44 protein-coding genes, 2 pseudogenes and 1 riboswitch (1 of these 47 only partly in view) are annotated in these 50,596 nt (G+C 71.6%); of the genes and pseudogenes, 28 read left to right on the top strand and 18 right to left on the bottom strand.

From position 1 onward, the window contains the following. From ACGFIO_RS21540 to ACGFIO_RS21525, 4 genes and pseudogenes are all read left to right on the top strand, one after another. Positions 1-2,398: pseudogene (locus ACGFIO_RS21540) on the top strand (hypothetical protein); the annotation flags it as partial. Positions 2,399-2,412: 14 nt separating this feature from the next. Continuing rightward, positions 2,413-3,282 (top strand): hypothetical protein, encoded by an 870-nt coding sequence (locus tag ACGFIO_RS21535; RefSeq protein ID WP_392828060.1) that lies wholly within the window; start codon positions 2,413-2,415, stop codon positions 3,280-3,282. Positions 3,283-3,492: 210 nt separating this feature from the next. Further along, positions 3,493-3,577: riboswitch (ZMP/ZTP riboswitch) on the top strand. A 12-nt stretch (positions 3,578-3,589) separates the two neighbouring features. Then, positions 3,590-4,453, top strand: coding sequence for a bifunctional 5,10-methylenetetrahydrofolate dehydrogenase/5,10-methenyltetrahydrofolate cyclohydrolase (locus ACGFIO_RS21530; RefSeq protein ID WP_392828059.1), 864 nt, complete (start codon positions 3,590-3,592; stop codon positions 4,451-4,453). Positions 4,454-4,495: 42 nt separating this feature from the next. After that, positions 4,496-4,951 carry an SRPBCC family protein gene (locus tag ACGFIO_RS21525; protein WP_392828058.1) on the top strand — a complete coding sequence of 152 codons (456 nt, stop codon included), beginning with the start codon at positions 4,496-4,498 and terminating at the stop codon, positions 4,949-4,951. Between the two features lie 33 nt (positions 4,952-4,984). Here the strand turns inward: ACGFIO_RS21525 and ACGFIO_RS21520 are convergent, their stop codons facing one another. Both ACGFIO_RS21520 and ACGFIO_RS21515 read right to left on the bottom strand, forming a co-directional pair. Then, positions 4,985-6,055 carry a glycoside hydrolase family 26 protein gene (locus ACGFIO_RS21520; RefSeq protein ID WP_392828057.1) on the bottom strand — a complete coding sequence of 357 codons (1,071 nt, stop codon included), beginning with the start codon at positions 6,053-6,055 and terminating at the stop codon, positions 4,985-4,987. Further along, positions 6,052-6,918, bottom strand: a complete 867-nt coding sequence (locus ACGFIO_RS21515) for a polysaccharide deacetylase family protein (protein ID WP_392828056.1) — start codon at positions 6,916-6,918, stop codon at positions 6,052-6,054. Before ACGFIO_RS21515 ends, ACGFIO_RS21520 begins: the two co-directional genes overlap by 4 nt. Positions 6,919-7,170: 252 nt before the next feature. Between ACGFIO_RS21515 and ACGFIO_RS21510 the strand changes: the two genes are divergently transcribed. The 6 genes from ACGFIO_RS21510 (at position 7,171) to ACGFIO_RS21485 (ending at position 11,708) form a co-directional block, all read left to right on the top strand. After that, on the top strand, positions 7,171-7,422 hold the full coding sequence (locus tag ACGFIO_RS21510; RefSeq protein WP_392828055.1) for a hypothetical protein: 252 nt from the start codon (positions 7,171-7,173) through the stop codon (positions 7,420-7,422). Between the two features lie 65 nt (positions 7,423-7,487). Continuing rightward, positions 7,488-8,138 carry a hypothetical protein gene (locus ACGFIO_RS21505; RefSeq protein WP_392828054.1) on the top strand — a complete coding sequence of 217 codons (651 nt, stop codon included), beginning with the start codon at positions 7,488-7,490 and terminating at the stop codon, positions 8,136-8,138. A gap of 229 nt (positions 8,139-8,367) precedes the next feature. Continuing rightward, entirely contained in the window at positions 8,368-8,868 is a 501-nt protein-coding gene (locus tag ACGFIO_RS21500; RefSeq protein WP_392828053.1) for a pyridoxamine 5'-phosphate oxidase family protein, read from the top strand. Between the two features lie 9 nt (positions 8,869-8,877). After that, positions 8,878-9,525: a nucleoside/nucleotide kinase family protein gene (locus ACGFIO_RS21495; protein WP_392828052.1), complete on the top strand. Its 648-nt coding sequence runs from the start codon at positions 8,878-8,880 to the stop codon at positions 9,523-9,525. A gap of 10 nt (positions 9,526-9,535) precedes the next feature. Beyond that, entirely contained in the window at positions 9,536-10,531 is a 996-nt protein-coding gene (locus ACGFIO_RS21490; RefSeq protein WP_392828051.1) for a hypothetical protein, read from the top strand. Then, positions 10,515-11,708: a metallophosphoesterase gene (locus ACGFIO_RS21485; protein ID WP_392828050.1), complete on the top strand. Its 1,194-nt coding sequence runs from the start codon at positions 10,515-10,517 to the stop codon at positions 11,706-11,708. Before ACGFIO_RS21490 ends, ACGFIO_RS21485 begins: the two co-directional genes overlap by 17 nt. A 131-nt stretch (positions 11,709-11,839) precedes the next feature. Here ACGFIO_RS21485 and ACGFIO_RS21480 read toward each other — a convergent pair whose 3' ends face one another. Then, the gene (locus ACGFIO_RS21480; protein ID WP_392828049.1) at positions 11,840-12,706 is read right to left on the bottom strand and encodes a pirin family protein; all 867 of its coding nucleotides are present in this window, start codon (positions 12,704-12,706) and stop codon (positions 11,840-11,842) included. 88 nt (positions 12,707-12,794) lie between these two features. On the opposite strand from ACGFIO_RS21480, the gene ACGFIO_RS21475 reads away from it, so the two are divergent. Next, complete coding sequence (locus tag ACGFIO_RS21475; protein WP_392828048.1) at positions 12,795-13,115, top strand: winged helix-turn-helix transcriptional regulator; 321 nt, start codon at positions 12,795-12,797, stop codon at positions 13,113-13,115. Between the two features lie 8 nt (positions 13,116-13,123). Here the strand turns inward: ACGFIO_RS21475 and ACGFIO_RS21470 are convergent, their stop codons facing one another. Next, positions 13,124-14,011, bottom strand: a complete 888-nt coding sequence (locus tag ACGFIO_RS21470; RefSeq protein ID WP_392828047.1) for an aminoglycoside phosphotransferase family protein — start codon at positions 14,009-14,011, stop codon at positions 13,124-13,126. A gap of 113 nt (positions 14,012-14,124) precedes the next feature. Here ACGFIO_RS21470 and ACGFIO_RS21465 point away from each other — a divergent pair, with 113 nt between their 5' ends. Then, positions 14,125-17,604 carry an ATP-binding cassette domain-containing protein gene (locus ACGFIO_RS21465; RefSeq protein WP_392828046.1) on the top strand — a complete coding sequence of 1,160 codons (3,480 nt, stop codon included), beginning with the start codon at positions 14,125-14,127 and terminating at the stop codon, positions 17,602-17,604. 21 nt (positions 17,605-17,625) lie between these two features. Further along, positions 17,626-18,369 (top strand): VOC family protein, encoded by a 744-nt coding sequence (locus ACGFIO_RS21460; protein ID WP_392828045.1) that lies wholly within the window; start codon positions 17,626-17,628, stop codon positions 18,367-18,369. 69 nt (positions 18,370-18,438) lie between these two features. Here the strand turns inward: ACGFIO_RS21460 and ACGFIO_RS21455 are convergent, their stop codons facing one another. After that, complete coding sequence (locus ACGFIO_RS21455; protein ID WP_392828044.1) at positions 18,439-19,332, bottom strand: SDR family oxidoreductase; 894 nt, start codon at positions 19,330-19,332, stop codon at positions 18,439-18,441. A gap of 158 nt (positions 19,333-19,490) precedes the next feature. Here ACGFIO_RS21455 and ACGFIO_RS21450 point away from each other — a divergent pair, with 158 nt between their 5' ends. After that, positions 19,491-20,198 carry a TetR family transcriptional regulator gene (locus tag ACGFIO_RS21450; protein ID WP_392828043.1) on the top strand — a complete coding sequence of 236 codons (708 nt, stop codon included), beginning with the start codon at positions 19,491-19,493 and terminating at the stop codon, positions 20,196-20,198. An 891-nt stretch (positions 20,199-21,089) separates the two neighbouring features. After that, positions 21,090-22,517, top strand: a complete 1,428-nt coding sequence (locus ACGFIO_RS21445) for an FAD-dependent oxidoreductase (protein ID WP_392828042.1) — start codon at positions 21,090-21,092, stop codon at positions 22,515-22,517. Here the strand turns inward: ACGFIO_RS21445 and ACGFIO_RS21440 are convergent. The 3 genes from ACGFIO_RS21440 to ACGFIO_RS21430 all read right to left on the bottom strand — a co-directional run bounded on the left by ACGFIO_RS21440 (position 22,492) and on the right by ACGFIO_RS21430 (position 24,873). Then, the gene (locus ACGFIO_RS21440) at positions 22,492-23,322 is read right to left on the bottom strand and encodes a S1C family serine protease (protein WP_392828041.1); all 831 of its coding nucleotides are present in this window, start codon (positions 23,320-23,322) and stop codon (positions 22,492-22,494) included. The two genes, ACGFIO_RS21445 and ACGFIO_RS21440, sit on opposite strands and share 26 nt — an antisense overlap. 80 nt (positions 23,323-23,402) lie before the next feature. After that, entirely contained in the window at positions 23,403-23,693 is a 291-nt protein-coding gene (locus ACGFIO_RS21435) for a hypothetical protein (RefSeq protein ID WP_392828040.1), read from the bottom strand. 211 nt (positions 23,694-23,904) lie between these two features. Next, positions 23,905-24,873 carry an Lrp/AsnC family transcriptional regulator gene (locus ACGFIO_RS21430; RefSeq protein WP_392828039.1) on the bottom strand — a complete coding sequence of 323 codons (969 nt, stop codon included), beginning with the start codon at positions 24,871-24,873 and terminating at the stop codon, positions 23,905-23,907. A 112-nt stretch (positions 24,874-24,985) separates the two neighbouring features. Here ACGFIO_RS21430 and ACGFIO_RS21425 point away from each other — a divergent pair, with 112 nt between their 5' ends. Next, on the top strand, positions 24,986-26,449 hold the full coding sequence (locus ACGFIO_RS21425; RefSeq protein WP_392828038.1) for an FAD-dependent monooxygenase: 1,464 nt from the start codon (positions 24,986-24,988) through the stop codon (positions 26,447-26,449). Positions 26,450-26,636: 187 nt separating this feature from the next. On the opposite strand, the gene ACGFIO_RS21420 is transcribed toward ACGFIO_RS21425, so the two are convergent. Next, on the bottom strand, positions 26,637-26,987 hold the full coding sequence (locus ACGFIO_RS21420; protein ID WP_392828037.1) for a MarR family winged helix-turn-helix transcriptional regulator: 351 nt from the start codon (positions 26,985-26,987) through the stop codon (positions 26,637-26,639). A gap of 267 nt (positions 26,988-27,254) precedes the next feature. Here ACGFIO_RS21420 and ACGFIO_RS21415 point away from each other — a divergent pair, with 267 nt between their 5' ends. Then, positions 27,255-27,917, top strand: a complete 663-nt coding sequence (locus tag ACGFIO_RS21415; RefSeq protein WP_392828036.1) for a DUF3159 domain-containing protein — start codon at positions 27,255-27,257, stop codon at positions 27,915-27,917. 178 nt (positions 27,918-28,095) lie between these two features. Continuing rightward, positions 28,096-28,215: pseudogene (locus ACGFIO_RS21410) on the top strand (peptidoglycan-binding protein); the annotation flags it as partial. A 69-nt stretch (positions 28,216-28,284) separates the two neighbouring features. Here ACGFIO_RS21410 and paaE read toward each other — a convergent pair. From paaE to paaN, 7 genes are read right to left on the bottom strand one after another with little or no spacing between them, the layout of a single operon-like run. After that, positions 28,285-29,343 (bottom strand): 1,2-phenylacetyl-CoA epoxidase subunit PaaE, encoded by a 1,059-nt coding sequence (paaE, locus tag ACGFIO_RS21405; protein ID WP_392828035.1) that lies wholly within the window; start codon positions 29,341-29,343, stop codon positions 28,285-28,287. Position 29,344: 1 nt separating this feature from the next. After that, the gene (gene paaD / locus ACGFIO_RS21400) at positions 29,345-29,839 is read right to left on the bottom strand and encodes a 1,2-phenylacetyl-CoA epoxidase subunit PaaD (RefSeq protein WP_392828034.1); all 495 of its coding nucleotides are present in this window, start codon (positions 29,837-29,839) and stop codon (positions 29,345-29,347) included. Further along, entirely contained in the window at positions 29,836-30,756 is a 921-nt protein-coding gene (gene paaC / locus ACGFIO_RS21395) for a 1,2-phenylacetyl-CoA epoxidase subunit PaaC (protein WP_392828033.1), read from the bottom strand. Before paaC ends, paaD begins: the two co-directional genes overlap by 4 nt. After that, the gene (gene paaB, locus ACGFIO_RS21390) at positions 30,756-31,040 is read right to left on the bottom strand and encodes a 1,2-phenylacetyl-CoA epoxidase subunit PaaB (protein WP_392828032.1); all 285 of its coding nucleotides are present in this window, start codon (positions 31,038-31,040) and stop codon (positions 30,756-30,758) included. The genes paaC and paaB overlap by 1 nt, the downstream gene beginning before the upstream one ends. Further along, entirely contained in the window at positions 31,037-31,945 is a 909-nt protein-coding gene (gene paaA / locus ACGFIO_RS21385) for a 1,2-phenylacetyl-CoA epoxidase subunit PaaA (protein WP_392828031.1), read from the bottom strand. Before paaA ends, paaB begins: the two co-directional genes overlap by 4 nt. Next, on the bottom strand, positions 31,942-33,114 hold the full coding sequence (locus tag ACGFIO_RS21380; protein WP_392828030.1) for a thiolase family protein: 1,173 nt from the start codon (positions 33,112-33,114) through the stop codon (positions 31,942-31,944). The genes paaA and ACGFIO_RS21380 overlap by 4 nt, the downstream gene beginning before the upstream one ends. Further along, the gene (gene paaN / locus ACGFIO_RS21375) at positions 33,107-34,798 is read right to left on the bottom strand and encodes a phenylacetic acid degradation protein PaaN (protein ID WP_392828029.1); all 1,692 of its coding nucleotides are present in this window, start codon (positions 34,796-34,798) and stop codon (positions 33,107-33,109) included. The genes ACGFIO_RS21380 and paaN overlap by 8 nt, the downstream gene beginning before the upstream one ends. Positions 34,799-34,928: 130 nt before the next feature. On the opposite strand from paaN, the gene ACGFIO_RS21370 reads away from it, so the two are divergent. Then, a complete protein-coding gene (locus ACGFIO_RS21370) occupies positions 34,929-35,528 on the top strand; it encodes a TetR/AcrR family transcriptional regulator (protein WP_392828028.1) in 600 nt (199 codons plus the stop codon). A gap of 3 nt (positions 35,529-35,531) precedes the next feature. Then, entirely contained in the window at positions 35,532-36,830 is a 1,299-nt protein-coding gene (gene paaK, locus ACGFIO_RS21365; protein WP_392828027.1) for a phenylacetate--CoA ligase PaaK, read from the top strand. A 61-nt stretch (positions 36,831-36,891) separates the two neighbouring features. On the opposite strand, the gene ACGFIO_RS21360 is transcribed toward paaK, so the two are convergent. After that, on the bottom strand, positions 36,892-37,572 hold the full coding sequence (locus ACGFIO_RS21360) for a SprT-like domain-containing protein (protein ID WP_392828026.1): 681 nt from the start codon (positions 37,570-37,572) through the stop codon (positions 36,892-36,894). Positions 37,573-37,675: 103 nt separating this feature from the next. On the opposite strand from ACGFIO_RS21360, the gene ACGFIO_RS21355 reads away from it, so the two are divergent. The 8 genes from ACGFIO_RS21355 to ACGFIO_RS21320 all read left to right on the top strand — a co-directional run bounded on the left by ACGFIO_RS21355 (position 37,676) and on the right by ACGFIO_RS21320 (position 49,412). Continuing rightward, the gene (locus ACGFIO_RS21355) at positions 37,676-38,215 is read left to right on the top strand and encodes an RNA polymerase sigma factor (RefSeq protein ID WP_392828025.1); all 540 of its coding nucleotides are present in this window, start codon (positions 37,676-37,678) and stop codon (positions 38,213-38,215) included. Between the two features lie 14 nt (positions 38,216-38,229). Beyond that, positions 38,230-39,051, top strand: coding sequence for a zf-HC2 domain-containing protein (locus ACGFIO_RS21350; protein ID WP_392828024.1), 822 nt, complete (start codon positions 38,230-38,232; stop codon positions 39,049-39,051). After that, positions 39,048-39,908 carry an ABC transporter ATP-binding protein gene (locus tag ACGFIO_RS21345; protein WP_392828023.1) on the top strand — a complete coding sequence of 287 codons (861 nt, stop codon included), beginning with the start codon at positions 39,048-39,050 and terminating at the stop codon, positions 39,906-39,908. The genes ACGFIO_RS21350 and ACGFIO_RS21345 overlap by 4 nt, the downstream gene beginning before the upstream one ends. Next, entirely contained in the window at positions 39,905-40,654 is a 750-nt protein-coding gene (locus ACGFIO_RS21340; RefSeq protein WP_392828022.1) for a hypothetical protein, read from the top strand. Before ACGFIO_RS21345 ends, ACGFIO_RS21340 begins: the two co-directional genes overlap by 4 nt. Continuing rightward, positions 40,651-41,316: a hypothetical protein gene (locus ACGFIO_RS21335; RefSeq protein ID WP_392828021.1), complete on the top strand. Its 666-nt coding sequence runs from the start codon at positions 40,651-40,653 to the stop codon at positions 41,314-41,316. Before ACGFIO_RS21340 ends, ACGFIO_RS21335 begins: the two co-directional genes overlap by 4 nt. Before the next feature lie 116 nt (positions 41,317-41,432). Beyond that, positions 41,433-43,103, top strand: a complete 1,671-nt coding sequence (locus tag ACGFIO_RS21330; protein WP_392828020.1) for a multicopper oxidase family protein — start codon at positions 41,433-41,435, stop codon at positions 43,101-43,103. Continuing rightward, positions 43,103-43,864, top strand: a complete 762-nt coding sequence (locus ACGFIO_RS21325) for a hypothetical protein (RefSeq protein WP_392828019.1) — start codon at positions 43,103-43,105, stop codon at positions 43,862-43,864. The genes ACGFIO_RS21330 and ACGFIO_RS21325 overlap by 1 nt, the downstream gene beginning before the upstream one ends. 139 nt (positions 43,865-44,003) lie before the next feature. Beyond that, positions 44,004-49,412: a peroxidase family protein gene (locus ACGFIO_RS21320; protein WP_392828018.1), complete on the top strand. Its 5,409-nt coding sequence runs from the start codon at positions 44,004-44,006 to the stop codon at positions 49,410-49,412. A gap of 315 nt (positions 49,413-49,727) precedes the next feature. On the opposite strand, the gene ACGFIO_RS21315 is transcribed toward ACGFIO_RS21320, so the two are convergent. After that, positions 49,728-50,596, bottom strand: the 3' portion of a protein-coding gene (locus ACGFIO_RS21315) for an NAD(P)H-quinone oxidoreductase (protein ID WP_392828017.1). It continues 112 nt past the right edge of the window; the window shows 869 of its 981 coding nt (coding positions 113-981); the start codon falls outside the window, past its right edge; its stop codon occupies positions 49,728-49,730.

Below are 50,596 nucleotides of genomic sequence, written 5' to 3'. Positions count from 1 at the left end.
GGAGACCGAGGACGACGCCGCGGTCGAGGACGAGCCGGAGACCGAGCCCGAGGCCTCCGTCGAGACCGAGGCGGAGCCGGAAACCGAAGCCGAGACCGACGCCGCGGTCGAGACCGAGGCGGAGACCGAGGACGACGCCGCGGTCGAGGACGAGCCGGAGACCGAGCCCGAGGCCTCCGTCGAGACCGAGGCGGAGCCGGAAACCGAAGCCGAGACTGAAGCCGCGGTCAGGGACGACGAACCGGACGAAACTCATAAGACGCCCGAAACAGCCCCAGAAGAAACGGACGAAGCGGTCGACTCTCAACCTCAAGATGAGGCTGAGGTTGAGGGTCAAGTAGAGGTTGAGCATCCAACCGAGGTCATCCCGGCGATCGACGAGACGGTCCGGATCATCCCCGGCGAGGAAACCGTCAAGATCATCCCGGGTGAGGACACCAGGCGGATCATCCCCGGGGCGGAGGAGACGCGCCGCATCACCGTGATCCCGGGGCGCTCACCGCGTACCCAGAAGATCCCGGTGGCCGCCCCCGTCGCGCAACCAGCGGTCGACCGCCGCAAGGCGCCCCGCGGCGGCCCCTACGACCTGGGCCGCGCGCCCTGGGTCCTGCTCCTGTCCAGCCTCGGCGTCCTGCTCGTGGCCCTGTCCTACACCGGCGGCCGGTCCGGCGCCGAGAGCGCGCCGATCGCCTACTGGATCGGCCAGGTGGTCGTCTTCACGCCGGTGGTGTTGCGCCTGCTCAGCCGACGGATGGCCGGGGTCGCCGAGTCGTTCCTGCTGGTCATGGGCCTGGCCATCAACCAGTACCTGCTCAAGTGGATGTACAGCCCGGACCAGTTCCGCTTCCCCGACGAGCTGCAGCACTGGCTGGCGACCACGACGATCATGGAGACCGGGAAGCTGTTCCAGCCCAACCCGGCCCTGCCCCCGGCGGTGCACTTCCCGGGCCTGGCCGAGATGGGCGCCGCGATGTCGTCGATGACCGGACTGCCGGTCAGCGCGGCCGGCATCATCGTCGCCGGCGTGGCCCACCTGGTCTTCGTCGGCGTGCTGTTCGTCTGCGTGCTGCGGGCCAGCAACTCCCCCGCCGTCGCCGGAGTGGCCTGCGCGACGTACGCCACCGCCCTGCACTATCTGTTCTTCAGCTCGATGTTCCTCTACCAGACGGCCGCCCTGCCGTTCTTCATGCTGGCGATCTGGGCGACCCGGCGGTGGCGGGCCGAGGGTGGCAAACCGTTCCAGGTGGTCGCGATCGGGTCGATGGTGATGACCGCGGTCAGCCACCATGTGACCGCGTTCGCCCTGGTCGCCACGCTCACCCTGCTCGGGGTCACGGAACTGTTCACCGAGCGGCCGCGGCGCTGGTCGGCGCTGGCCATGCCGGCGATCGCGCTAGCCGTGGTGACGGCCTGGATCCTGCTGGTGGCCCGCGACGTCATCTCGTACCTGGAGGAGCCGGTCCAGCAGGTGGCGACCACGGTCGACACCCTGCTCGGGGGTAGCAGCGGCGCCTCCGCGGCCGCGCCGTCGGCCCCGCTCTACCAGCTCATCCTGCAGGGTTCCGGCCTGCTCGGCCTGCTCGTGCTGTTCATCGCGGTCGCCCGGGACATGGTCATCCGGCACGACCGGGACAGCTGGCGCTGGGCGGCGGTGATCGGCGGGCTGGTGTTCTTCGCCGGCAACGGGGTGCGGTTCCTCGGCCAGAACGGTCCGGAGATCGCCGGGCGGCTGTCCACCTTCACGTACATCCCGATCTCCATCATCGCGGCGATCGCGCTGGTCCGGGCGGTGCAGATCCTGCCGTCGCGGGACACCGCCGGGCGCCGGCACTGGGTGGCGCCGGCGCTGGCCACGCCACCGCCGACCGGGCGCAACCTGGTGGTCCGGGTGCTGGCCGGCTCGGCGCTGGTCACGTTGCTGATGATCGGCGCCCGGGCCGGGGGCTGGCCGCCGCTGGGGTCGCTGCTGCCGGGGCCGTACCTGGCCGGAGGGTTCGAGCGCTCGGTCGACGCGTACGGGGTGGACGCCGCGAAGTGGGAGCTCACCGTGCTCGGGCGGGGCAACCGGGTCGGCGGTGACGTGACGTCGGTGTCGCTGGCGTCCACCTACGGCCGGCAGGACCCGGTGCGCGAGGTCGGGCCGCTCTACTACGCCGACGAGTGGGGCCTGAACGAGGACGAGCTGGTCGCCCGGATCCGTGTCAACTACCTGGTGGTGGACCGCCGGTTGAGCACCCAGCTGCCGCAGAGCGAGGCGTACTTCGAGAACGACCCGCGGGCCGGCCGCATCACCGAGCCGCTGACCACCCGCCAGCTGACCAAGTTCGACGCGCTGACCGACGTGGACCGGCTCTACGACAACGGCACGGTGCGCATCTACCGGATGGGGGTCCAGTAGTGAACGGGCTTACCGTGCGTGAACGGGCTCGGCCCGTCCTTCGATCGACAGCGCTCCTGTTCGCGGTGGCCACGATCGCCGCGGCCGCGTCGGTGCTGGCCGGGCCGCGCGCGCTGGCCATTCCCGGCGGGATCGCGCTCGGCTGCCTGCTGCCCGGGCTGGCCCTGAACGCCCTGATCTTCCGTTACCGGGCGCTCAGCGCGGTCGAGCGGACCGTCCTGGTGCCGGGCCTGTCGCTGGCCACCATGATCGTCGCCGGGCTGGTGCTCTACGTGGCCGGCTTCAAGCTCGACCGGGTCTCCTGGTCGCTCGCCACCGCCGGGATCACGCTGGCGATGCTCGCCCTCAGGGCGGTGCCGGAGCGGGTCTGGCAGGGCGAGGAGGAGGACGACGAGGAGGGCCCGAAGACCGAGCTCATTCCCAGGATCACCGATGAGACGGCCACGCCGCTGCCCGGGCCGTTCGCGCCGCGGTCGCCCGAGCAGAGGGTCGAGCGGCGTACGGTCGTCAAGCAGCTCCTGCCGATGCTTCTGGTCCTGGCCGTGGTCGGCGGGGCCGGCTGGCTGTCGTACACCAGCTCGCAGGACAGTTACCGGGTCACCGTCACCACGCTCTACTCCGACCTGCCGGGCCCGGTCGGCAGCGACGGCGGCTGGGACGTCGACATCCGGGCGACCGGGCTGGTCGAGGCCGACGGTCCGTACTCGGTGGTGGTCACCGACCCGACCGGCAACCGGATCATCGAGCGGCGGGTGGCCGGCGGCGACGGCACCTGGGGGGCGACGCTACGGCTCCCGTCGGCCAGCCGGATGACGATCGGGTTGTATCGCGCGGGGGACACCGCCGCGTACCGCACGGTGATCGTCGCGGCCGCTCAGTCCTGACGCCGCCGCCCGGCCGCCGATCGCCGATTCAGTGGTAGCCCTGGGCGGCGTTCCGGTCGCGCATACCGCCCGGGCCTCCCACCGGCCCTTTCCGCGGGAGGCCCGGGCGGATACGCCCAGACTTACCACTGGCGATTCAGTGGTAGGCCTGAGCGGCATTCGGGTCGCGGATACCCCTCAGGGCTACCACTGGTCTGCAGGGTAGGTTGGAGATCCTCACGCGACTGGCGGCACCGAGGATGGCGACCACCATCGGGGAGCGCGGTCGTGGGTGCCGTCCGCCTGGGTGCCCACGCGGGAGAATCGCATGACTGACACAGCAAGGCTGCTGCCCGGCGCGCCGGTCGCCGAGGCGGTCCTGGCCGACGTGGCCCGCCGCGCCGCCGACCTGCGCGCCCGCGGTGTCGAGCCGTCGCTGGCGACGATCCTGGTGGGTGACGACTCGGCCAGCGCCGGCTACATCCGGATCAAGCAGAAACAGGCCGCCGAGCTGGGCTTCGTGTCCCCGCACGAGCACCTGCCGGCCGACGCCACGCAGGACGATCTGCACCGTACGATCGCCCGCTTCAACGACGACCCGGCGGTGCACGGCCTCCTGATCCAATACCCGATCCCCGGTCACCTGGACTACGACGCGGCCCTGATGACCGTCGACCCGGACATGGACGTCGACGGCATGCACCCGCTCAACCTGGGCCGGCTGTCGAGCGGCCGGCCCGGCCCGGTCCCGTGCACGCCGGCCGGCATCGAGGCGCTGCTGGCCCACTACGAGATCCCGGTCGCCGGCCACGAGGTGGTCATCCTCGGCCGTGGCGCCACCATCGGCCGGCCGCTGGCCATGCTGCTGGCCCAGAAGCGCCCGACCGCGAACGCCGCCGTCACCGTGGTGCACACCGGCGTGCCGGACTGGGCCCGCTACACCCGGCGGGCGGACGTCCTGGTCGCGGCGGCCGGCGTGCCCGGCATCGTCCAGCCCGAGCACGTCCGACCGGGCGCGACGGTGATCGGCGCCGGTGTCCGCTACGAGGGCCGCCGGCTGCTGCCCGACGTCGACGAGTCGGTGGCCGAGGTGGCCGGCGCGATCACGCCGAGGGTCGGCGGGGTCGGCCCGACCACTGTGGCCATGCTGTTCCGCAACGCGGTCGCGGCGGCCGAGCGGGCCGCCACCTGACCATCCCGCCCCGGCCGGGCGCCGCGCTGTTATCTTGCCCGCGTGAGTCAGCTGACGCTCGTCCATGAGTTCACTGTCGCGGCGCCGCCCGGTGAGGTCGGTGCGCACCTGTGCGATCCGGAACTCTACGTCGGGCTGAACCCCTATGTGGTCGCGGTGCGGGACATCCGGGAGAGCGACGGGGTCACCGAGTTCACCGCCGTGGAGCGGCTGCGGTTGGCCGGCCCGCTGCGGATGGACAACCCGATCGCGGTCCGGCTCTGGCCGGAGGAGACGGGCGAGGGCGCGCGGGTCGTCTTCGACATCCGCAGCCGGGGCGGCGTCCAGGTGCACATCGTCACCGGTCTGGTCGCCGCCGGGCCCGGTACCGCTGTCACCGATACGTTGACCGTGCGTGTGCCCGCGCTGCTGCGACGCACCGTGCGGACGACGGCGCGGGCCGGGCAGCTGAGCCGGGCGGCCGAACTCGCGAACCGGCTGAGCCGCCCCGCCGCCTGACCCGCGGCTCGGCCGCACGCATGGGGCGCCGGGTCAGGCGCTGAAGTGCGGGTCCTTGGCCATCGCGACGAACGCGGCGAGGGACTCCGGGTCGGTGTCGACGCGCCACTTCTCGTGGTAGTTGTAGTGCGTGTCGGTGTCGAACCAGACCACCGCGCCGACCGCCGGGTGCTGCTCGACCCAGGTGGCCAGGGCCGTCGTCCAGTCGGCCTTGGTGCGGCCGCCACGGTCGACCGAGCCCGTCTCCGTGATCATGATCGGTTTCTTGGCGCCGTACAGGTCGTAGATGCCCTGGAAGAGCTGGCCCGGAAGCTCCCGGTGCAGGTTGTAGCCCGACACACCGACCCAGTCGACCTGGTCGTCGCCGGGGTAGTACTTCGGCTTGGCGTTCCAGGCGGCGTCCGGCTTGTCGTTCCAGTTGGGGCTCCACACCCAGGAGACGTTGTCGGCCTTCTGGTCGGCGAAGATCTTCCGGAGGTGCTTCCAGCTGCGTACGTAATTGGCCGGGTTGTTGCTGTTCTGCGGGCCGCCCCAGCGGTACCAGTCGCCGTTCATCTCCCAGCCCCAGCGCAGCAGCACCGGCCGGCCGAGCCGCTTGAGCTGCTTGGCGTTGCGAGCGATGAGGTCGTCGAACCTACCCGAGAGGATCGAGGCGTGGTCGGTGCCGCGCCAGGAGATCATCGGGTACGAGTCGTCCGGCAGCCACGGCAACGACCGCGGCAGGGTGTCCTGCCAGGCATAGAAGGTGTGCAGGATCCGCGGGTCGCGCCCGGTCTGCCGGCGGCGCAACGCGATCGCCTGGGCCGCCGACATGCCTTCCAGATCCAGGTACGCGCCCAGCATCGTCTTGCCACCGCGGTAGGGCACCGGTCCCCCGCCCTTGCCCACCACCGCGGCACCGGACGGCTTCGACCCCTTACCCGGCCCGGAAGCCGCGGCCGACGGCGCGTGCGACGGTCCGGTGGTCGCCTCGGCCGGCAGCGTCCGGGTGCGCACCTGCCCGGCCACCACCGCGGCGGTCGGCACGACGGCCAGCGCGGCGATCCCGGCGATGGCCTGGCGCCGGCCGAAGCGGCTGGGCGCGCGGTGCGCTCCGCCGCTCACGTGAGCGTCCGTCCACTGCGCAGCGCCACCTTGCGCGCCACCCGCCAGGCCGGCTGGGCCAGGCGCTTCATCTGCGGTACGAGCTGCGACCCGCCCCCGGAGACCAGCGCGACCAGGTCCTCGCCGGTGTGCGCGGGCGTCGGCTGCAGGCGTGGCACCGCGAACCGGTTGTCGCCGGGCCGGTGCAGCCGCCGGCCGACCTCGGTCGCGTGGTCGTACCCGGTTTCCCGGACGACGTCCCGCACCCGCCGCCCGTTGTAGCCGTGGGGGTACGCGAACCCGCGCACCTTCCGCCCCAGCCGTTGCTCGAGTTCCCCGTGGCTGCGGACGATCTCGTTGCGCAGCTGGTCCGGCGGCAGCACGTCGAGCGGGTGGTGGACCAGGCTGTGGTTGCCGATCTCCACGCCGGCGTCGGCCACCTCGGCCAGCTCGTCCCAGGTCAGCAGGCGGCCGAAGTCCGGGGCCCAGCGGCCGAGCCAGCCGGCCCGGTCACCGAGGTGGCCGACCGAGGCGTAGAGGGTGGCGCGGGCGCCGGTCGCGGCCAGGACCGGCAGTCCCGCGGTGAGGAAGTTGCGGTAGCCGTCGTCGAAGGTGACCGCGACCAGCTTGTCGGTGCTGCCGGCGGCCTTACCCGGGCCGGCGGCGTTATCCGCGCCCGTGGCTAGGTCAGCGCCGGCCGCGAGCAGGTCGAGGGCCTCAGCCAGCCCGACCAGGCGGTACCCGGCCGCGGTGAGAGCGGTGAAGTGCTCGGTGAGACGGCTCGGTGGCACGGCGAGATCGCCCAGCGGCCCGCCGATGGCGGACACCGAGTGGTACATCAGCGCCGGCAGGGTCGCCCAGGCCGGCGTGGCCGTGTCGGTCACCGCGTTCCTTCCTCCTTCGCTACCGGACCACTCCCTTATCGGACGGCGGCGATCCGACTTTCGTAGATCACCACGCTAATGCTCAAATCCCAGGTCAACAGGCATCCGGGCCGGTGAGAGGCAAGCACCGCACCAACGGACGATCAAGCTTCGGCCTTTCCGCCGACCGGCCGACTCGGCCGAAAGTCATAGGCGTGGATCGGTCCCCGGGCCGAAGCGGCCGGACCGGCTCGGACGGCAGGGTGACTCACCATGACCGGAAACCGTGCGATCGATCCGTTGCGACTGGCCGAGTCGGCCGTCGAAGCGGCGGTGGTGCTCGGGATCACCGCGCTGCCGGTGGCCTGGCACGCTCTCGACTCCTCACTCACAGCGATCCTGACCGGGATGCTGGCACTCCTGACGTCTAGCGTGTACGCACTACACGCCGTAACCTTCGACTGCTTCCGGATGACGGGTCACCGCAGTAAGCGGAGTTTTTCGCTTACACAAAGTAAGGAATGAACCGCTACCGCCTGCCGCCCGTACCCCGGAGCAGAGACCCGCAGCACTACCCTCGGGAGCGGCCAATGTTCCGGCTCATTCAGCTGAACACCCACCTCGGTGTCCCCCGCATCGGCGTCGACCCGGACGGCTACGCCTCCGAGCGCGCCGCTCTGGCCCGCTATCGGGCGACGCCGGGCAGTTTCTTCGGCGTCGGCCGCTTCGACGAGGAGGGCACGCTCGCCGAGATCATCATGGACACGGTCTGCGGGCCGGTCGGTGACTGCCCCCGCCCCGCCACGGTCGTGCACGCGCGCACCTTCCAGCGCCTGTGTGACACGTGCGGTTTCGGCCTGGAGGTGCTGACCGTGCCCGAGCTGGCGTTACGCATGGGCATCGCGGTCCGCCTGGCCCCGGTGCTGGCCCGTTCCGGCCGGCACGCGGCGGCCGAGTTCGCGTTCACCGCCAGCAACCGCATCGCCCGCGAGTTCGCCACCCGGGTCGAGGATCAGGCCTGGCGCCACGAGCTCTGCGTCGAGCTGGCCCGCAACCCCAGCTCGGTGAACGGTCTCCTGATCGGGGTGGGCGCCCTGAGCCACCGTGACGTGCTCGACCTGTACCCGGCCCTGAAGACGCTGGGCGAACAGATCCCGGCCTGCGTACACGGCGACCTCCTGCGCGCCACGTCGCGCCCCCTCTCCCCCGCCGGCGTAGCCGCCCTCCGCCTAGGCATCTGACCCCAGCGGTAGGCCCCGGGCGACCTCCCGCCCCCGCCTGCCACCCCGAAACCCAGTGGTAGCCCCGGGCGGTATTCCCCGCCCGGAGACCGCCCGGGCCTACCACCCCAGACCCTGTGGTAGGCCCGGGCGGTATTTGTACCCGGAGGTGGCCGGAAGTGGATGGTTGGGGACGCTCGGTGAGGGAAGACGAAGGTGCGGACAACCCACCGAGTCGGAGGAGCACCCCGTGGCCGAGAAGACCGAGCAGGAGAAGCGGGAGACCGTCAAGGAACTGGTCAAGGAGGCCAGGATCTGCATGCTGACCACGATGACCGACCAGGGGCGGCACGTGAGCCGGCCGATGGCGGTACAGGACGTGGAGTTCGACGGCGACCTGTGGTTCTTCGCGTACGGTGACTCCGATCTCGTCGCCCAGATCGGCGTCCACCCGCAGGTGAACGTCGCCTTCAGTGACAGCAAGCACAAGGCCTGGATCTCGATCTCGGGCGAGGCGATGCGCACCGACGCGCCCAAGAAGGCCGAGGAGCTGTGGAGCCCGGCGCTGAAGGCCTGGTTCCCGGACGGCCTCGAGACGCCCGGCCTCACCCTGGTCAAGGTGCACGCCGAGACGGCGGAATACTGGGACGCCGCGCACAGCAGCACCGTGCTCACGCTGATCGGCTACGCCAAGGCCGCCGTCACCGGCCGGCAGCCGGACGCCGGCGAGAACGAGACGGTCCGGCTGTAGGTTCCGTACATGACCTTCGACGACCTCGTCCGGCGCGCGAGGGCGCTGGTCAAGGATGGGCGCCGGGCGATCCTGGGCATCACCGGCGCCCCGGCCGCGGGCAAGACGACGCTGGCCGAGGAACTGGTGAAAGCCATCGATTCGGCGTGGGTGGCCCACGTACCCATGGACGGTTTTCATCTCGCCGACGTCGAACTCGACCGGCTGGGCCGGCGCCACGCCAAGGGCGCACCGGACACCTTCGACGCCCTCGGGTACGCCGCCCTGCTCCAGCGGCTGCACGCCGACGAGGACGACGTGATCTACGCGCCGGGCTTCGAACGGGTCATCGAGCAGCCCATCGCCGGCGCCATCCCGGTCTTCCGCGACGCCCGCCTGATCGTCTCCGAGGGCAATTACCTGCTGGTCGGCGACGGCCCGTGGGCGGGCGTGGCGCCGCTGCTCGACGAGGTCTGGTACGCCGACCTCGACCACGAGGAACGCATCCGCCGCCTGATCGACCGGCACCGACGCTTCGGCAAGGACGAGAACGCCGCGGTCGAGTGGGCCACCGGCACCGACGAGCGCAACGCCCAGGTCATCCTGGCCACCCGGGAGCGGGCTGACCTGGTGATTCCGGCCGAGTTGCTGCACCGGCTGGGTCACCCGCCCGCATAGGCTCACCGGCATGGACCTGCCGGGCGGCGCGAGCGTCACGCCGGCGACCGCGCGCCCGGTGACCGAGGGCTGGTCGAACCGGATCGCGGTGAACCCGCGGCTGCTGCGCTGCACCGCCGACGACGGCCGCACGGTGATCGTGAAGATGCGCCGCGCGCCCGGTGACGTCCGCCGCCGGGACGGCTTCCACCGCGAGCTGACCGCGCTGCTGCTGCTCGACGAGCTGGGCTGTGACGCCGGCCCGCGACTGCTGGCCACCGACGACAGCGCCGGCCTGCTCGTGCTCGAGGACCTGGGCGACGGCCCGGCCCTGGAAGATCTTCTGATGGGTACGGACGCGGCCGCGGCCACTGCCGGTTTCGTGGCCCTGGCCGAGGCGGTCGGCCGGATGCACGTGGCGACGCTGGGCCAGGCCGACGGCCTGCGGGCGTCGTGGATCTTCCTGGACATGCTCGACGCGGCGGAGGTACGCGAGATTCTCTGCTCCGGGCCGATGGCGCTGTCCAACGGCGACCTGGCCCCGCAGAACTGCCGGATCACCGGCGGGCGGGCCCGGCTGCTCGACTTCGAGGACGCCGCCGCGCAGCACCCGATGCTGGACGTGGCCCACTTCCGGCTCCCGTTCTACGGTGGGCCGTGCTGGGCGCGGGTGCCGGCGTTCGTCGGCGGGCGCGTCGAATCGGCGTACCGGAAGATCACCGGGCGGACCACCGACCGTGCGTGGGCCGAGGGACTGGCCGCGGCCGTCGCCGCCTGGACCGTCGTCCGCCTCGCCCGCCTGCCGAAGCTGCTGGCCGCGGACCCGCCCCACCCGATGGGCTTCTCGCGGCGGGGCCAGCTGCTGCACACGCTGCGGGTGGGCGTCGAGGCCACCGACGGAGTGCTGCCCCGGCTGGCCGCGAACTTCGCGGGCACCGAACGCGAACTGCGGGCGCGCTGGCCCGGCCTCGCTGCTTCGCAGGCTGTTTATCCCGCGTACGCTTCGCCTGGTGACCACTCCCGGTGAAACCGTCGAAACGCCGCCCCGCCCCCGGCGCAACGCGTCCCGCGCGGCGGTCTTCGGTCTGATCATCGCCGGGGCGAGCCTGCTGCTGTTCGGCACGTCGTGGTGGACGCTGGTGGCCGCGGGCAACGACTGGCCGACCCCGGTCTTCGTCACGCTGACGGTGCTGTGGGTGCTGTGGATGGTGGGCTTCCCGCTGCTGATGATGCGCGGCCACGGCGGCGCGCATCGCGACGGCGCGGCGGTCGCCGGCGACACCAGCCTGGGCGTGGTCTGGGTGCTGTTCACCTGGTCGGTGCTCAGCCTGTTGCTGCGCGCGGCGCTGGCGGTCGCCGGGGTCGCCGATCCGGTCCGGTCACGTGTCGTCACCGTGGTGGTCGCGCTGATCGCGCTGGTGCTGCTCCTGTGGGGGTACGCCGAAGCCATGCGCGTCTCGCGCGTCCGCCGGGTCGACGTGGTCCTGCCCCGCCTCGGCCCCGGCCTCGACGGGCTGCGCGTGGTGCTGCTGACCGACACCCACTACGGCCCGATCGACCGGGCGCGCTGGTCCCGCGGCGTCATCGACGTGGTCAACACCCTCGACGCGGACGTCCTCGCGCACACCGGCGACATCGCCGACGGTGACGTGTCCCAGCGCCTCGCCCAGGCGGCGCCGCTGGCCGACGCGCGGGCGTCGCTGGCCCGGGTCTACGTGACCGGCAACCACGAATACTTCTCCGGCGCCCTGCCCTGGGTCGAGCACATGGAGTCCCTGGGCTGGGAGACCCTGCACAACCGGCACATCGTGGTCGAGCGGGGCGGCGACCGCCTGGTCGTGGCCGGCGTCGACGACCGCACCGCCGCCGGTTCCGGCCTGCCCGGTCACCAGGCCGACCATGCCGCCGCGCTGGCCGGGGCCGACCCGTCCCTGCCGATCCTGCTCCTGGCCCACCAGCCGCAGATGATCGGCGGCGCGGTTGAGCACGGCGTCGACCTGCAGATCTCCGGCCACACCCACGGCGGCCAGATCTGGCCGTTCCACTACCTGGTCCGCACCGACCAGCCGTCCCTGCAGGGCCTGACCCGCCACGGCGAACGCACCCAGCTCTACACCAGCCGCGGCACCGGCTTCTGGGGCCCGCCCTTCCGAGTCTTCGCCCCCAGCGAGATCACCGTCCTCACCTTGCACACCGCACCCTGACCCACCCACCCGTCCGCTCCTCCTTGTGGTGCTGCCCTGGGCGGTGCCCGGTCGGTCTTTGTGGTGGTAGCCAGGGCGGTGTCCGGCCGGCGAATGCCGCTCGGGCTACCACTGGGCTTGGGGGCCAGCGGTCAACTGGCGGGCAGGCGGGTGTGGCGGGGAATGCTGCCGAAGGCGCCGGAGTGGAAATCGCGGTAGGCCTGCTGGATCTCGGCGACCGTGTTCATCACGAACGGGCCGCTGGACACGACGGCCTCACCGATCGGGCGGCCGGCGAACAGCAGCACCGTCGTCGGGGAGTCGCCGTCGCCTGTGTTCAGGGTCAGCGTGGACGGGACGCTCGGCTGGGCAACCGGGTCGGACCAGCCGATCTGCCCGGTACGCAGAACGCGGCCACCGACCGTCAGCCGGCCGTCGATCGCATAGGCGAACGCACGCTCGTCGCCGGCGAGCAGCTGCCGGTACGTGCTTCCCGGGTCGAGCGTGACCAGCATGCCCAGGATCGGCCAGTGGTTGACCGCGGGTCCCCGTACCGCTGCCGTCTCGCCGGAGATGAGCTGGACCAGAACACCCGGCTCGGTGTGTACGGCGTGCATGCCCGCCCGCAGATCCTGATAGCCGGTGGGCACGAACTTCTTGTCCGCCGGCAGATTGAGCCACAGCTGGATCACCCGGGCGCGCTCCGAGGGGGCCGCGACCTCACGGTGGATGATCCCTCGGCCCGCGGTCATCCACTGCACGTCACCGGGCCCGAGCACGCCCGCGTTGCCCAGGCTGTCGCCGTGCTCCAGCGCTCCCTCCAGGATCAGGGTCACCGTCTCCATCCCCCGGTGCGGATGCCACTCGAATCCCGGCTGATTGACCAGTTCCTCGCCCATCAGCAGGAACGGATCGGTGCGGGCGTCGTCACCCGGCGCGATGATCAGCATGCTGCGATCGGACATCGCGGTCGGACCGAGGTCGATCCGATCGGACACCCGGTCCACTCGTCGTTCCATGACGCTCCCCTTCCATGCCGGACAGGAAAAGCATCCGGCGCGCTGATCCGGGTTGGCAAAGCGCACCTAAGTTGCTTACTTTCGAGAAGTGGACGGGCCGATCGAGGACGAGAACTGCCGCCGCATCCTGCGCGCGATCGAGATCATCGGGGTTCGCTGGATCGGTCCGATCCTGCTCGCCGGTGCTCGTGGCGCCCGCCGTTTCACCGAGTACCGCCGGCTGGTCCCGGGCATCTCGGATCCGCAGCTGACGTTGCGGCTCAAGCAGTTGCAGGCGCACGGCCTGATCGAACGTACGGTCATTCCGAGTACGCCGGTCCAGATCAGGTACGCGCTCACGCCCGGGGCCGAAGAGCTGATCTCCGCGCTGCGGCCGTTGTCGGACTGGAGTGAACACCACGCTCGGTGAAACAGCCGTCAGGCGTGGCGGGACAACTCGTCGGCGGCGCCGAGCATCTGGCCGGCGATCTCCGTCCGGCCGATGCCGGCCAGCACCAGGCCCGTCGACACGCGTTCGACCACGCCCCACTCCCAGATCGCGACCGGGTCGGTGCCGGTGTGCCGGGCCAGCCAGTAGGCCCGTTCCCACGGGTCGCCGGCCATCAGCTCGAGCGGGTCCTCGCGCATCAGGACGCCCAGGTCGTACTCGGGCTCGGCGATCAGGCCGTCCGGGTCGACCAGCTTGAAGCCGGCGGCGGACTCGAGCACGTTCCACTGGTGCACGTCGCCGTGGACCAGGACGGCCCGGTCCGGGTCGTGGGCGCGGATGCGGCGCTCGGCGGCGGCGACGGCGTGGGCGACCGTGCGCGGCTGACACGGGCGGTCCAGCTCGGCCCAGCGGCGCTCGATGAAGTCGATCAGCCACCGGCCCTTCTCGGCCCCGGAGCGCAGGCCGGTGGCCGGTCGCCACACCGTCCGGGCGGCGTCGGCCAGGATCACCAGCCGTTCCTCGAACGGGCGGCCCAGCTCGTACAGTGATCGGCCCAGACGCTCCAGGAGCAACGCGCCGCACCCCTCGTCGGCCTCGAGCAACCTCGCACAGCCCTGGCCCGCGGCCAGCCGCAGCACCGCGATCTCGTCCCGCGCGGCCGTCCCAGGCCCGGGGACGATCAGTTTGAGTACGGCGGGCGTCCCGTCCGCGCGGGTAACCGCCATCACACAGGCCTCGGTGGCGTCGGGGAACACCGGGCCGACGGCCAATTTCCAGCGCTCGGCCAGCGCCGTGACCAGAGCGGGCAGACCGTCGAGCCACGCGTTCGAGGCCGCGAGCCGCGCCTTCGCCACAACCGCCGGGGGAACATCCACGCCCGTGAGGGTGACACGTGTGACAACGGCGGGCGACGTAATTCCGTTGAAGCGCTCACCCGTCCGCCGCAGGATGGAGGCACCGCCCGACCCACTTTCTGCGAGGAGTCCGCATGCGCCTGCTCCGTGACCTCTGGGACACGTCCGCGCTCCGGACCTTCCTGATCGGATTCCTGGTCCTGCTGGGTGCGATCGGCCAGGCGGGCGCGCTGGCGCTGGCCGGCGGCGTCCTCGTCGATCGATCCATGACGATGTTCACGCTGCTCGCGGCCGCGCTCGTGGTGTCCGTGCTGGGCGACGTCGCGGTCGGGCTGATCGCCGCCGGGCTGACCGCCGACTGGGCCGCCCGGGTCCGTCGCGGCCTCAACCGGGTCGCCTTCGGGCAAGATCTGCCGACGCTGGAGAACACCCCGGTCGGCGAGCTGCTCGACCGCATCGACAGCGACGTCTACCAGGTCGGGTCCGAGATGCGCGGCAGCGGCGTACGGATCGTCCAGTCGCTGGCCGTGGCCACGATGTCGATCTTCACCGCGTTCCTCGTGTGGTGGCCCGCCGGCGTCGCCATGGTGCTGGTGTCAGCGCTGCTGGTGGTCACCATGCGCGGGCCCATCGCGCGGATCGGACCGGCCCGGATCGCCGAGGAGGAGGCCTGGTCGGACCTGGCCGCGGTGATGGAGGAGGCGATCCATGGCCAGGACGATGTGCGTACGAGCCTGGCCGCACCGTACGTCCTCAAGCTCTACGCGCTGCGGGCGCGTGAGGTGCTGGTCCGGGGACGCCGGGTGTGGCGTCGGTCGTCGCGCATCACGATGGGGGCCGGCGCCATCACCCGTACCCTCATCGCGGTCCTGGTCGTGGGTGGTGCGATCGCGCTGGTCGCCGGGCTGATCGACGGGGCCCGGCTGACCGCGATCTGGCTGCTGGCGCTGGGCTTCGGCGGCACCCTGGAACACGTCACGCGGATGGTGCCCGAGCTGCAGAACGCGCTCGGTGCCTGGAGCCGGGTGCAGCTGCTGCGGGCGGTGCCGCAGGAGCCCACCGGCGGCGCCGACCCGCGCGACGGCGATCTCCAGGTGCGCGACCTGACGTTCCGGTACGGCGAGGCCGACTCCGGGCGGCCGCCGGCGCTGCGGGACGTCACGCTGACCTTCGAGCGCGGCCGGTCGTACGCGCTCATCGGCCGCACCGGATCGGGCAAGTCGACGCTGGCCAAGATCCTGACCCGGGCCGTCGACGTGCCCCGCGGCACCGTCTTCCTGGCCGGCGCCGACATCAACGACCTCGACATCGAGGGCCTGCGCCGGTTCACCGCGATCGTGCCCCAGCGCACCGACATCCTGGCCGGGACGCTGGCCGAGAACATCGCGCTGTTCGACCGGGAGCTGATCCACCGGGCCGGCGCCGCGCTGGCCGAACTCGGCCTGACCCCGTGGGTGGCGAGCCTGCCCGAGGGCGTCGAGACCAAGCTCGGCGAGGGCGGTTACAAACTGTCGGCCGGCCAGGAACAGCTGGTCGCGTTCGCCCGCATCCTGGTCCGCGACCCCCAGGTGGTGATCCTCGACGAGGCCACCGCCCGGATGGACCCGGTCACCGAGTCGTGGGTGCAGCGCGCCACCGACCGGCTGCTCGAGGGCCGCATCGGCATCATCGTCGCGCATCGGCTCTCCTCCGTGCAGCGCTGCGACGAGGTCGTCGTGCTGGCCGACGGCGAGGTGCTCGAAGCCGGCCCGCTGCGCACCTCGCGCCGCTTCGCCGAACTGCTCGCCACCAGCAACGCCGCCGTGCCCACGGGCGGTCCGACCGGCGGCGTCCTGCTGGCCGAGCACGACTGGGACGCCGCCTTCGAGGCCGAGGTCGGCGCCGACGCGCTGGTCAACAACCTGCCCAAGGCCGACCCGCCGCCGCTGCCCGAGGCTCCCCGGTCACGCACGCTGCGCGAGATCGTCCGGCTGGCCACCAACGACCCGAGGTACGGGCTGGGCGCCGTGGCGTTCTTCGCCGTGCTCGTCATGCTCGGCCTCGACGGCGCGATCCTGCCGCTGCTGTGGGCCAAGGTGGTGGACGGCGTCGGCGACCCGCTCTACCCCGCGATCGGCATCGCGGCCGGCCTGATCGTGGCCATCCCGACGCTTTTCTACACCGGCGCCTGGTTCCCCGAGTGGTGGGTCCGGCAGATGCTGCGGATCAGCCTGCGCCTGGTGCACGGGCAGATCGGCCCGCGCCGGGTCAGCAAGCACACCCCGGCCGAGGTGGTCGCCCAGGGCGGCGACACCGAACGCGTGGTGATGCTGGCCGACAACACGATCGACCTGTCCATGAGCGTGCTGATGATCGTGGCGATGACGCTGACGTCGGGCAGTTTCGTGCCGGCGATGTTCTTCATCGGCACGATGGCCGTCTCCGGCCTGACCGCCACACTCTTCGGTCCCCGGCTCGAGGCGGCTGCGCGGCGCACCGTGGCGGCCCGCGCGGCGTTCGCGACCGCGCTGGTCAGTTCGCTGTCGGCGGCGCGTACGGTCAAACTGGCCGGCGCCACCGAACCGGTGCTCGACCACCTCGCCGACCTGGACGCGCAACGCAGCGTCAAGCAGCGCAAAGAGATCTCCATCCAGGTGTGGGCGCGGTCCACGCCGTCGGTGCTGAGCGGGCTGATGCCGATCGCGGCATGGGCGCTCTACCTGACCGGCGACCTGTCCGCGCCGGCCACCCTGATCGCGGTGGCCACGCTCGGCAGCGCCCGCTGGTTCGCCTGGGTCGCGGCGTCGCTGGTGTCGCATTTCCCGTCGGCCCGGGTCTGGACCAGACGCACGGTGGCCATGTCGGGCGCCTCGCAATACTCCTCGTCGGTGCCCGGCGTGGACATCGCGACGGGTACGGCACCCGCGCCGCCCACCGCCGAGCGGAACCCGCTGCGCGACCTGGCCCTGTCCGGCTTCAGCGCGGTCCACGAGAACGGCACGGTCGGCGTTCAGGATGTCGACCTGACCGTGACCCGGGGCCAGCTGGTGCTGGTCGTCGGCCCGGTCGGCAGCGGCAAGAGCTCACTGCTGCGGGCGCTGGCCGGCATCGTGCACCACACTGGCCGGCTGTCCTGGAACGGGCAGGCGGTCGACCAGCCCGAGATGTTCCTGCGGCCCAACCAGGTCGGGTACGTCGCCCAGCTGCCCCGGGTGCTGTCCGGCACGGTGGCCGACAACATCCAGCTCGGGTACACAGTCGACGCGGCCGACGCGGTCAGCACGGCGCAGCTGTCGCACGACCTGGCCGCGGCCGGTGGCGGTCTGCAGCTGCTGATCGGCCACAAGGGCACCCGGCTCTCCGGCGGGCAGCTGCAACGGCTGGCGCTGGCCCGTGCGCTGGCGCCGCGGACCGAGCTGCTGATCGCCGACGACGTGTCCTCGGCCCTGGACGTCACCACCGAACTCGAGTTGTGGCGGGCCCTCCGCTCGCACGGCGTGACAGTGGTCGGCTCCACCTCCAAGCGCGCTGCCCTGGTCCAGGCCGACCACGTGGTCGTTCTGATCGGCGGGCGGGTCGAGGCCCAGGGCCCGTGGCGCGAGCTGGAGGACCGTTGGGGCCACCTGGCCGGCTGAGAATTCCATAGGATCACCGGCATGGCGCTGTGGGTGGTGCAGGCGAACCTCAAGGCCCGCGACGACGTGGCCCTGGGCCGGTTCTGGGCGGCGGCGCTGGGCTGGGCGGCGTCGTCCGCCCAGACCGGCGCCACCAGCGTCGTGCCGGCCGGCTTCCGGTGGCCCGACCCGAACGCCTTCGGCCTCGACATCATCGCCGTCCCCGACCCGGGCCTGGTCAGATATCGCGCCCATCTCGACCTGGCCACCACCTCCGCGGCCGAGCAGGAGGCGCTGGTCGGTCGCCTCGTGGATCTCGGGGCGACGCCGGCCGACATTGGCCAGGGCGACGTCCCGTGGACGGTCCTGGCCGATCCGGAGGGCAACCTGTTCTGCGTGCTGGAGCCGCGGGACGTCTACCGGGACACCGGGCCGCTGGCCGCGGTGGTCGTCGAGTGCGCCGATCCGCGGGCGATGGCCCGGTTCTGGGGCTCGGCCACCGACTGGTCCGTGCTGTCGGTGACCGACGAGATCGCACAGTTGCGGTCGGCCCAGCGTGTCGGGCCCTATCTGGAGTTCATTCGCCGGCCGGGCGACCCCGGCGCGGGCAAACGCGTGCACCTCGACGTGGCGCCCTATCCCGGCGAGTCGCAGGAGGCGGAGGTGGCCCGGCTGCGCACGCTGGGCGCAACCGACGCCGACGTCGGCCAGGGCCCTGACGTGTCGTGGAAGGTCCTGGCCGACCCCGAGGGCAACGAGTTCTGCGTCCTCGCCGTCAGCTCCTGAAAAGGGCACCGAGTTCTGCGTCCTCGCCGTCAGCTCCCGAGAAGGGCACCGAGTTCTGGGAACTCGCCGTCAGCTTCTGAAATCGGCGGCGTGCTCCTTCGCCCAGAGCTCGAACGGCAGCGGGGGCCGGCCGAGGATTCTTTCGACGGCGTAGGTCGCGGGTGAGTTTCCCGCGGCGGCGTCGTCCACGAAGCGCACCACCGCCGCGGCCTCGGTCGCGGGCATGAACCGTTCGAACCGCGCGATCGCCTCGTCCCTGGTGAGGGTGACGACGTCGATGCTCCGGCCGGCGGCGGCAGCGATCATTGCGATCTGGTCGCGCTGGCTCAACCGGGCCGGACCGGTCAGGAGTGCCGATGCATGATCTTCACCGTTCCTCCTTTCGCCGCCGCCGTCTCTCTCAGGGTGCGGTCTTGTCGAGGCTTCGGCAGAGAGTGCGGCTACGGCGACCGCGGCTATGTCGTGCTCGTGGATCGGTGCGGTCATGGCGTCCGGCCGGTAGACGGCGACCACGCCGGACTCCTTGAGCGAGTAGGCCCAGGCCAGCGCGTTCGTGGCGAGGACGAGCGGACGGATCGGCACCACGGTCAGATCCGGCGCCTCCGCGAAGGCGGACTCGATCGTGCGATGCGACTCGGTGATCGGGTTGCCCTTCGACGTAGGGTGGATGACGCTGCCCGAGGACAGGAGCACGATCCGTCGCAGACCGGCGGCGCGGGCGGCCCGCACCACGTCGTGCACGCCGTCGTGGTGGGCGTACAGGAAGGCCTGCTCGACCCCGTCGAAAGCGGGAGTGAGCGACGCCGGATCGGTCAGATCGGCGGCGTGGACGTCGACGCCCGGCGGGAACTGGCCCGGCTTCGGACGGCGGGCGGACGCGCGGACCGGCACACCGCGAGCGATCAGCTGATCGAGGACCTGCTTGCCGACGCTCCCGCGAGCGCCCATGACGAGGGTGACCATTGTCAGGCTCCAGACACGTAGTGACCACGCGCCACCAACCTGTCCACGACGAGGCGTTCCGACGCCGCACCTCGACGACCCGTACGGTAGCACCCGTCGAAGTTAATTGCGTGCCACGCATCTTTGCGTGACACGCAGTTTTTGGTACGGTGGTCGGCATGGGGTTGCGCGAGGACAAGAAGGAGGCGACCCGGGCCGCGCTGAGCTGGGCCGCCGTCCGCCTGATCGTCCAGCGCGGCTTCGACAACGTCCTGGTGGAAGACATCGCGGCGGCGGCCGGGGTGTCACCACGCACCTTCAACAACTACTTTTCCAGCAAGGGCGAGGCGATCGCGGCCCGGCATCTCGACCGCTACCTCCAGATGGTCGACAACCTGCGCGCCCGACCAGACGGGGAACCCTTCTGGGATTCGATCCGGGCCGCCGTCGTCGGCGTGGTGCAACGGCCACCGAGTTCACCCTTCGACCAGCCCCACGACCCGACCTCCGACGACCGGGAACGCTGGTTCGCCGGCGTCCGCACAATGTCCGAGCACCCGGCCCTCCAGGCCGAATTCCTGCGCGCCGGCGCCCGCGCCCAGGAAGCCCTGACCGGGGTAATCGCCCAACGCACCGGCGCCCAAGACCTCTACCCCCAGGTCGCGGCGGCCGCGATCCTGGCCGCCATCAACGCCGCGATGAACCAGTGGCAGGCCGGCCGCAACCCCGCCGCCCGCGACACCGACGCACCGGCGGTGCTCACGTCCCGAATCATCGAAGCCCTGACCCTACTGTCAGACGGCCTCCCGCCACCCCAGCGCCAAGGCCCCGACCTGCCTCCTCCTCCGCCGAACCCTGACCCCGCCACCCTCGACGCCACACCGTGACCCGACCCTCTCCGCCACTCTGACCCCGCCGCCTCCGCCGCCAAACCGGGACCGGCCTTCGAACGGGCCCCGCCGGAATCGTCCGAGTTCTGATCCACTTTCGAATCGTTCAGTGCTTACCGAATCGCCCCAACCACAAGACCCCGCCGACCGGCCGGCCGCCGCCGAAGTCGTCGCAGTCTCTGACCAGCTACCGACAGCCCGCCGTGGCCGAGATACCTGTCTCGCCCCGGGCTGCCCGCCGTCGCACTCGCTGACGACCAAACGCTCCGCCGCCGGCGGTCCCGCCCTGCCCGCAGCCACACCCGCACTTGCAGCCGCGCCCGCCAAGATCAAGACCAGCCCGCCGCGCCGCCCCCTCCCCCAAGCCGCACCCGCCAAGATCAAGACCAGCCCGCCGCGCCGCCACCTCCCCCACCCCGGCACTGGGTGGGTCAGAACGTAGCGCCCGAATTCGACGATCTGAACAACTGTCCACAAGCGGCACCACCTGTGGACAGCCACGCCCCCGGCCACAGCGCATCGCCGGCCACCCTGCCTGCCACCGAACACACCAGTGGTAACCGGAAGCGGCATCCCCGCCTCGCACAGCGCCCGTGGCTACCACCAGGCACCACGGCGGCAGCCAGAGGCGGCGCCCGAAACACAGAAGGCGCCACGAGCGACCACAAAGCGGAGACGGCGGCCCGAAGCTCAGAAGGCGCCCTGGGCTACCACCAAAACCGTAGGTCGGGGCGGGCGGCAGGCGCCCGCCGCTGCGAACGCGGGTGACCCATCGGGAGAACCCGGCGGTGGGTACGGGCTGGACCACCTACGGTCCGGGGCCGTGATGACGGAACTCCACTGTGCACGTACATGGAAATTGAAGTTGATCTTGAGGAGTGAGAGGCAATGATCGATGTGGTGGTGGCGGGGGCCGGCCCCAACGGGCTGATGACCGCCTGTGAGCTGGCGTTACACGGCGCCGGCGTGCTGGTGCTGGAGCGCCGAGCCGAGCCGGCGGCCGAGCAGCGGGCCAACGGGCTGGCCGGCCAGGTCGTCCGGATGCTGGACCGGCGCGGCCTGCTGGAACGGCTCACCGGCAGCGACAAGCCGCCCGAGCCGATCCCGCGGTTCATGTTCGCCGCGCTCCCCCTGCCGCTGCACCGGCTGGGCGCGGACAACCCGATGTACACGATCCTCGCGCCCCAGCGCCGCATCGAGGAGATGCTGGCGGCGCGGGCGGTCGAGCTCGGCGTGGAGATCCGGCGGGGCGTGGGCGTGGCCGGCTTCGAGCAGGGACCGGACAGTGTCACCGTCCAGACCGACCATGGGCACGAGGTGAGGGCCCGCTGGCTGGTCGGGGCGGACGGCGGGCACAGCGTGGTACGCAAGGCGGCCGGCATCGGGTTTCCGGGGGTGACGCGGGACGACTCGGTGTCGCGGGCGGCTCATGTGGGGGTGCCACGGCGGCTGGTGCATCGGAGCGGCGGGCTGGATGTGCCGGGCTTCGGGGTGATTCCGCCGTTCCGGCATACGCGTACGGAGCGGGGGCTGATCGCGTACGCACCCTTCCCGGACGGGCGCCGGCTGCTCAGCGTGAGTGACCGCACCCCGCCGGGGGACGAGCCGTTCACGATTGCGGAGCTGCGCGCGGCGGCCGAACGGGTGCTCGGGGTGCCGCTGGACGTCGGGGAACCGTCGGGGGACGGTCCGCACATGTTGCGCCGCACGGTCGGTGGGAACACGCGGCTGGCCGACGCCTACCGTCGCGGGCGGGTCGTGCTGGTGGGAGACGCGGCGCACGTGCACTCGGCGATCGGCGGGCCGGGCCTCAACCTGGGACTGCAGGACGCGGTCAATCTGGGCTGGAAGCTCGCGGCGCAGGTGCGGGGGCACGCGCCGGAGGCATTGGTGGACACGTACGAGTCGGAGCGGCGCCCGATGGCCGAACGCGTCGTCATGCACACCATGGCCCAGGCGGTGCTCGTCGGGCCGGGGCCGGAGGTGACCGCCCTGCGTACGCTCGTCGGCGAGTTGCTGACCGACGAGCCGGCCCTGCTCCGGGTGGCCAACCTGATCGCCGGCGGCCCGCAGGTGCCGGACACCGTCCTGGCCGACGGCACCCGCCTCGCGACGCTGGCCCGGGCCGGCGGTTTCCTGTTCGTCGACCGTGGCGGCCTCGGCCGGCGGGTCCCGCGGGACCGGGTGCGCGTCGTCGAGGACGCGGGGCCGGGTGAGTCGTTGCTGTTGCGGCCGGACTTCGAGGTCGCCTGGAGTTCGGCGCGACCGGTGCGGGAGCTCCGGGCGGCTCTCACACGCTGGCTTGGAGCTGCTTGACCACCTGAGTCACGGTGTCGGACGGAATCGCGAAGCCGACGCCGACGCTGCCGGTGGAGCCGTCGCCGGCCGTCGCGATGGCCACGTTGATGCCGATCACCTGGCCGGACGTGTCGACCAGGGCGCCCCCGCTGTTGCCCTCGTTGATGGCGGCGTCGGTCTGGAGCAGGCCGGTGAGGCTCTCGTCGCCGGTGTCGACCTTGCGGTCCAGCGCCGAGACGATGCCCGAGGTGACGGTGCCCTCCAGGCCGAGCGGGGCGCCGAAGGCGAGCACGGTGTCGCCGACCGCGACCGAGTCGTCGGAGCCGAAGGTGGCCGGGGTCAGCCCGGACACGTCGGTGGCCTGCACCAGGGCGAGGTCGTGGGTGGCGTCGGCCGCGACCACCTTGGCCGGTACGGTGCGCCCGTCGGAGAGCCGGACGCTGACCGTGCCGCCTCCGGAGGAGGACGCGATCACGTGGTTGTTGGTCAGCACCAGCCCGTCCGAGTCGAGGATCACGCCCGACCCCAGCGACGAGGAACGGGCGCCGTCGACCATGACGGTGACGATGCTGGGCGAGACCTTCGCGGCCACGGCGGCGAGGTTGTCGGTGGCGGTGCCGCTGTTGACGATCGGGGTGGCGGTGCCGGTGCTGGACGACGCGGCGGCCGCGGTGTCTGTGGTGCGGTAGTGGTCGGCGATGACGCCGCCGGCCACTCCCCCGCCACCGATCAGGGCGAGGAGCGCGGCGCCCCCGGCTACCCGGCGCGGCCACAGGGAGTCACGACGGTGGGAACGCGGCGGCTGGGTGAGCATGTCGGTCATGAGCCAACAGTCGCTCCGCGCGTTGTCCCGCCGTTGTGAGCGGCCTGTGAGTCCGCTGAATCGCACGTCCCGGCCCGCGGTCAGTCGGGTAGCCCCGCGAGGAACGCCGCGCTGACCGGCCGCGACTGCTCCCCGTCGTTGTCGTACACCGGAAAGCGGGCCAGCAAAGCCTTGGTGAGCACCCGGAACGTTGCCGGCGTGGGCCGGCCGATATCCGCGAGCGCTTCGAGGACCGGTGCGAAGTCGTGCCCGCAAACCACGTCCAGCACGACGCCCCCGCCCACGTCCAGATCTTCCAGCTCGACGATGGCGTTACCGCTGTCCCGGGTGAACGAGACCATCACCCGCGTACGGCCGTCGTCCCACACCACCGCCGGCGGCTGATGGCTACCGCCTTCCCGAATCCAGCCCGTCCGAGCGGCCCCTTGGCCGAGGCGCTCGGTCCAGCCTCGGTCGTCGGCCAGGGGTCTCCTAGAAGGTGAGGTTCCGCTCCTGGAACAGCTTCTCCGGCAGGTCCTGACCGAGACACAGCCCGGCCTCTTCACCGTTAACCGAACCGGGCATAACCCCACGGACCGCCGGTCAGGAAGGTCGGTTGCCGGCCTGCTTGACAGTCCGGATCACCGGGGCGGTCTCGACCCGCGTGATGCCGGGCAGTGCGGCGACCCGGGTGGTCATGTAGCGGTAGAGCTCGCGCTGGTCTGCGCACACGACGCTGCCGATCAGGTTCGAGGGGCCGGTCGTGGCAGCGGCGAAGGCGATCTCGGGATGTGCGGCCAAGGCGGCGCCGGCCTCCGCCAAGTGGGCGGGGAGAACCGAAAGCCAGAGCAAGGTGCGGGGGCCGACACCGAATAGGCGGCCGTCCACGTCTATGTCGAAGTACAGGACGCCGTGCCCGCGCAGCTCGGACATCCGACGGCGGACAGTGGTCGGTGACCAGCCGGTCACGGTGGTCAGTTGCTCCAACTCGGCGCGGCCATCAATGGCCAGAGCTGCCAACAATTTGCGGTCACCGTCATTGAGACGCACTGGACCCGGACGAGACGGCGCAGGCGGCGGGCGCAGCCGCTCGACCGCCGAAGGATCCAACAGGCCGATCTTGGCGACCAGGCTGTCCGAACCGCCATAGAAGGAATGCATCACGGAGTGGGCGGTGACACCCGCCACCCGAGGCGTACGAGGAAGCTTGGCCAGCAACAACGCCTCGCTGTCGGCTTCATTTTCGGTGCGGACCGTGCAAGTGATCTCGGTGCCGCCGGAAGTGAGACTGACCCAGGAGGTATCGGGCCGCCGGGCCAACGCCTCGGCAACCGGAACCGAGGCGGTCGGCGCGCACCGCACCCGCAGAAACCACCGCACCGCGCCCAACGCGGTCGGATCGACGGAGCCGAGCACCCGCAACGCACCCGCCGACCGCAACCTGGCATAACGACGGGCAATGGTCCGATCCGACACGCCCAGCACCTCGGCTATCGAGCTGAACGGGGCCCGGCCGTTGACCTGAAGGGCCGACACCAAGCGGCGGTCAAGCTCGTCGTAGTCGGATTCCACCGCCGCAATGCTAGCCAATGTCGGATACCGGTACAACTGGGCGGGAAACTGGCTGCGAACGACGGCCGGCGGGAACGTTGTCCCAGCAAGACCACCATGGAAAGGGACACACATGAACACGGATGTGCTGATCGTCGGCGCCGGACCGACCGGCCTGACTTTGGCCAACGAGATGCTGGTCGCCGGAGTGCCTACCGAGCTGGTCGACAAACTGCCGCAACGCAGCGACCTGTCCCGGGCCGGCGGCATGCAATCCCGCACGCTGGAAGCACTGGACCAGCGCGGCCTGCTGGAACCATTGCTGGCCAGCGGAAACTTCCCGACCACCGCCGGGCACTTCGCCCACGTCCACTTCCCCGTGGACAACACCCGCCACCGCCTGCCCTGGCGAGGCGTGCCACAGGCCGACGTCGAGGCCTTCTTCGAGGACCACCTTGCCGCCCACGGACTCCACGTCCGCCGCAACCATGACCTCGTTGCGCTCGAACAGAACGACGACAGCGTCACTGCCACATTCGCTGACGGCAGCACCATCCGCAGCCGCTACCTCGTCGCCGCCGACGGCGCCCACAGCACGGTCCGATCCCTGCTGCGGGCTGACTTCCCCGGCCGACCGGGCACGACGACCGACATCGCCGCCGACGTGCGGGTCAGCGGCGCCGACAAGAAGATGTCCCACAGGTGGAGCGAGGACGGCCACTGGGGCGCGTTGTACCCACTCGGCACCGACCCGCAGGGCCGGCCGCTGTACCGACTGGCCACGGGTGGCCCGAAACGGTCGCTGCCACGGGACGTCCCGGTCACCGAGGACGAGATCCGGGAAGCCCTGAACACGGTGTTCGGCTCCCAGGTGCAGCTGCTAGAACTCCGCTACGGCCGCCGCATCACCAACGCCGCCCGGCAGGCCGCGCAATACCGGCACGGGCGGGTGTTCCTGGCCGGCGACGCCGCCCACGTGCACCTTCCGCTCGGCGCGCAAGGCATGAACACCGGCATCCAGGACGCCCTCAACCTCGGCTGGAAGCTCGGCGCTGCCGTGCAGGGCTGGGCCCCGCCGCACCTGCTCGACACTTACCACACCGAACGGCACCCGGCCGGGGCGGCCGTGCTGCGCAACGTCCAGGCCCAGAGCCTGATCATGGACCGGGCCGGCTCCCGCGACTCGGACGTGCTGGCAGTCCAGGACCTCTTCACCGACCTGGTGCGGTTGCCGGCGGTGCAACGTTATCTCGCCGATCTGTTGTCCGGCATGGCCATCCGCTACCCGATGGGGGGCGCGGAAGATCACGACCTCGTCGGCCGCCCGGCGCCGGATCTCGACCTCGGCGCCGCCCGCGTGCATGGACTGCTGCGCACCGGCCGCGGCGTCCTGGTCGACCCCGGCGACCGGTTCGGCAAGGTCGCTGGCCCGTGGGCGGCCCGCGTGGACCACGTGACCGGCGGTGGCGAGCCGATGCTCCTCCGACCCGACAGCTATGTGGTCTGGGCCGGTGCCACGGACGAGCTGGAACCGGCGCTCCGCCGGTGGTTCGGCGAGCCCGAGCGTGCTGCTAGTGCTGTGACCAAGAACGTCTGAGGTGTTGGGGTCAGGCTGCCCGGGTGGCGGGTTGGCCCCGCGTCGTTGGCATTGCTGCGAATGCGGGCGCACGCATCGCCGCTCCTACGCGGAAAAGGCCGCCGCGGGCCCACCTCGTACATCAGCGCCCGGCCGAACTGCTCGATCGCCCGCTTCGACCCCATCCAGACGGCCGCGCCCGGCGCGCTCAGCCGTCGATCATCGCGCGCAGCAGCTGCTGCAGTTGCCGGGTCTGCTCCGGGCTGAGGCGCGCGGTCGCGGCTGCTCCGGCGGGCTTGGCCGCGTCAAGGGCGCGGTCGAGCACGTCACGGCCATGCTCGGTCAGGGTGACCGCCCGTAGCCGGCGGTCGCCGGGGACCAACTCGCGAGAGGCCAGCTCGAGACGCTCGAGGTCGTCGACGATGCGCACGATGGAGGCCTTGTCGTGGCCGGTCCGCGCGACCAGGTCACGCTGGTTGAGGGAGCCGTCGGCCTGCAGATGCATCAGGATCAGCAGGTGGCGCCGCTCGAAGCCGAACGGCGTCAGGGCTTGGTCCATCGCGGCGGCGACAAGATGATGCGCGCGGCGCAGGAGGAGGCTCAGCGCGAACGGCGAACCTTCCTGTGGGTTCTCGAGGTCTCGGCTGGGGGCTCCGCCAGGCGGGACAGAGTCGTTCAGTAGGCGCAATCGCTCAGTAGGCATAGTCGCATCGCTCAGTAGGGAGAATCGACTCGGATGCTATCTCAACTGAAACAGAGTCGCTAGAGATAGTTTCTCGTGCATCGATCTGTTGGTGGAGATAGTTTCGCGTGAAACGATCTGGTCATGAGCAACCTATCACCGGCGCCCGCCCGGCAAACTGGCTGGGCCGCGATCAAGCAGACCTGGAGTGATCCCCAGCGCTGGATCACCACGCTGATGGCCGCCGGGCCGAGCCTGGTATTCGTCGCGGTCAACGCGATGACCTCGCTGTACCCGGCGATCTTCGCCGCTGCCGGAACGGCGATCGCCGGGCTGTTGTATCGGTTGGTGCGCAGGCAATCGGCGCGGTCCGCGGTGATCGGCCTCCTGGTCGTCGCGGTCTGCGCGACGGTGGCCATGATTACCGGCCAGGCCCGCGGATTCTTCCTGGTACCGGCACTGATCCCGTTCGCCGGCTTCCTGATCTGCCTGACGACCATCGTGGCCCGGCGCCCGTTCACCGGGCTGTTGCTCAACCGGGTCACCGGCGGCCCCGTTGATTGGTACCGCAACCGCGAGCTGCGCCGGGTGCACCTGGCCACCACCGTCGCCGCCATGGCGATCAACGTCGTCAACGCCGTCGTGCAGGTGGTCTTCTACGGTCGCGGTGACACCGTCGTCCTGGCCGTCGCGCACTCCGTGGTCACACCGGCCTTCGTGACCCTGATCGCCGTCACCATCGTCGTGGCCCGCCGCACCGTGGCGCGGCAGCGACGGGTGCCGGCCTCGGCGCCCGGGCAGAGCTAGGAGACCGCTGAACAATCCCGGTTTGGACAGGGCGGCCACGAGAGCTCCTCGGCGAGTGCCGCATCGTCAGGCCCGTTGTCGGCGGCCAGGTCGAAGGCTCGGTTGAGAATGGCCGGTTGTTCCCCCGGGTGGGCGGCGGCAAGGTCGGCGCGAAAACCCGGCGTTGATCGGCCAGGAGGTGCAGGCGCTGTTCGCGGATCTGGGCGTCGCGGTTCCGGCCGGGGAGCTTGACGCGGCGGTACGCCGATTCCAGGCGCGCGCGGGCCTGCGTACCGACGGTGAGGCCGGCCCCGAGACCGTGCACGCGCTGGCCCGGTACGCCGAGGACGCCCGCGAGGTCCGCTTCCTCCTCGACGCCGCCCGAGCGTCAAGCGTCGTAGTCGACGACCACGACCTCGGTCAGCGGCGTGGCCTGACAGGTGAGGACGTAACCGGCCTCGACCTCGCGCGGTTCGAGGGCGAAGTTCCGGCGCATCGACACCTCCCCTTTGACCACGCGCGCCCGGCACGTCCCGCAGACACCGCCCTTGCAGGCGAACGGCAGGTCCGGCCGGGCCCGCTGCGTACCCTCCAGCACCGTGTCGCCCTCGGCGATCGTGACCGTCGTGGACCGCCCGTCCAGCAGCACCGTCACCTCGCTGCCGACACCGGCGGCGACATCGTCGGCCCGCACCACGTCCGGCGGCTGCTCATCGACCCAGAACAATTCCCGATGGATCCGCTCCGGCCGTACCCCCGCCTCGCTCAGCACCTCGGTGGCGTCCACGACCATCCCGAAGGGCCCGCACAGCCACCAGTGATCCACGGCCCCGACATCGATCAGGAGCGGCAGCAGGGTACGCAGCTTCGCGGCGTCCAGTCGCCCACTGAGGAGGTCGACCTCGCGCGCCTCGCGGGAGAGCAGGTGCACGAGTTCCAGCCGCGACGGATAGCGGTCCTTCAGGTCGGCCAGCTCCTCGGCGAACATGACGGTGTCGGCCCGCCGGTTGCCGTAGATCACCGACACCTGGGTCTCCCCGGCCGGGGGTTTCCGGGTCAGCAGCGAGGTGGCTATGGACAGGATCGGCGTGATCCCGGAGCCGGCCGCGATCAGCGCGTGCCGCCCCGGCCGCGTCAGGTCCGGGGTGAAGGTGCCCGTCGGCGAGGCCACATCGACGAGGTCGCCCGCGCGCACGTCATGCACCAGCCACGACGAGACGATGCCGCCCGGCACCTCCCGGACCCCGATCCGGGGCGCGGCACCGGCCGGGGCGCAGATCGAATAGGTGCGGCGTTCGTCGGCCGGGTCGTCCGGGCGGCGTACCGTCAGCGACTGCCCCGGCCGGAACGCGTACTGCCCGGCCAGTTCCCCCGGCACCTCGAAGGTGACCGCCACGGCGTCGGCACAGAGCCGTTCCACCCCGGCGACCCGCAACGCGTGGAACACCTCAGATCTCCTTCACATGCTCGAAGGGTTCCCGGCACACCGGGCATCGCCGCAGCTCCCGGCACGCCGTGGCGCTGAACGCGGCGATCTGTTGCGAATCCGGGTGACCGCACTGCGGGCAGGCGATGGCCGGCCGCGACGCCCCCAGCACCAGGGGCACCGGCCCGGCGGCCCGGCGCGGTGCCGGCCCGGGCGGCGAGATCCCGGCGGCGGCGAGCTTGGCCCGGCCTTCGACGGAGATCCAGTCGGTGGTCCAGGCCGGTGCCAGCACCGTGCGTACCTCGACGGCCGTGAATCCGGCCCCGGTCAGCGCCCGCCGGATGTCGGCCCGGATCTCGTCCATGGCCGGGCAGCCCGAGTAGGTCGGCGTGACCGTGACGACCACGCCGTCGCCGTGCTCGCGCACCTCACGAATGACGCCGAGGTCGGCCAGGGTGAGCATGGGCATCTCGGGGTCGGTGACAGTGGCCGCGACCTCGGCGGCGGTCGGGCTCACCAGACACCGCCGGGCATCGAGCGGGCCAGGGCCTGCATCTCGTCGAGGATCTCGGCCAGCGCCGGCGTGTGCACGCCGTCACGCCCCGCTTCAAGATCGAAATCCGCGACACGCGTGCCGCCACCTCCCCCACCCCGATGGGTGGGCGACAATGTAGCGCCCGACGCCGACAGTCCGGCGCCGTTGTCCACAGGCAGCAGCGTCGCGACGCCGAGAACCTGACTCATGACAGCGTCGAACTCGGGGCGCCAATCCCGCGGGGCCAGCGGCGACGGCTCATGATCGAGCTCACCGAGCAGCGGCCACAGTTCGTCCACAGCGGCCTTCACACGCTCATGCGACACGGCGGTTCCGTCGCCGAGGCGGACCACCCACTGCGCGGCGTACTCCCGGTGGTAGGTCAGCTCCTTGACCGCCTTGGCCGCCACGGCCGCCAGCACCGGGTCCGGAGCGGCCCGGAGGCGGTCCATCACCGCCAGCCGCCACGTCGCGAAGGCCAGCAGCCGCGCCACCAGGTGGGCGAAGTCGGCGTCGGCCCGCTCGGTCAGCCGCATGTTCCGGAACTCGGACGGGCCCCGGTGGTAGGCCAGCGCGTCCTCGTCGCGGCCGTCGCCCAGGGCCGCGCCGGCCCGGGACAACAGCAGCCGCGCCTGTCCCAGCAGGTCGAGGGCGATGTTGGCGATGGCCACCTCGTCCTCGAGCTCGGGCGCCCGCGTGACCCACTGCTGCAGGCGGTGCGACATGATCAGCGCGTCATCACCGAGCATCAGGCAGTACGCGGCCAGCGCGGGCCGGTCGGTCGCGGGGTCGAAGCCGGTGGGCACGTGCGCGAGCGGGTCGGCGAAGCCGGTTCCGTAGGCCCAGCGGGCGTCGTCGTCGTGGTCGGTGAGCGCACCGTACGCGTCGTCGAAGGACATCAGATGTGCGGAACCGAGTCGGGGATGGCGTAGTAGGTCGGGTGGCGGTACGCCTTGTCGCCACTGGGTGCGAAGAACGGCTCCTTGTCGCCGGGCTCGGAGGCCGCCACGTCGTCGGAGCGGACCACCCAGATGCTCACACCTTCGTTGCGGCGGGTGTAGAGGTCACGGGCGTTGTGCAGGGCCATGGTGTGGTCGGCGGCGCGCAGCGAGCCGACGTGCACATGGTTCAAACCCCGCTTCGCGCGTACGAACACCTCGAACAGTGGCCATTCGTGGTTCATGACGCCTTCTTCCGTGCGTGTGCCGCGGCCGCCTCACGGACCCAGGCGCCGTCCTCGTGGGCCGCCCGCCGGCGCGAGATGCGGGACGCGTTCATCGGCCCGTCGCCGGAGATGACCCGTTTGAGCTCGTCCCAGTCCGGCGTCCCGAAATCGAAGTGCTCGCGAGCGGAGTTCCAGGAGATCGACGGGTCCGGCAGTGTGACGCCGAGGGCCGCCGCCTGCGGCACGCTCATGTCGACGAAGCGCTGGCGCAGCTCGTCGTTGGTGTGGCGCTTGATCTTCCAGGCCATCGACTGAGCCGTGTTGGGCGAGTCGCCGTCGGGCGGGCCGAACATCATCAGCGACGGCCACCACCAGCGGTTGGTGGCGTCCTGGACCATCTCACGCTGGGCCTCGGTGCCGCCCATCATGGTCATCAGCAGCTCGTACCCCTGCCTCTGGTGGAAGCTCTCCTCCTTGCAGATCCGGATCATGGCCCGGCCGTAGGGGCCGAACGAGCTGCGGCACAGCGGCACCTGGTTGCAGATGGCGGCGCCGTCGACCAGCCAGCCGATCACACCGACGTCGGCGTAGGTCAGCGTCGGGTAGTTGAAGATCGACGAGTACTTCTGCCGACCCTCGATCAGCCGGGTGGTCAGGTCGCCGCGGTCGGCGCCCAGCGTCTCGGCGGCGGAGTAGAGGTAGAGCCCGTGCCCCGCCTCGTCCTGGACCTTGGCCAGCAGGATCGCCTTGCGGCGCAGCGTCGGCGCCCGGGTGATCCAGTCGCCTTCCGGCTGCATGCCGATGATCTCGGAGTGGGCGTGCTGGGCGATCTGCCGGATCATCGTCTTGCGGTAGCCGTCCGGCATCTCGTCGCGCGGCTCGATCCGCTGGTCGCGGGCGATGGTGTCCTCGAAGGTGCTCATACCCGCTCCACCAGCATGGCCAGCCCCTGGCCGACTCCGACACACAACGTGGCGAGGCCGCGCCGGGCGTCCTCGCGTTCCATCCGGCCCAGCAGCGTCACCATGAGCCGGGCCCCGGAACAGCCGAGCGGGTGACCGAGCGCGATCGCGCCGCCGTCGGCGTTGACCCGTTCGTCGTCGAGCTTGAGCCGGCGGATGACCGCCAGGGACTGGGCCGCGAATGCCTCGTTGAGCTCGATCGCGTCCAGGTCGCCGACGGTCCAGCCGGTGCGGGCCAGGACCTTCTCGGTCGCGGGTACGGGACCGATGCCCATGATGTGCGGTGGCACGCCGGCCGCGGCCGCGGTGACCACGCGGGCGCGCGGGGTCAGGCCGTAGCGTTCGACGGCGGCTTCGCCGGCCACGATCAGCGCGGCCGCGCCGTCGGACAGCGGCGACGACGAGGCCGCGGTGACGATGCCGTCGGCGCGGAAGACCGGCTTGAGCGAGCCCAGCTTTTCCAGGGTGGAGCCGCGCCGCGGGATCTCGTCGGCCGTCACGTCGCCGACGGCCACGAGTTCGGCGTCGAACCGGCCGGCGTCGATCGCGGCGATCGCCCGCTGGTGGCTGCGCAGCGCGAACGCGTCGCTGTCGGCCCGGGTGATGCCGTCCAGCGCGGCGACCTCCTCGGCGGTCTCGCCCATGCTGATCGTCGTCCTGTCCCGCTGCTTGAACACCGGGTTGGTGAACCGCCAGCCCAGCGACGTGTCGACCACCTCGCCCGGCCGCGCCCACGGGGTGCCGGGCTTGGCCATCACCCACGGCGCGCGGGTCATCGACTCGACGCCGCCGGCCACCACGATGTCGGCGTCACCGACCCGGACCGCGTTGGCCGCCGCCTGGATCGCGGTCAGACCGCTGGCGCAGAGCCGGTTGACCGTGAAGCCGGGCGTGGTGTCGGGCAGGCCGGCCAGCAGCGCGGCCATCCGGGCGACGTTGCGGTTGTCCTCGCCGGCCTGGTTGGCGGCGCCCAGGATGACCTCGTCAACCTCGTCGACGGGTACGCCGGCCCGCCGCACCGCCTCGCCGACCACGAGCGCCGCCAGGTCGTCGGGACGGACGCCGGCGAGCGATCCGCCGTACTTGCCCTGCGGTGTGCGTACCCCGCCGATCAAGAAGGCTTCAGACATGTTGTGAATCCAACTCCGCGTGTCGCCTCGACTGGAGAACGAAGAACCGGCCACTGACGAACCAGTCGTCGGTCAGCGCCGCGGTGGCCGCCGGGTTGGCGCCGGTGCCGTGCAGGTCGCTGAAGGCGGCGGTCTGGTTCACGAAGACGCCGCCGGTCAGGTTTTCCGACAGGTGCACCCCGGCGTCGAGCGCGGCGTCCCGGGCGGCGTCGATCACCTCGGGCGAGGTCGAGTAGACCGACGCGGTCAGCGCGCCGTGGTGCCGGACGGTCTCGACGAACAGCTTCAGGCTCTCGGCCGTCGACTCGGTGGTGATGACGAACGACACCGGGCCGAACCACTCGCGGGTGTAGACCTTGTCATCGGCCGCGTCCAGCTTGACCACGACCGGGGTGCGGATCGTGGCGTCCGGCCACTGCGGGTCGGCCACCTCGCCGGACGCCCGCACCACGCCGGCGCCGCCGCCGGCCTCGGTGAGCCGGGACAGCACGCCGTCGTTGACGATCGCGCCGAGCGTGCCGGAAGCGCGCTGCGGGTCGCCCAGCAGCTTGTCGACGGCCGCGGTGAGGTCGGCGGCGAACTCGTCGGGTGTCCTGGTGCCCGTGTCGGTGCGTACGCCGGTCGCCGGCACGAGCAGGTTCTGCGGGGTCGTGCACATCTGACCGCTGTACAGCGACAGCGAGAACGACAGGTTGCGCAGCAGGCCCTTGTAGTCGTCGGTGGAGTCGACGATGACCGTGTTGAGGCCGGACTTCTCGGTGTAGACGACGGCCTGCCGGGCGTTCGCCTCGAGCCAGTGGCCGAACTCGCTGGAGCCGGTGAAGTCGACGATCCGCACGTCGGGGTGGGTGGCCAGGGTGGCCGCGATGCCGTCGCCGGGCGACTCGACCGCCAGCGACACCAGGTCGGGGCTCTGGCCGGACTCGGACAGCACCTCGCGGGCGATCGACACGGTCAGGGCCAGGGGCAGGACGGCGCCGGGGTGCGGTTTGACGATCACCGGGTTGCCGGTGACCAGCGAGGCGAACAGGCCGGGGTACGAGTTCCAGGTCGGGAAGGTGTTGCAGCCGATCACCACGGCGACGCCGCGGCCGGTCACGGTGGCCGTCTTGGACATGCGCAGCGGGTCGCCCCCGCGCTGCGGCTTGCTCCAGGTCGCTTCGGCCGGCCCGCGGGTGGTGGCGGCGAGCGCGGCGGCCACCGCCTCGAGGCCGCGATCCTGGGCGTGCGGGCCGCCGGCCTGGAAGGCCATCACGAACGCCTGGCCGGTGGTGTGCTGCACGGCCTGGGCCAGCTCGAACGAGCGCGCGTTGATCCGGCGCAGGATCTCGGCGGCCACGCCGGCCCGGCCCTCGGGACCGGCGGCGCGCCAGGCCGGGGTGGCGGCGCGGGCGGCGGCGATCAGCGCCGCCGGGTCGGCCTTGGGGTAGCGGATGCCCAGGTCGAAGCCCCACGGCGAGCGCTCGGTGGCGACCCGCTCGCCCCCGCCGGGCACGTCGATCGGGAAGTCGTGGTGCAGCAGGTCTTTGAACGCCTTCTCGCCCGCGGGGGCGGCCTCCGCGCCGTACACGGACTTGCTGGGCGACTCGGGGTAGGCGGACCAGTAGTCGCGGTGCCGGGTCGCCTCGACCGCCCGGTCGAGCAACTCGCGATGCGTCTCGTACCACTCGGCAGGGGTTGTCATCTGCGCTCCTGTGCGGTTGGCTGTCTCATTATCTACCGTCCGTTCGTTCGGTTATCAACCCCCTGGGAGCGTTGGTGGCACAAACCACGGCCCTGCGGAACACGGCCCCGCAGACGTTCGAGCACGCCCGATGACGGACGCTCCCCGTCGCCGCGGACGGCCGGGCCACGACCAGAACGCCGTGCTGGCGGCCGCGGTGCGGCTGTTCAACCAGCACGGGTACGAAGCGACGAGCATGGGCGACCTGGCCGAGGCGCTCAACATCACCAAGTCGAGCATCTACCACCATGTGACCAGCAAGCAGGATCTGCTCAAAATGGCCGTCGACCACGCCCTGGACGGGTTGCGGGAGGCGGCGGACGAGGTGACCACGCTGGAGGCACCGGCCATCGAGCGGCTGGAGCGGCTGATCCGCCGCAGTGTGCTGGTGCTGGCCGACCGGCTGGAATTCGTGACGCTGCTGCTGCGCGTACGGGGAAACAACGGGGTCGAAAGGGACGCCCTGAACCGCCGCCGGGTGCTCGACGCCCAGGTCACCGAGCTGGTCAAGCAGGCTCAGGCCGACGGCGACCTGCGGGCCGACGTCGATCCGGCCACGGCCGCGCGGCTGCTGTTCGGCATGGTCAACTCGTTGACCGAGTGGTACCGGCCGCGGCGGGGCGGGGCCACCACCATGGCCGACGCTGTGGTCGCGATGGCCTTCGAAGGGCTGAGAACCAGACAGGAGTAAGCCGTGGAGGACCGTACGCCCAGCCCGGACGACCTGGAACCGATCGAGCGCGCCTCGGTCGACGAGCTCCGCGCTCTGCAGCTCTCCCGCCTGCGGTGGTCGCTGGGCCACGCCTACTCCCGGGTGGCCGCGTACCGTGAGATGTTCGACGCGGCCGGCGTGCACCCCGACGACCTGCGCGACCTCGACGATCTCGCCAAGTTCCCGTTCACCGACAAGGCGACGTTGCGCGACAACTACCCGTTCGGCATGTTCGCGGTTCCGCGCTCGCAGATCTCCCGCGTGCACGCGTCCTCCGGCACCACCGGCCGCCCCACCGTCGTCGGTTACACCCATGACGACGTACGCACCTGGGCACGCCTGATGGCCCGCTCGATCCGGGCGTCCGGCGGGCGGCCCGGCGACCGGGTGCACGTGGCGTACGGATACGGGCTGTTCACCGGTGGTCTCGGAGCGCACTACGGCGCCGAGGAGCTCGGCTGCACGGTCATCCCGGTGTCCGGCGGGATGACCGAGCGGCAGGTCATGCTGATCCGCGACTTCGAGCCGGACGTCATCATGGTCACGCCCAGCTACATGCTGGCCATCGTCGACGAGATGCGCCGGCAGGGCGTCGACCCGCGCTCGACCTCGCTGCGGGTCGGCATCTTCGGCGCCGAGCCGTGGACGCAGGACCTGCGGCAGGAGATCGAGCAGACCCTGGACATGCACGCGGTCGACGTCTACGGCCTGTCCGAGGTGATGGGCCCGGGCGTGGCCAACGAGTGCGTGGAGACCAAGGACGGCCTGCACGTCTGGGAGGACCACTTCCTGCCCGAGATCGTCGACCCGGTCACCGGCGCGGTGCTGCCCGACGGCGAGTACGGCGAACTGGTCTTCACCTCGCTGACCAAGCAGGCCATGCCGGTCGTCCGCTACCGCACCCGCGACCTGACCCGGCTGCGGCCCGGCACGGCCCGCCCGATGCGCCGGATGGAGAAGATCACCGGCCGCACCGACGACATGATCATCCTGCGCGGCGTCAACCTGTTCCCGACCCAGATCGAGGAGCTGATTCTGCGTACACCCGCCCTGACGCCCCACTTCCAGTGCGTACTGGGCCGCACCGGCCGCCTCGACACGCTCACGGTCAAGGTGGAGCGCCGGGCCGGCCTGTCACCGTCGACCGCCGCCGGGGCCGGGAGTGATCTGGCCACCCTGATCAAGAACACGATCGGTGTCAGCGTGGCGGTCGAGGTGATCGAACCGGACGGCGTGGAACGCTCGATGGGCAAGATGAAGCGCATCGTCGACCAGCGCTGAGCCGAGCGAGTCTCAGCAGTGGATGTCGGCGTACGCGCTCATCGTGGCGCTGACCGCACCGTCACCTGGCGGAGAGGGCGGTGAAGGCGACGCTCAGCAGGCCGGCGCCGGTCTGGACCTGGTAGCGGGTACGGCCGCGTTTGACGACGGTGCCGGCCAGGCCGGCGTACTTGCCCGTGCCGGTGAGCCGGACCCGGGCGCCGACCTGAAGTGGCACCGGCGGGGGCGCGGTGGCGGGCCGGCCGGTGCGGATGCGCGCCAGCTCGGCGGCGTAGCGTGCGTCCATCTCGGCCGGCCCGCCCCGATGCGTCCAGATGTAGATCGCGGCCGGGTCGAAGCCGGTGGAGCAGGACCGGCACGACTTCACCCGGATCGGGCGGCGGTGGGCCGTCGTGCGGTGACCGGCGGGGCAGACCCCCGTCCACGCGCCGTCGACCGTGGGCGCGTCGGGCGGCATGCACCGCCGGCCCGAGCAGCCGATCCGCTGGGCGGTGGCCCGCCACACCCGGTCGTGGCCGTGCCGGGGGCCGGCCAGCGCGTGGGCGATCTCGTGCAGCACCGTCTCGGTGACCTGCTCGACGTCGTACCGCGAGACGAGGGGCCGTGACAGCCCGATCTCCTTCGCGTCGAACCGGCACACCCCGGCCCGGGTCTTGGCGTTGTCGAACACCAGTCGCCACCCGGTCAGCCGATGCCGCGCGAACAGCTCGCGGGCCAGCCGTTCCGCCGCCGTCAGATCCAACCCACCACTCCCGCCGACCACCAACGCCGGACAATCCTGCCACGACCGATGAACCGTTCCGGCCGTGCGGTACGACGAACAGGGCGTGAAGGAAAGGTCAGGGATGCCGACGGGACCGTCCGAGGCCCGGGAGGACGCGCGACTGCTCGCGGCAGTGGCCGACGGCGACCGGGAAGCGTTCGCCGAGTTGTACCGGCGGCACCTGCCGTGGCTGCTGGTCCGGCTGGGCCGGCGTTGCTCGTCGCCCGATCTGGTCGACGAGGTCGTGCAGGACACGTTCGTGGTGGTGTGGCGGTCGGCCCGGCAGTGGGACCGGCGCGGCGCGGTGGCCGCGTGGATCTGGGGCATCGGCGTCCGGCGGCTGGTCGACGCGCTGCGGCGGAGCCGGCCACCGGCCGACGAGCTGATCGAGTTCGCCGGCGTCGAGACGTCGGCCGAGGAACACGTGCTGCTGGGCGTCCAGTACGGCGACGTGGGCGCGGCCCTGGCCGGCCTGTCGCCCGAGCTGCGGGCGGTGGTGCAGGCGACCGTCCTGGACGGGCTGACCACCCGCGAGGCCGCCCGGCTGCTGGGCATCCCGCCCGGCACGGTCAAGACACGGATGATGCGCGCCCGCGCCCTGTTGCGGGAGCGCCTGGCATGACGGAGGAGGTGGGTATGACCGGGTGGCATCTGGATCCGGAGGCGGTCCGGCAATACGCGCGGGGCGCCGTACGACCGGAGGCGGCCGCGTCGGCCGAGGCGCACCTGATGGGTTGTGCCGCCTGCCGGGAGACGTTGACGCCTTTCGTCGACGCCCGGCGGGCGGAAGCCATCTGGCGTGAGGTGGCCGACCGCGTCGACGCTCCGCGGCGGAGCCGGTTCGAACGGCTGCTGGTGCGGCTGGGCGCCGGCGAAGCCACCGCCCGCCTGGTGGCCGCCACACCGACCCTGCGGGGGCCGTGGCTGCTGGCGGTCGCGGCCGTGCTCGCGCTCGCGGCCGGCGCGGCGCAGGCCGACGACCGGTTCCTGCGGATGTTCCTGGTCGTCGCGCCGCTCGGGCCGCTGGCCGGGGTGGCCGTGGCCTTCCTGGGTGGCCTCGATCCGACCCGGGAGATCGGGCTGGCCGCGCCGTATTCGGGGCTGCGGCTGCTGCTCGTGCGTACGGCCGCGGTCCTGACTGTGACCGTACCCATCGAGGCCGTGGCCGGTGCCGCCCTGCCCGGCTCGCACTGGCTGGCCGCCGCCTGGCTGCTGCCCACGGCCGGGCTGACCGGGGCCGCGCTGGCGTTGACCGGCCGTCTGGCCCCGGTCGTCGCGGTCGGCGCGGTGGCCTCGGTGTGGGTGCTGGTGACGGTCCCGGTCACCCTGGCCGGCCGGCTCGATCTCGCCTTCGGCGCCGGCGCTCAGACGTTCTGGCTGGCGGTAGCGGTCGGCTGCGGCGCCTGGCTCACTGTCGCCCGGTCGGCCGTCTCGACCAGATTGGGGAGAAAAGCATGATCACCGTACGCGTCCAGAGCGCGACCAAGGCCTTCGGCCGTACGACGGCCCTGGACGGCGTCGACCTGACCGCCGGACCGGGCGTGACCGGCCTGCTCGGGCCCAACGGCGCGGGCAAGACGACGCTGCTGCGGATCATCGCCACCGTCCTGGCCCCGGACCGCGGGGAGGTGACCCTGCTCGGCCGCGACCCGTCCGGCCCCGGCGACCGCACGTGGATCCGTCAGCGCCTGGGCTACCTGCCGCAGGACGCCGGCTTCCACCGCGGTTTCACGGTCTTCGAGTTCATCGACTACGTGGCCATCCTCAAGGAGATGACCGACCGCCGGGCCCGGCACGACGAGGTCCGCCGGGTGATCGCGCTGACCGGGCTGACGCCGGTCAGCGGCAAGCGGATCCGGGCCCTGTCCGGCGGGATGCGCCGCCGCGTCGGGCTGGCGCAGGCGCTGCTCGGCCGGCCCGGCCTGCTCGTCCTCGACGAGCCGACGGTCGGCCTCGACCCCGAGCAGCGACTGCGCTTCCGGGAGATGATCTCGCAGGCGGGCGAGGGCCGCACGGTCATCCTCTCCAGCCATCAGACCGAGGACGTCACCGCCCTCTGCACCCGGATCGCCGTGATCCACCAGGGCCGGGCCCGGTTCACGGGTACGCCGTCCGAGCTGACCGCCACGGCCGAGGGCCGGGTGTGGACGGACTCGGAACGGTCGCCGGCCGCGATCACGGCCTGGCGCACCGGCGACGGCACGTACCGCAACGTGGGTGATCCGCCCGCCGGCGCGGAGCTGATCCCGCCCACCCTGGAGGACGCCTACCTGCTCCTGATGGCCGCGCCGGAACGGGAGGTGTCCTCGTCATGACGTCACTGATCGGCCGGGAGGCCGCCCGCCTGGCCCGGCATCCGGTGCTGTGGCTGGCCCCGGTCGTCGTCGCCGTCACCTCGGCGCTCGACGGCGCCAGCGACGGCCGGACGGCCGGCTACTGGTACGGCACCGTCTTCGTCGCGGTCGCGTTCTTCGGCCCGCTGATCGTCCTGTTCGCCGCGAACCTGGTGGCCGGCGGCGCCCGCCGCGGGCGGGCCGAGGAGATGCTGAGCGCGACCCCGACGACGGACACCCGCCGGACCTGGGCGATGTGCCTGGGCGTCGCGCTCCCGCTGGCCGGGGCGGGCGCCGTCGCCGTCGGTGGCATGGCCCTCCTGGACCTCCTCAACACGATCCCGGCGGCCGACCGGATGACCGCGGGCGAACTCGCCCAGCTGCCGTTCGTCCTGGCCGGGGCCGGGCTGCTCGGTGTCCTGGCCGCCCGCTGGCTGCCCTTCACCGGCGGCGTGCTGATCACCTTCATCGTCGCGACGCTGGGCGCGCTGGTCGTGTTCGGCCGGTTCGACGACGGCGTCTGGTGGATGTGGTGGTCGACCGGGCAGACTCTGGCCGACCGCCCACCGGTGCCGGGCAACCCGTGGTTGCACGCCGCCTACCTGGCCGGGCTCTGCGTCTGCGCCGCCGTCGCCGCCGTCCACCGTCATCAGCGAACCCGTCTGGTCGTGGTCGGTGCCCCGGTGCTGGCCGTCACCCTGCTCCTGGGCTGGCTCCAGCTCTCATGACACCGTCCGTCGGGTGGGAGCTGGTCCGCCGTGGCCACCTGCGACGCGGCCTGCGACTGACACCGTTGGCGGCCGGCGCCGTGTCCGTCGTGGCGTTCCTGGTGTCTCGCCGCGGCGGCTCGCCGGACGCCCTCGGCGACCTGCGTGTGGCGGCCCTGCTGCTGACCCTGGGCAGCGGGTACGTGCTCGACGACGGCGCCGCGGGCATCCTGCAGGCGAGCCCGTACGCCCTGGCCCGCCGGGTCCGGCTGCGCATCGCCGCCGCGGCGGTCCTGCTGGTCCCGGCCTGGGCGTCGTTGCTCGCCGGTCTCCTCCGGTCGGCCCGGCCCAGCGACCGGTGGACCCTCGGCCTCGGCCTGACCGTGGAGTTCGCCGCCGTCCTGACCGTGGTCTGGGCCATCGCCGCGGTGGCGCGACGCCGGGGAGTCGATCATCCGGGGGTCGTCACAGGCCCGGCCCTGCTGGCGTCGCTCTTCCTGATGTCGTCGTTGGCGCGGGCGCCGATGCTGGTCGGGCTCGGCCCGGACTGGGTGCCGGCCCACCTGCGCTGGTCGGCCGTCCTGGCCGGCGCGGCGGCGGTGCTCGCGGTGGCGGTCGGTGATCCGGCCGCGGACTGGCGGCGCTCGGGAGAGCGGTATCTGAAGAAGCTGGGAGCTTCCTGAATTGGTGATCTTGCATATGCGGGGCGGGCCACAGGTTTGCGGGCGGATTGCCTAAGCCGGGGTTCGTAGCGTCCTGATCCCTGAACGGACGTTTACCCCGAGACGGAGACTGCCTCATGTCGGATCGGAATGTGAGCCGCCGCAACGTGCTCAAGGGCGCCGCCGCGCTCGGTGGCGCCGGGCTGGTCGTGGCGACGGCCGGCGGCGAGGTCATGGCCGCCTCGAGCAAGCTGGCCAGCAAGAACACCCCGCAGCCGTACACCAGCATGTTCCGGCGCCCGCCTGTGCTCCTGCCGTCCGAGCAGGGGGTCGACGAGAAGGGGCCGTACCAGAAGTACTGCCTGACCCAGAAGGTCGGCCGGGCCAGCATGGTGCCGGGGCTGACCACCGAGATCGCCGGCTACAACGGGATCTTCCCCGGGCCGACCATCTCGGTGCAGCAGGGCACGCGGACCGAGGTGCGGATCGCCAACCACCTGACCGTGCAGAAGATCAACGGGCTGCCGTTCCGCACCGTCACGCACCTGCACGGCTCGGCGTCGCTGCCGCAGTACGACGGGTACGCCAACGACTGGACCGTGGCCGGCAACTGCAAGACCTACAAGTACCCGAACTGGCAGCAGGCCCGCACGCTCTGGTACCACGACCACAACCACCTGAGCACCGCGCAGAACGTGTTCTCGGGGCTGGCCGCGCAGTACCACCTGCACGACCCGTACGAGCAGGCCCAGCTGCCCCAGGGTGAGTACGACGTCCCGCTGGTGGTCAGCGACATGGCGTTCAACGCGGACGGCTCGGTGGCGTTCGACGACTCCGACCACGCCGGCTTCATGGGTGACACGGTGCTGGTCAACGGGGTGCCGTGGCCCAAGATGCGAGTCAAGCCGCGGGTCTACCGGTTCCGCATGCTGGCCGCCGGCATCTCCCGCTCGTGGCGGTTCACGCTGAGCAGCGGCGAGCCGATGTACATCGTCGGCAACGACGCCGGCATGACGCCGAAGGTGACGCCGGTGCAGTCGTACCGGCACGGGGTGGCCGAGCGCTACGAGATCCTGATCGACTTCCGGAAGTACAAGGTCGGCACCAAGGTCGAGCTGCGCAACCTCAGCAACAAGAACAACGTCGACTTCGCCAACACCGGCAAGGTGATGCAGTTCGAGGTGGTCGCCGACTCCGGCGCGCCGGACCCGTACAAGATCCCGACGACCCTCGATCTGGGCCCGCAGCCGTTCACCAACCGGGGCGCGATCGAGGTCAACAAGCTGACCCCGGACATGGCCAAGGCCCGCCGCCGGGTCCGGGTCGAGCGCAAGCACGGCCTCTGGACGGTCAACGGGGAGACCTGGGAGGACGTCGAGAACTCCAACTTCCAGCGCGTCCTGGGCAACCCGAAGCCGTACGACGTGGAGATCTGGGAGCTGGTCAACGAGTCCGGCGGCTGGTTCCACCCGCTGCACATCCACCTCATCGACGCCAAGATCATCGGCCGCAACACCACCCCGGACGGCAAGGCCCACCCGTGGGAGGGCGGCGGCAAGGACGTCTTCTACCTCGGCGAGAACGAGACGGTCACCGCGCTGATGCAGTTCACCACCGGCGACGGCAACGAGGGCGGCCGCTACATGGTGCACTGCCACAACCTGGTGCACGAGGACAACGACATGATGATCCAGTTCGCGGTCGGGGACGTGAACATGAACGACCCGGTCACCTCGGACCGCCCGGCCGGCGACGACCGCGACGAGCAGCCCGCCGTGTACGCGCCCGGTTTCCCCCTGGGTTCGTGATGCGGGCCCGGATCTGCCTGGTCCTGATCGTGCTCGTGGCCGGCACCCTGCTGGTCGGGCGGGCGGCGGGATGGTTCGCGAGCCCGGTCGCGGCCACCACGCCGGTCGCCAAGGTGTTCAGCGACGACACCGGTGACAGTCAGGCCGTCACCACGTTCGACAAGGCTATGGTCCGCAAGCGGGCGGCGATCGGGATCCACCCCGGTCCCGGCGCCGACCGCGCGCGGATCGCCCGGGAGATGCGGCGGATCGCCCGGGCCGACAAGCTGGGTACGCTCGAACCGGCCACGTTCGCGGTGTTCAGCCAGTCGATGCTGGAGTTCCTGGTGCCCGAGATGACGTTCGTGGCGCCCGAGGGCGTGTCGGTCGAGCGGACCGAGGCGATGATGCGCGACCACCAGCCCGCCGACGTCGCGTTCTACCTGGTCCAGCCGGTGTACGTCCACGACATCACGTTCGGCCTGGTCACCGCGGGCGAGACCCCGGACCGGGTACGGGCCGCGGAGGACGCCGAGGGCATCATCACCGACGTCCTGGGCCGGTACGACACCAAGGTGCAGAGCACGGGCCTGACCATCCGCTACTTCGGGGCGGTTCTCGGCGACTCGTCGATCGCCTCGGTGCGTGCGGCGATGGGCCGGGCGGCCGGCGTGCCACCGGACCGCGTCCAGGTGTCGGCCAACCTGCCCGGACCGGGCGTGGACCTGAGCAACGGCGCGTATCTGATCGACGACGAGGCAGCGCACCACACCCATCGATAGCCGTACCTCTCTGAGGCCGCCCTGAACCCGGTTCAGGGCGGCCTCAGCGTGTGGTCAGGCTCTCGCGAGCCCGGCCAAATGCCGCAAGACGACCATGTACGAAATTCCCGGTTCTCCTCCGCTCCCAAGGAGTCACCGCATGAAGCTCCGCACCGTCGCCGCGGTCGCCGCCCTCCTGGCCGGCTCGCTCGTCGCCACCCCCGCCCCCGCCCAAGCCGCCCCGATCGGCCAGGGATTCACCATCACCCCGGCCGACCTCGCGTACATCCTCAAGCAGATCAAGATCGCTGAGGCCCACGTACGCAACACGACCAGCGCCACCGGCCCGTGCGGCGCCCTGCTCGGCGACGGCCCGGACCAGCTGCCCAGCCCGCTGCTGGCGTTCGGCCTGCGGACCGTCGACGGCAGCTGCAACCACCTGACCAAGGGCGAGGAGACCTACGGCGCCTCGGACCAGATCTTCCCCCGGCTCGGCGGCAAGAACTTCAAGGCGGCGGAGAACGCGCCGGCCGGTCTCTTCGGCCCCGGCAGCCCGAGCTTCCCGACCACGTACGCCGACAAGAGCGCCGGCAACACCGTGGTCGACTCGCAGCCCCGGCTGATCAGCAACCTGATCGCCGACCAGACCTCGAACAACCCGGCCGCCCTGGCCGCCGCCGGCCACCCGGTCCGCAGCCAGACCACCGGCACCGGCGACGTGGTCATGGACGGCGGCACCGTGTTCATCCCCAACGTCACCACCGACGTCGGCCTCAGCGCACCGTACAACTCGTGGTTCACGCTCTTCGGGCAGTTCTTCGACCACGGCGTCGACCAGACCGTGAAGGGCGGCGGCACGGTCATCGTCCCGCTGCGCGCCGACGACCCGCTGATCGCCGGCCCCGACCGGATCCCCGGCAACGGCGACGACCCCAAACCGGGCGACGCGAAGTACGTGCCGGCGTCGATGCGGTTCATGGCGCTGACCCGGGCGGCCAACCAGCCCGGCCCGGACGGCAAGCTCGGCACCGCCGACGACGTCCAGGACGCCACCAACACCGACAGCCCGTACGTCGACAACTCCCAGACGTACACCTCGCACGCCTCGCACCAGGTCTTCCTGCGCTCGTTCACCGGCAACCCGCCCGTGGCCACGGGTGAGCTCCTGGCCGGCGCCAACGGTGGCCTTCCCACCTGGGCCGACGTCAAGAAGCAGGCACACGACGAGCTCGGCCTCGCCTTGGCCGACAAGGACGTGCTGAATGTCCCGGCCCTCTTGACCGACCCGTACGGCAAGTTCGTGCCCGGCCCGGCCCGCGGCCTCCCGCAGTACGTCACCAAGCACGGCCTGGTCGAGGGTGACCTGGCCGACCCGGTCGCGGTGCCGGCCGACGTGCTGTACTTCGGCACCCCTTTCCTCACCGACATCGCGCACAACGCCGACCCCACTCCGGTCGACACCGACCACAACCCGGCCACCCTGCCGGTCGCCCCGCGGCCGGACGACGACAGCACCGCCTCGGCCGACTTCGCCGCCCAGCCGACCGGCACCTACGACGACGAGATGCTCGCCGCGCACTACATCGCCGGCGACGGCCGGGCCAACGAGAACATCGGCCTGACCGCGGTGCACCAGATCTTCCACTCCGAGCACCAGCGGCTGGTCGGCGACATCGAGCGGGTGCTGACCGACGACGGCACCACGCTGTCCGAGTGGCGCCTGGCCGACGGCTCGTGGAACGGCGAGCGGATCTTCCAGGCCGCCCGGTTCGTCAACGAGATGGAGTACCAGCACATCGTCTTCGAGGAGTTCGCCCGCAAGATCCAGCCGGCGATCAACCCGTTCCAGCCGTTCGCGTTCACCCAGACCGAGATCAACCCGGCCGTCACCGCCGAGTTCGCGCACGCCGTCTACCGCTTCGGGCACTCGATGCTGACCGAGCGGATCAGCCGCACCCTGGACGACGGCTCGGACGCGTCGATGCCGCTGCTCGACGGGTTCCTCAACCCGCCCGCGTTCACCCGTAACGGCACGCTCAGCCCCGAGGAGGCGGCCGGCTCGATCGTCATGGGCATGTCCGACCAGGTCGGCAACGAGCTCGACGAGTTCATGACCGACACGCTGCGCGACAACCTGCTCGGGCTGCCGATGGACCTGGCCGCGGTCAACATCTCGCGGGGACGGTCGGAGGGGCTGCCGACGCTGAACCAGTTCCGGCGGTCGCAAGGGACGGCCCTTCCGGCGTACACCAGCTGGGTTGATTTCGGCGAGCACCTCAAGCACCCGGAGTCCCTGGTCAACTTCATCGCCGCGTACGGGAAACACCCGTCCATCGCCTCCGCCTCTTCCATCTCGGCCAAGCGCGCCGCCGCTCAGGCGCTCGTCGACGGTGACGCCACCTTCATGAACGCGCCGGCCGCGAGTTCCGGGCTCGACGACGTCGACCTGTGGATCGGCGGGCTGGCCGAGGAGACCATGCCGTTCGGTGGGCTGCTGGGCAGCACGTTCAACTACGTCTTCGAGAACCAGCTGACCAACCTGCAGAACGGTGACCGGCTGTACTACCTCGCCCGTACCCCCGGGATGAACCTGCGCACCCAGCTCGAGGGCAACTCGTTCGCCGAGCTGATCGAACGCAACACCGACGCGCACACGCTCAAGGCCGACTCGTTCGGCACCGCCGACTGCAAGTTCCAGCTCGGGCACCTCGCGCGGATCGGCGGCAACGAGGTCGACGACGACCCGGCCACGTCCTGCGACGAGCACGCGCTGCTGATCCGGCTGGCCGACGGCACGATCGCCTACCGGGCCCGCAACACCGTCGACCGGCCCGGGATCAACGGTCAGTCGGTCTTCGAAGGGACCGAGGACGCCGACCGGGTCCGCGGCGGCAACGACAATGACACCATCTGGGGCGCCGAGGGCGACGACGTCCTCGAGGGCGGCGCCGGCAACGACGTCACCCTCGGCGGCGAGGGCGACGACATCATCACCGACCAGGCCGGCGACGACGTGCCCAAGGGCGGACCGGGCAACGACGCCATCGACGGCGGCATCGGCGCCGACATCGTCATGGGCGGCACCGGCAAGGACTTCACCGACGGCGGCGCCAACATCAACGAGACGTTCGCCGGCGAGGGCGACGACTTCGTCAAGGCCGGCGACGGCGAGGACGCGGTCTTCGGCGACTCCGGCGACGACTGGGAGGAAGGCGGCAACGGCCCCGACCTGCTGCAGGGCGACAGCGGCAACCTGTTCTTCCTGGACGACATGAACAAGCCCGGCAACGACGTGCTGATCGGCGACGGTGGCGATGACGACTACGACATGGAGGGCGGCGACGACATCGGCGTACAGGGCCCCGGCGTGGAGAAGAACGCCGGCGGATCCGGGTACGACTGGTCGGTCAACGGCTCGGACTCCGACCTGGCCCTGCCGCTGGCGCCGCTGGGCACCCTGACCATCGGGGTGCGGGACCGCTTCAACGAGGTCGAGGCCCTGTCCGGCACCGACGGCAACGACACGCTGCGCGGCGACGACCTGGTCCCGTCGGCGGTCGGCGGAGGCGGCTTCCTCGGCTGCGACGCCCTCGACGCGGCCGGCGTGGCCCGCATCCACGGCCTCGACCAGGTCGTCACGTCGCTGCCGACGCCGGTCACGGCCGTCGGGAATGTCACCGGCCGCCCCTGCGACCTGCACGGCGACGTCTGGGGCGACGGCAACATCCTGCTCGGCGGGGCCGGCGACGACCTCCTCGAGGGCCGCGGCGGCAACGACATCGTCGACGGCGACCGCTACCTCGACGTGCGGCTCAGCGTCCGGGACAGCGCCGGCAACGAGATCCGGTCGGCCCGGTCGATGACCGAACTGCAGCCCGACGTCTTCGCCGGCAAGATCAACCCCGGTCAGATCTTCACCGTACGGGAAATCCGCACGGCCCCCACCCCCGGAACCGACACGGCGGTGTTCTCCGGCAACCGCGCCCAGTACCTCATCGAGAAGGCCGGCGACGCCCTGGTCCTGACCGGCCCCGACGGCGTCGACACGGTCCGCAACGTGGAGAAGCTCCAGTTCGCCGACGAGACCGTGGACGCGTCGTTGTTCACCGCGTTCTTCGGTGTCACCGCGCTGGCCGGCGACGGGCAGGCCACCGCCCTGTTCACGCTGCCCGACGTCGGCGGGCCGGCGGTGACCGGGCTGACGCTGGAGCAGACGGTCGCCGGGACGAGCACACTGATCGACCTGCCGGCCTCGGCGACCAGCTTCGTGGCGCGCGGGCTGACCAACGGCGTGCCGGTCACGTTCCGGCTCCGCCTCGACACGGCCGCCGGCCCGGGGGTGTTCAGCGCGGCCTCGGACCCGGTCACGCCCCAGGTTCTGGCCCCCACCGACGGCGACGACGACGACGGCACCGAGAACGAGGGGGACGACTCCGGGACCACCGATCCGGCCGGTCCCACACCCACCCCCACCGGCACCTCCGACCCGACCGGCCCGGCCGGCCCGGCCGCCTGTGTGCCGCACGCGGCCGGAATCCCGGTCACGCCCTGTGCACCGGTGATCGGCACGGCCACCGCCGGGGACGAGTCGGCCACTGTCACCTGGACGGCGCCGGCTTCGGACGGCGGCAGCCCGATCTTCGGCTACGAGGTGCAGGAACTCGACGCGGACGGCATCGTGACCGACGTGGACGTGGCCGGTCCCGAGGCGACGTCGCTGACCTTCCACGGGCTGACCAACGGTTCCTCGTACACCTTCTGGATCCGCGCGGTCAACGCGGCCGGCGCGAGCGAATACTCCCTCGCTTCCAACACGGTGGTCCCGGTTCCCGCCCGGGTCGACCCCACCCCCATTCCCACGACTCCGACTCCGATTCCCACCACCCCGACGACCCCGGCCACTCCCACCCCGACCACTCCCGTGCCGACCACACCGCCGGTGACCACCGGACCTCAATCGCCGGCGACGGTGCCCGGCGCACCGCGGATCGGGCTGGTCAGCGCCGGTGACCGCCGAGCGACCATCCGCTGGACGGCCCCCACCGGCGGGGCCGACCTCTACGAGATCCAGGTCGTCGACGCGTCCACCGGCCGGGCCGTCGGCGCCATGCGACTGGTCTCCGACAACGCCTCCCCCGAGGTGATCGACAGCCTGGTCAACGGGCACGGCTACCGCTTCCGGGTCCGCGCCGTCAACGCCGTCGGGGCCGGCCCGCTCTCCGCGCTCAGTGCCACCGTGGTGCCGTACACCGTCGCGGGCCTCCCCGCTTCCCTGACCGCCCGGACCGGCGCGGCCGGCGGCCCGGCCACCGCCTCGGTGACCTGGACCCCGCCCGCCGGCAACGGCGGCGCACCTGTCACCGGCTACCGCGTCACCGTCCAGCGCCTGACCGCGAAGGGCGCCGCCACCGGCACCCCGGCCGTGACGACGGTGGGTCCGGCCACCCGCGTCTGGACCCTGACCGCGGCCCGGGGCGTCCCGTCGGGCACGAAATACCGGGTCATCGTCCAGGCCGTCAACCCGGCCGGCGCCGGCACGGGACGGGCGGTGACCGCCGTGGTCCGCTGACCGCCGAAACATCGAGCCCGGGCCGCGCTGACGGCCCGGGCTCGATCGCGTAACGCGTCGATCCGGCCGAGTCGACCGCGGCGGGCCGATCGCCGAGAATTCAGCAGATCGCGCCTTCCGTAAAGCCTGACAATCCAGATAGGACACTGTTCGATGTCGACGCTGATGATGTCGATGTAATCGGAGATCTCATGGATGATCGCGAATTCCTGGATCGCCAGGCGGCCCAGCCCGGAAGAGCGGCCGCGCGAAGGGGCGCAAGCCCGAGGGGATCGGCGCCATGTCGACCGACCGGCCAGGGGCGCTGCTCGGCGGTCAGCCCTGAGCGACCAGGAGAATCTTGCCGATGTGGTCGCCGGCCTCCATGGCCCGGTGCCCGTCGGCGGCCAGCGCCAGCGCCAGCGTCCGGTCGATCACCGGCCGGACCCGGCCCGCCGCGACCAGCGGCCACACCTCGTCGGCGACGTGCGCCACGATCCGGGCCTTGTCCGCCCGTGGCCGGTGCCGCAGCCCGGTGGCCGAGATCGAGCCGGACTTCGCGGCCAGCGCCAGGAAGTCGAGCTCGGCCGCCGTGCCGCCCTGCATCCCGATCGTCACCACGTGGCCGTCGCGCGCGAGCACGGCCACGTTCCGGGCGAGATAGGCGGCCCCGATCACGTCCAGCACCACGTCCGCGCCGCGCCCGCCGGTATGCTCCAGCGTGGCCGCCACGAAGTCGTCGGTCGTGTAGTCGACGACCAGATCAGCGCCGAGTTCCCGGAGCCGCTCGTGCTTGGCCGGCCGCGCCGTCGTCACCACCGTGGCGCCGAGCGCCCGGCCGAGCTGGATGGCGAAGGTCCCGATGCCACTCGCACCGCCGTGGACGAGCAGCGTCTGACCGGCGCGCAGCCCGGCGATGTCGACCACGTTGGACCAGACCGTGCACGCCACCTCCGGCAGCGCCGCCGCTTCGACCAGAGACACCCCATTCGGTACGGGCAGCAGCTGACCCACCGGCACCGCGACCTGTTCGGCGTACCCGCCGCCGCCGAGCAATGCGCACACCTGTTCGCCGATCCGGCTCCGCGGCACACCGGGGCCCACCGCCGAGATCACACCCGAGCACTCCAGCCCGGGGAACTCCGGCTCGCCCGGCGGCACCGGATACCAGCCCTCCCGCTGGCCCAGGTCGGCCCGGTTGACGG

The organism is Actinoplanes sp. NPDC049265, assembly GCF_043197135.1.
Lineage (GTDB): Bacteria > Actinomycetota > Actinomycetes > Mycobacteriales > Micromonosporaceae > Actinoplanes.
The sequence above is the reverse complement of the archived record's forward strand: the minus strand, read 5'-3'. Positions and strand labels throughout refer to the sequence as shown.

Bases quoted from the DNA above. Each gene is read 5' to 3' on its own strand.
- ACGFIO_RS21530 (WP_392828059.1), top strand. From the start codon at position 3,590: ATGACTGACACAGCAAGGCTGCTGCCCGGCGCGCCGGTCGCCGAGGCG.
- ACGFIO_RS21510 (WP_392828055.1), top strand. From the start codon at position 7,171: ATGACCGGAAACCGTGCGATCGATCCGTTGCGACTGGCCGAGTCGGCC.
- ACGFIO_RS21505 (WP_392828054.1), top strand. From the start codon at position 7,488: ATGTTCCGGCTCATTCAGCTGAACACCCACCTCGGTGTCCCCCGCATC.
- ACGFIO_RS21495 (WP_392828052.1), top strand. From the start codon at position 8,878: ATGACCTTCGACGACCTCGTCCGGCGCGCGAGGGCGCTGGTCAAGGAT.
- ACGFIO_RS21490 (WP_392828051.1), top strand. From the start codon at position 9,536: ATGGACCTGCCGGGCGGCGCGAGCGTCACGCCGGCGACCGCGCGCCCG.
- ACGFIO_RS21480 (WP_392828049.1), bottom strand. From the start codon at position 12,706: ATGGAACGACGAGTGGACCGGGTGTCCGATCGGATCGACCTCGGTCCG.
- ACGFIO_RS21465 (WP_392828046.1), top strand. From the start codon at position 14,125: ATGCGCCTGCTCCGTGACCTCTGGGACACGTCCGCGCTCCGGACCTTC.
- ACGFIO_RS21460 (WP_392828045.1), top strand. From the start codon at position 17,626: ATGGCGCTGTGGGTGGTGCAGGCGAACCTCAAGGCCCGCGACGACGTG.
- ACGFIO_RS21455 (WP_392828044.1), bottom strand. From the start codon at position 19,332: ATGGTCACCCTCGTCATGGGCGCTCGCGGGAGCGTCGGCAAGCAGGTC.
- ACGFIO_RS21450 (WP_392828043.1), top strand. From the start codon at position 19,491: ATGGGGTTGCGCGAGGACAAGAAGGAGGCGACCCGGGCCGCGCTGAGC.
- ACGFIO_RS21445 (WP_392828042.1), top strand. From the start codon at position 21,090: ATGATCGATGTGGTGGTGGCGGGGGCCGGCCCCAACGGGCTGATGACC.
- ACGFIO_RS21440 (WP_392828041.1), bottom strand. From the start codon at position 23,322: ATGACCGACATGCTCACCCAGCCGCCGCGTTCCCACCGTCGTGACTCC.
- ACGFIO_RS21425 (WP_392828038.1), top strand. From the start codon at position 24,986: ATGAACACGGATGTGCTGATCGTCGGCGCCGGACCGACCGGCCTGACT.
- ACGFIO_RS21420 (WP_392828037.1), bottom strand. From the start codon at position 26,987: ATGGACCAAGCCCTGACGCCGTTCGGCTTCGAGCGGCGCCACCTGCTG.
- ACGFIO_RS21415 (WP_392828036.1), top strand. From the start codon at position 27,255: ATGAGCAACCTATCACCGGCGCCCGCCCGGCAAACTGGCTGGGCCGCG.
- paaC (WP_392828033.1), bottom strand. From the start codon at position 30,756: ATGTCCTTCGACGACGCGTACGGTGCGCTCACCGACCACGACGACGAC.
- paaB (WP_392828032.1), bottom strand. From the start codon at position 31,040: ATGAACCACGAATGGCCACTGTTCGAGGTGTTCGTACGCGCGAAGCGG.
- paaA (WP_392828031.1), bottom strand. From the start codon at position 31,945: ATGAGCACCTTCGAGGACACCATCGCCCGCGACCAGCGGATCGAGCCG.
- ACGFIO_RS21380 (WP_392828030.1), bottom strand. From the start codon at position 33,114: ATGTCTGAAGCCTTCTTGATCGGCGGGGTACGCACACCGCAGGGCAAG.
- paaN (WP_392828029.1), bottom strand. From the start codon at position 34,798: ATGACAACCCCTGCCGAGTGGTACGAGACGCATCGCGAGTTGCTCGAC.
- ACGFIO_RS21370 (WP_392828028.1), top strand. From the start codon at position 34,929: ATGACGGACGCTCCCCGTCGCCGCGGACGGCCGGGCCACGACCAGAAC.
- ACGFIO_RS21355 (WP_392828025.1), top strand. From the start codon at position 37,676: ATGCCGACGGGACCGTCCGAGGCCCGGGAGGACGCGCGACTGCTCGCG.
- ACGFIO_RS21350 (WP_392828024.1), top strand. From the start codon at position 38,230: ATGACCGGGTGGCATCTGGATCCGGAGGCGGTCCGGCAATACGCGCGG.
- ACGFIO_RS21345 (WP_392828023.1), top strand. From the start codon at position 39,048: ATGATCACCGTACGCGTCCAGAGCGCGACCAAGGCCTTCGGCCGTACG.
- ACGFIO_RS21340 (WP_392828022.1), top strand. From the start codon at position 39,905: ATGACGTCACTGATCGGCCGGGAGGCCGCCCGCCTGGCCCGGCATCCG.
- ACGFIO_RS21335 (WP_392828021.1), top strand. From the start codon at position 40,651: ATGACACCGTCCGTCGGGTGGGAGCTGGTCCGCCGTGGCCACCTGCGA.
- ACGFIO_RS21330 (WP_392828020.1), top strand. From the start codon at position 41,433: ATGTCGGATCGGAATGTGAGCCGCCGCAACGTGCTCAAGGGCGCCGCC.
- ACGFIO_RS21325 (WP_392828019.1), top strand. From the start codon at position 43,103: ATGCGGGCCCGGATCTGCCTGGTCCTGATCGTGCTCGTGGCCGGCACC.
- ACGFIO_RS21320 (WP_392828018.1), top strand. From the start codon at position 44,004: ATGAAGCTCCGCACCGTCGCCGCGGTCGCCGCCCTCCTGGCCGGCTCG.